Raw genomic sequence first — 57,671 nt, forward strand, 5'->3', positions numbered from 1 at the left:
TTTTAAAGACATCACAGCAAGAATTCATTGTGGAATTACTCACACCTCAATCGTAAAGAGCCCGCAACTCCTCTTGTATTGAAGGCAGTGTCACTTTGGAAAAACATCAGTTTTAACGCGTAAACAGAAGATCAAACTCCGAAAGATCAACCTGTTTATTTTTTCCTTTGAGAAATGTCAGAAAACTTTCGCCACTACGTGTTAGAATCCGGTCTTTCGGAAAGCCAATAGTGTCAATCAGATGAATACATTCTTCAAAAGCTCCAACCTTGCTTGCGATATGGGCATCACTGCCAAAGGTTAGATAGCCATCATGACGGGCAACAGCCTCGGCAAGAGCAACACAGTTTTTCATACTCCCTGGACGCGAGGTAGTAAACGATGAGTTATTGATCTCCACCAGCACATTATATGACGCAGCAGCACCTGCCACTTCATCAACATCAATAGGGAAAGCGGGATTACCACCATGGGCAAAGACGTCTATCTTACCAGTAGCCATAGCCCTCACAATTCCATCGGTGTGCAGATTCTTCGTTGCCGGGGCTATAACAGGCTGATGGAAGCTGGCAAGAACGATATCCATGTGTTGGTGCACCTCTTCGTCGATATCCAACTCACCCTTGAAATTTATGATATTGGCCTCAACACCACGTAATATACCTACTCCATGCATTATGCGGGGAATAACACGCATATTCAAAAAATACCAGAAATGCGCCGCCCCCGGCATCTGCGGACCATGATCGGTTATGGCAAGGAATTTTAAACCTCTGGCGGATGCTACCGCAATATTTTCGGCAAGTGTACTGTAAGCATGACCACTTGCTACAGTGTGAGTGTGAGTGTCTACTTCAATATTCATAGGATTACTGCTCCACAAGTGGAAATAGCGTATAAGGACAGGACGAGCAGATGAAACTATTAAGGATTCTGCAGCTGCAGTACCAGATCCTGAATTCTGACATGTACAGGAATCTATTCATTGCGAGACGTTTCCTGCTTCTTTCTGATACAGGAGATAGCACGCAACTGCAAAGAATAATCGAAACTCAGATTAAACTCAGTCGTCATGTATTTTTCTCACTCATTGAAACATATATACATTGTTACCACCTATTCCGGAGTTGGGTCCTGATCTGTCCAGGAAATTCTTCCGGACCGAACGTTTTCTACAGTATCAACTTCAGTCTGAATTGTTGTCCCAGTCGACATCTGGCTATAGACTGTCACATTGCTGTTGCCACTCCCGGAACCTGTATGGACTACAGGAACACTTGCCATTCCAGCGCCAAGATCAATATACCTTGAGGTGAGATATTTGATTTCATCATCTACAGTTTCTGTGCTGGTACCAAGAATTGAGACATCCGGATAGCCGGTTCCCGTTGTATAATATACGCCATATAACCTGCTGTTTCCCTCACCTTCGCAGAGATCTCCACTGGGCTGAAATACTGTAGTCAAAAGCACTCCGCCAGTGAGGCTGGATCGTGTGACATTTCTCGTTGAAGGAACAGCGCCGGCTTCTCCGGTGATGGGCGGCAGATTTAGAAGCCACCCTGAAGCTCTTCCACTATCGATTTCATCCTCAATTTCTGTAAAGGTTGCTAAATCGGAACCATCAATAGCCGAAATCGTACTCTGGAGTGTTCCGTCTGTATACACCTCAGCATCACTTACATTGAGTAGATCATCAGTAGTTATTGGATAATTTTCATCTTCATAATCCTTGACTCCGAATAGACCCTGGGTCTCCATCGTGTATTTATCAGCAGTGGAAAAATATCTACCTGAACCGAAATAGAGCCAGTGATTATCATCTTCGTCAAGGCCCAGCATCGGTTGCGCATACAGGGAGAGATCTCTTCCTGCATTGAAAAATGTAACTGGTGCAGTCCACTCTGCAGGGTCAGCATAATCTTTGAATGCCATACGCATTACCCTGCCACTTTCATCTCCATCACTCACATCGGCGTCTTTCACCAGCCCGAAATAGATGGTATTCACCTTAAAATCCAGATCCCAATCAACCGTTGACGGAGTACCCATAAAAGTACTGGCTACACCAGTATCGCAGGCAATGACATTGTAAAAATCATTCAACGCCGTGACTTCGCATCCATCTGCCAACGTTACTGGAGCCGTCGGAGACGACTTCCCCGTAATGAGCTGTTGCAGTTCAAAGAGATATGCATTCGTTGTCTGTGAACTTTCAACCGAGGCTATATCAGCATCTATATTATCAGGACCTGTACCGAAAACCAGATACCAGCTATTACATGCCTCTGTATACCCGTTACAGTTTGTTGCAGTATCCACATCCTGAAAATAGGCAACGGCCGGATAGACTGCCGCAAAACTTCCATCAGGCGGTGATATCTCCCCTAATACCGTTGGTTCAACCTCAGGATTGGTGATATCAATGATGACATAGGCAGATCGAAAGCTATGGCCTACTGTCTCATTCTGATCGAAAGGCTGGACGTCAACCTCCATTTCCCCACCTCCCAGGTTCATGCCAACAACCATTACGGTTCCCCAGCCACCGGGATGATCATCATCCTCAGCAAATATTTTTGCTTCGAAAACCCTTGGCTTACCGTCAATAAAACTTACATGACTGTCATCATAATTGGCATCTTTCAGCCACTGCAGATGCGGCAGCAGATTCATAGGAGCATACGCCCAGAGTTCACTGCCTAGTGGATGTTCTACTGCAGTGGTTCCGTCATATTGGCTTCCTGAAGTTGAATACTCAATTATCTCTTCACCATCATCATCGTTGGTTTCATTATAAAATCCGCCGTTAAACGCATGAATCAATCCATCATTAGCTCCAACATAGACCATCACCCTCCGATTGATATATTGCTTCTTGAATGTGCCATAACTGTCATCATTATAGATGATGTCATAGCCCTCCTGAGGCGAAGAAACCACCGTGGGGGTTGAGTTGACTATATCCCCAAGACGCATGACATTGTCCCCTGTGTCGTCCGAGGAGTATTGGATAGTCCTGTTTCGGCTTCCATCCTTTTCAATACCTCTGATATAATCAATGAGATCCTCAGCCACTGCTTGGCTGGACAGATCAAAAAAGCTATAACTTACAGGATAGGTCGAGTGGCTCAGCATTCCCGTCTCAAAGGCACGGCACTCAGTATCATCAACAACCCCATCCAAATTATCGTCTACCCAGGTAATGATAAATCTGCCTGTGTCAGCGCTATCCAGATCGTAATCCCTGTTAACAGACAGTTCGGTATCGGTTAATGCGCTTAAGTACAGTTGTTCCCTCGCATTCCATATATAGCTGACTTCGTCGAGCTCAACTGTAGTTGTGCTATAGTTTGCCACACGCACCTGATCGCCGGCTTCCAGCCAGGCATCGATCGGCGCAACGATAAAGGAAATCTCACCATCATTAGTCAGAGTCATAGTTGTAGAGCTGGTACCCTCAACCAAACTATTTTCGAGATTTGACACCTGCCAGCTGGAATAGCTGCTACCTGCGTTACCCTGCAGATCATACGTTGCAAAGAGTGCACGATCACAACTAGAAAAATCGCCCTCAGTTGTCGTGATATATGCACTTGTAGAACTGTCATTATCTAATTTCGCACTTCCTGATGAGATAGTCCCTGTTGCATCGCTACCTTCCAGACAGGTTATTGTCCAACCACTAAATGACTCACCCGAAGCGCCAGTGAGATTTTTGGTCTGCAAAGTCAAGGTGTCACCAAGAGTGACCCATGTTCCGAAAGGAGATAGTGTAAAGTCCACCGTACCTGCCGCTATCGTTATGGAATCAGTGCTATAACCTGTTGCTGCAGCATCAGAGGAGATCACTGTCCATAGATTAAAGGTTTCGCCTTCCGGTCCACTCCAATCGTCTGCCGCTATTGACAGGGTTACCTCACCGGTTGTTGCATCATAGGCTGTTACGGTTCCTGAGAGTGTATAGGGTGAAATGGTGAGTGTTGTACCGCTGTACTCTACCACTCCCTCCATAGAATTGGGCCGCATTGTTACTGAGCCGCCGGAAAAGGATGTAACTACTCCCTGCATACTGTAAGCGCTGAACATATCCGGATCGTTGCTGGAGTAAATGCGCATCCGTGTACGACCTTCTCCTTCGTCATAATACGAGGCAACAACCTGGTCCACACAGTAGTTGTCGAGTTGTCCATTGGGCACACATTCAGTCAGGGTTTCACATGCACCATCACTGTTAATCGCATTGTCATCTGGTGGAGTACAATCCTGTCGGCTGTTGCCATAACTGTCGAGCCACAGCGCATTCACCGTACCGAGCCAGCTGGCCTCAACTGAACTATCCGCAGCGCTGTTGCGTGACGGCTCGTAATATGCCTGATACAACGCCCCCTCCCCTTCTACGTTAGCAGATACAACCGCCGCTGAAGTTCCGGAAGATGTGCGGTCCATGATGGCATCAAGCACTCTGGTTAGCGCGTCTTCAAGTTCTCGGGGGTCTGTTGCATAAAAATAATTGTCTGGGATACCATCAGAGCCGGACTCACCGGTACTGTTTATTTCACTATCCCATTCTGAGGTGAGATCAGGCAGGTCGTTATCGTTAGAGTCACTAAAACCGCCATATTTGGCTGCATACCAGAGAGGATCTTCCAACAGGCTGGCAGTCGAAGTGCCTAATGTATAGGTTTTTGAGGAAGCACCCGAATCTGAAGAACTGCATGCTGCATGTGCACCTGTGGAAGGAGTACAGTTACAACCATTGCTGTCAGAACAATCAGGACTGCCAGTATCTACAGCTACTGTCTCTGTATAGCTGAACCCGTTAATACCTGAATGTGCATGAAAGCCGTCATCATCAGTCCCGCTGATAACATAACCGAATCCCATCAGGCCTCCACTGGATTGTGCATGTACCTGGGTCGTAACAGAGAGAGTGCCAGCTCCAGCATCAAAATTATAGGTGAGTGTGCCCCACATGTCCTGATCGAAGTCTCCACCCATTTCAGAGACCTCATAGTTTATATAAAACTTACCGCTTGCAGTCTTACTGTCGAGATTCACTTCCTGAGACACAATTTTAAAGGCAACCAGCGAGCAGTTTCCATCCGGATTAGACCTCTGATCTCTGCAAGCTGGTAAAATCGTAACGAGCGGCCCTGACACTAAACCCTCTGGATCCGGTATTTCGATTACAGCAGTACCAGGGGACAAGGCTACAGAAAAAGTATCAATACTCTGAGTTCCTTCAATATCGCGGTTTCCTGTTGCACTCTCAGGTCGTATGTCCTTAACATGAGCATAGTACGCCAAACCGGCAATCCTATAGGAACCTCCCATGCGTGGAGCTTCAGGACACATTCCACCTGCATCACCGAAATTGGTAATTGTTTTCTGTGTACACAGTTGATCATCATCTCCTGAACCAAGATCAATTTCCCCGACAAAATAGGAATTCCCTGTAATACCTTCTGCATTGCCGACCACATCTGTCATCGAACTGGTTGACTTGTCGCCGGGAAGATCATCACTATCCCAAATTGTCGAAGGCCCATAGCTCTGGGCATCAAGCTCATCATAATCATAAGAAGATGTGCTGCTATTGAGATTTATGACATAGAGATCTGCGCAGTAATTATCATTGTCCAGTGGGTCCTCAAAGTTTTGTGGGACAGGTAAGCCCGGTATTTTGGTTGAACTTGAATTATCTCGATAATCGCCAATAACACCATTACCTGAAAAATAATTTATGGCCTGATAATAAATTTCTGAAAATGGATTAACCCAGTTATGGCAGCGATTAGTAGAAGTCTCAAAGGCGGCAGTGGTGGTTCCCCATGGGCAATTGTCTCCGCTTGAGTCCTCATAGTCACCATCATCACCATCATACCCGGTTATTCGATAGAGACTCCAGGCGTTAATCAGGCCTTGAGCACTTGAACTGTTGTTTGATACGCCATCATCTACAGCAAACTCTGCAACATGTGAAAAAGTACCATCGGTATCAACATTTATCTCGTCCGTCATCGAACCGGTATTACGGATTAAGACCCCGCCGGAAGCGTGTTTTTTATAGGAACCGGCTATCATTCCAAATTCCATTTGATCATTATCGCCATAGGTCTGTAGTAAACCTATAGGTTTATAAACATCATCTGAATCATCAGCAGCATCTACGCCCGGGTAGCTTTTGCATTTTTCCTCACCGAGCAGCCCCTTCACACAGACCTGTACTCTGGCAATATAATTTCCCTGGCCCAGATGCTCTGTAAACGAGGGACTGCTTGAGTGTGCATAAATACCTGACTTGGCAGGATCATTAGCATTAGATGCAGAATGATTGTCGTAATCGGCATTGCTGGCCCAGGTACATTGCCAACCTTCGTTACTCGCCCAAAGGGAGTAGTTGCCCTTCACGACCTTGATGAGCGGTGGTTCCTCAAATTCCTCAGAAAACGTATTATTGTACTGGCCCATATCCACATCGGTGGTATTGCCAAAGGTGATACCCATTAGAGTTTTATCACCAGCGCATCCAGCAGACAGGTTACCCTCATCGCAGTAATAGTCACTTCTTGTAAACGGTGTCAATTGGGGCAAATCTATGCCTCCATAGAACTTAGCCCAGCTATGCACATCGTGGGGTAAATACGCGCGTTCCAGTACTGTTGTATCAGAAGAATCGACCCGGCGATGGCCACCGAATAGAATTTTGCGGATAGTATCAATTCTGGACATAGATACCCAGTTGAGAAAATTACCGCTCCACTGGCCTGTTGAGTCGCCAGCATTGCAATATTTATCGGCAGTAACAGCAGCAGGCTCAAATCGTGTATTTGATGTCGAGTATCCATAGCATTTATACGAATCGAAATAGCCGTAATATTCTATATCATTACTATACGTTGTATCTGCAACACCATCGTCATCAAGATCAGTGTAGTCATTGTACGCGGCATAATAGAGTTGATGGTCATTTGACGTCGCAATCATAACCTTTGGGGTAACCCCTTCAGAAACTATACTGATCGGCATTGTCTGAAAATCAGTCATGCTATATTCTTCACTTGCCAACACAACGCCGTCTACTGAAGAACATGCAATATAAATAAGTAAAAGAGAACCGACCCTGAGTGAGGACGGCTTTGAACATCCAGTTAAAGCAGGCATAGAAAATCTCATTTAGTAATTGCAGTCAAAAGACGAAGCACTGGTAAGGATAGAGGTATCGACCTGCCACCTCACTACAACTGTAGATTCGCTGTTCACTTTTCCACGATGCTGCGAGGCAATAGTGAACACTTTGGCTGTAGCGCTCGTCACACTGACACCTGTGCCGTCGTACCCGGAGCCTGCCAACATCCCACTCCCTGCCGAGCTTTTAATAGTTGAGGTGTTCAGAAAGTTTGTATGCAATACTGCATCATCAATAACTTCATCAGGGTAGTAAACAAACGATCTGTTGCTATCGGATATTGAGTCATAAAGGTCATCGGTTGTAACATTGTCTGAAAAATCGAGGTCCTCGACCTTGATACTGCTGGTAATCATCTCTGATGAAAAGCCACCTGAAGTCGTGGAGCAGATGGCATTCTGGTAAATAAGGTGCTGGGCCAGTTCACTTCCGCCATCTGCCTGATAGAATGTCTGTTTGCGCACCTTATCGCCACCACTTATCATGAGTTCCGTGACGGTTGATTTGATAGCGAGTATTCCAATCAGCGTGAGAATCAGCATGATCATCATCGAGGTTACAAGAACGAAGCCGTCTTCGCACTCTTTCGCAGTACATCTCGTTTTCATATCTTCCTTTGAAATACCATTAGGATATGGGCTAAATATTCCGTTCTCTGATATACTGATACGTAAGAACATTACTTAGTCTCATACCCTTATCCTCGACATGGACGCGCAGGATCTTGCACCCTTCAATGGGATAGTCCTCCGCCACATTCCAGTAAATAGTGAAATTACCATCACTACTATCTACCTGATCATCAGCGCTGACCAGATCGTCCAACCCAGCCTCGCCATCATTGTCACTATCGACAAGATCGTCGTAGTTGGCTTCGATCAGTTCTTCGATCATTTCCATTGCCCGATTCGAACCCATCGTGAGCGTTGAGGCCTTCGCATTGTTAACAATTGAGGTAATATGCATTGAATACAGAGAGAGGATCCCAATCGAGAGGATACACATGGCAATAAGTGCTTCAATGAGTGTGAACCCATCTTCACAAAAGTTGGAACTGGTCGACATTTTCATAATCCCGAATTCCTCAATTTCACCTTTGTCACCAACATTCTTCGTCGATAATTATCGTTATACGGCCCCAGAATTACGCCTGAAGCGGTCGTGTAAGAGAAAGTATTGAGAAAATCACTGTCTGCCCTGCCCGCTCGCGCCAGAAGAGAAATAGTTACCGCACGGATATCATCAAATTCAGATGCTGCAGGGGAAAGTGTAGTTTCCGGGTCATATATGCTATTGGAGTTGGTATCTTCCATGACATACAGGAATTCGACTGCCACGATATTATCAGCAAGAGACTCAAACCCAGTGTCACTGCTATCAACATTGGCCCGTCTTCTGCAAAACGAGGCGGCACCGCTGTCTGCCTGTCCATCGCCATCAGCATCATCGGCCACTGCAAACCCATACTCGATGTCCTCTTCTTTCTCGTTATCGCCGCTCCCGGAGGTGATACCGTTACCATCAGAATCCCAGGTAAATCTGATGGTATTCTTTGTTGCCTCTATAATTCCTATATTGTCAACGGAATCAGGATCATAGCCCGCCAGACGGATCTCCGATGAAAGAAACGTCATTAGGGCACGCAGGTTCTGCTGCATCTCGACAACCTGGTGCTGGGCAAGTTGAGTCTTTTGCTGGGACAGATAGGTAGAAAATATGGCCGCAACTATCACCATCGAAATGGCCATCGTGACTAAAAGCTCAACCAGAGTAAAACCATTTGATGATCTCCCAACCGGGGCAATAACCTTTAAACTCTTCATGTCTCTGCTCTTCGTTATTCCCTTCATCTAGTTCATACTCACATGACCTGTGAGATTGACCTGAAGAGTCGCCTCCCTCGCATTACTATTCTGGATGCACATTTCAGACACAGAACCGTTACTGCGTAGTCCATTAGGTTTAAAGACAATCTCCTCTGGCAAAACAGCATCGCAACTATAGAGTGTGACATAGGAAGGCATCTCTACATCCTTGATTGCATCCTGACCGCCGCTATCATTCTCTGTGTAGATAGAATAACTGCTTCCGGTATCTGCAAAACGGATCGAGACCTCCCGGTTTCTTTTCATTGCGGTCATCCTTGCCAGGTTCGTATCGAAAAGAAGATTTCCCGATGCATCACGAAAATGCACATTAGGAAGCCAGGAGAGAAAATTTGGAATGGCAATTACCGCCATAATTGAAATAATCGAAATAACCACTACAAGCTCAATCAATGTAAAACCTGACGTAGATCGTGATTTTTTCATCGTAGTGGAGTTCTCCGGCTTTAGGTGTCGAAATAACGTAATGGAATTACATATCAGCTAAAGGAGAGATAATGTGAAAATGGGGAGAAAATATGGATTAATTAAGGAAATTAAAACGCTAACCGATATTCATTGCCGAAATCGAATGCCTCGACCTGAAAAATGTTACTCACTACACATACTCAATATACACAGAAGGGGTGATCGTTCACTTGCCAAATGATTGCTTTCCAACAGATTGATTGCTAAAAATATACACATTCCTTCTATTTAGATTTCTAGGATGATCAACCATTCCTTAATTCCATTTTTTATATTAATTACGGAAGATTAGATCGATAATTATTGTTACATACTCTTGAGTCGAAGAGAGTGAGGACCTTTCTTTTTCAAGTTAACGGAGTCAATATTGCCATGACCAATATTCAGATACATGATTGTTCAGCTTTTTCGAACGCAGAATGCAAAGAACTTTTTCAACAAATCCGGGATGAGTTAATCAGCTATAATAATTCGATTATAGCGGGCTTATCAAAATCTTCTGTTCTACTTAGTCTTACCGATAAGGAGGACATAGTTGGTGGATTATTCGGTAAAATCTCGTGGGACTGGCTCCATATTGAACTGCTCTGGATAGAAGAATCATATAGAAACAGTGATTACGGCACACAACTGATTCTAAAAGCAGAAGCAATTGCACAAAAGGCCGACTGTATAGGCGTACATCTCGAATCGAGTACTTTTCAGGCTCCTGGCTTTTACAAGAAACTCGGCTACTCAATTTTCGCTGAGCTTGAAAACAAACCTAGAAAACAGACACAGATCTTTTTCAAGAAAGAATTTTAAAAAGCATCCAGTTAATGCTCAAACGTTACGGGCACAGGCACTATACGATAGTTAAGCGGATACGCCTGGCTATTTGGAATACTGCCACCACCCACCATCTCAGGAAGGTTTACGATGATCTTTCACTCGTGCCAGCCAACTCTCTGACAATGCTTTTAACGAGTTTCTATCTTGTGTAGCCAACCCTACAGGGTCAAACCGCAGCTTCTGGTGTAATCGGTAGATCTGTTTGATTTTCTCGACTTCAAGGGTATGTCGCTGCTGAATTCTTTCAACCCATGTCAAAAATGGCTCCTTCCTATATCTGGGAACGCCAAATTCCATTAACTGTTTCTCTATGGCATAAAGCGGCGAATCGATTTCATCAAATATTCGTGCCTTTACGATTGACGCGGCATCTATTCTTTCAGAATTTATCCTCCTGTAGATTTTAATAACCAGAATAAGTGCCAGCAAAACCGTCAGAATTGAGAGTACCAGTTCATAATTTTGTTCGGTTCGAATACGAAAGTGATCTATTTTCAATTTAATATATGCAAACAAATCACTGAGTATTTCAAGCCTTGGCCTATTTGCAGTTTCCAGCGCAAACCAATCCGCTGGTGTGGTATCCACCATTACCCAACGCCCACCAACGTAGGCCTCACTCCACGCATGTGCATGTCTGTCTCTTACAATATATTTGTTTTCAATCTTACTTTTCTCTTCAACCACAAAGCCTGTCACATACCTGCTTGGTATTCCAATTTTCCTCAACAACAATGCTGTTGCTGTGGCAAATTGTTCACAATATCCACTTTTGTTGCCAAACAAAAAGTTCTCCAAGGGTGTTTCGAAATCGCCCTGCCCTGACACATCAATCGAATACGTGAAATCATCAGCGAAATATTTTCTGATGAGCGCAATTTTCTCGACTTCAGAAAGATTATCGACCTTCCATCCGCTCGTAACTTGCCCAATAAGTTTATCTTCTTCAGGATGTATTGATACGTTACGATGTGAAGGGACATCTTCATTACTCAATTTTGAGTTATAAAAAATGTCATACGAAATAAGAGACGCGCCATCAATTATCTTGGTAATGCCGTCTCTCTTCTGCTCGATTTCATAGATTGTCGGCCCCGTTAGACGGTAACTGCCATATGGCTGTGGCAGTAAGCCCTGCTCTTTTGGCAGATAATATTCAATCCGGGCACGGCTTCCTGTCACCTTGGGTGAAGCCATCAGGTCCCAGCCAAACCTCGAAACTCCTACATGCGCAAACGGCTCATTGCTATACCAGGTATACTGGTTAAACATTTCATAGCTTGCCTGCCTGAGAATTGTCGGCCCGGCATTTGATGCTTCAACTCTGAGCAGGATATCGCCTGAAGACTTGAGTTTACCAATGGTGCCAAAAGAAAGTTTGGATTTAAAGGGGTCGGCATCCTGGGAAAAATAATAGCCTCTGAAAAACATTCGTGTTTTATAACGAACATATTCATGAACCACTTCTGCCCCTTTAAACGTGACAAACCCAAATCCCAGAGCCCCTACAAAAACTGTAATAAAAACCCACAGCGGAAATGAACGACTCCTGTTTTCGAACAATATCCAGAACACAAGGAGCCCGACAACAGGAAAAAATAGCGGTGATCTGCTATTTGGAATTGCAGCAGAGAAAAGACTTAAGGCAAAATAGTAAAATCTAAAATCCAATGGATCATGTTTATGGATCTCTTTTTTACGAAAACCCAGACGGGTTCCTATAATAATCTTCTCCCGACCGGTATAGAGTTGCGCAAGAATCAGCGGCAATAAGATAACGGGCATCCAAAGAACAAGTGTCTTTAAGAAGAGTACTTTTTTCACGTTGAGCATGATCAGCACAACGGCAGAAAGAAAAATTACCGAGGTAAGATCTGAAACACGAACAAAATCATCATCAGATAAGTTCAGACGGGTTGGAACCACAAGCACTGAGCCCAGAAGCAGGGCAATTACAATTGAAACTATCAGGTTACCTGATTCAACTCCCCAGAAAACCAGCGTAACCGACATGAGTAGTGGTGGGATTTTCATTTCAACTCGACAGTTTTAAAAGTATCTCTCACATTAAAGATCCGCACCTCAGGAAGTTGCATTTCTGTAATAAGGCGTTCACCTTCCTCAATATCAGCAACCACCAGAATCACCTTGTGAGGTATCCGTATGCTCTTTAAATACTCAATAAGCTTTTTTCGTTGATCATCAAGATCAATATAAATCAGAATAAGTCCGCTCAGAACTGCGGTATGCGCCATAACAGTTTCTGACAGTTCAGAAAATGATCGTTTATTGCAGCTACCAATACATGCCAGCACCTCCAGCATCTGGTGCTCTGTCGACTGCCCACGTCCGGTGGATAGTGTAGAAATACAGCTATCACCTGCAAAGAGGAGCTCAATGAGGTTATTTGCCCTGTCTTGTTGAACAATAACAGAAGCCGCTATTGATACAGCATCTTCAAACACCTCGTTGATAGCGGACGTATTGAAGGTATCGAGAAGTATTCCATATCGTGAAAAATATTCATCCTGATATTGCCGTACTATTGTTTCACCAGATTTCGCTGTTGCCTTCCAGTCAATGTGTTTGACAGGGTCCCCAGGCCTGTATTCACGGAGCGAGACAAATTCTCCAGAATCTCCGCAACTAGTCGCTCCACTCACCCCTCCCTGATGATACTTTCTCGAACCATCCATCTCAGCCTGGACGACAGGAAACATTTTAGGTAAGACCAGTATCTTTTCCGCATCAGGAAAAAACAGCTCTTTTTTGAATAACCCCAGGGGTTCAAGCCGATATATAGAGTATCCCGAAAGACTGATGTAGCCGCGCCGCGTAGGCGTGAAAAAAACTTCCACCTGCCGTTTTTCCCCTGCCTCCAGTGCGGGTAACGGAAAGGTTTCGAATTGCGCCCCAGAACTCCGCTTAAGCAACCACAACCAGCGGTAATACCCAAATTTTCTATCAAAGAGGTTCCGGTCACCCTCACCTTCCTCCTGAATGGAGTCGAACTCCTCAAAGGTAGGGAAGCGGGAACCTGAAATCTCAGTGTAAAACAACCCTGAAGTTCGTTTATCGCTGGAGTTTTCGAGATGCAGAAAGTAGGTCAGCTTTTCTCCTGCAGTGCATGTTTCAGGCAGAATCCTTCTTACACGAAAAACGTTCCTGAACAGAAATGATAATGGAAAAGCAATAAGCAGAAGGATGACTGCCAGCGCAGCCAGCTGATAGATCATCGTCTGTCGTGTATTTATACCAAACAATACCGATAGCCCCGCAAAAGCTATCATCATCCTGCCGGCCTGACTCACCTTACGATGCAGATGCCGTTTGATGCGCGTTATAATGATATACAGTTTATAAAGTTTCGGGCTCATTTCGGAGTTGGGAGCTCCTGAATTATTGAATTTACGACAGCATCCTGGGTTACACCTGCAAACAATGCCTGTGAGGTGAGTTGAAGGCGATGCGACAGCACATAGGGTGCCGCTTCCACAATGTCCTCAGGGATTACAAACTCACGCCCTCCAAAAAGTGCCAGCGCCTGTGAAATGCGCATAAGTGATAGAGATGCCCGTACGCTTGCCCCCAGTACAACATTTTCCGCCAATCTGGTGGCGCTGACGATATCTACAATATAGTACCTTAGTTCTTCGGATATCCGTATAGTGGTCAAAGCCCTGCCAATTTCTATAACTTCGTTTTCAGATGTTACAGCTTCAATATGTTCTAAAGGATGTGATTCAAGTTGTTCAAACAGCACTGTGGCCTCGGAATCCCTGTCAAGATACCCAGGGGAGAGCTTTATCATGAATCTGTCCATTTGCGACTCAGGTAGAGGATATGTCCCGTGAGACTCCACAGGGTTTTGGGTCGCTATAACAAAAAAGAGCGCACTTAGAGTAAACTTCTTTCCCTCCATCGTGACCTGCCGTTCTTCCATCGCCTCCAGCAATGCAGACTGAGTCCTGGGGCTGGCTCTGTTTATCTCATCCGCCAAGAGAATGTTCGTAAAAACAGGGCCTTTGATAAATTCAAATTCACCACTATGCTGTCTGTATATAGAAATACCGACAATGTCCGATGGCAATAGATCCGGGGTAAACTGTAACCTACCGAAACTGGTATCGACAGATTTTGCCAATGTTTTGGCCACAGTAGTCTTACCCGTCCCCGGAACATCTTCTAAGAGGACATGTCCACCAGCAAAAAAAGCGGCAAGTAGCAACTTTACTGTCTGCTCCTTTCCTTTGATGATCTTTTGAATATTTTCTGATATACGCTGATACAACTCTGCAGCCCGGTCATAATCCACATTGGCTGCCCGGGATTCGATACCATTTGCCTGTTCCAGCATACGGATTCCTTGTCGTGATGAATATCTAATTTTCGGGTATAACTCGTAAATATGGTCAGGATAGCTACCAGATGTCCATCGCCAACCCTGGTTAGCTTTTTGATTTCAAGCTATAAACTCACGGCTATTTGAGATATTTTTTTCAACACATACTCAACCATTTGGGTATGTAATCAAAAAGATAATAAGACATGCTGGCTAACTATCTTTTGAGTATATCACAGAGATTGTTCAACGACATAGGGCGTAATTGCATTAAACCAGTGTTGCAGATTGATTTTGTTCTATTTATCCTGAACACTTCTGCAATATTAGTGTGTCTAGCTAACACAGACCGCCGGCACTGACATGTTATTCAACACATATCGCTATTTTGGAGGCATAACGTGTATCTCTCACCAGCATGGTTCAAGTTTCTGTTAAATATTTATCCGCCCTATCTCGGGGCAGGTATAAAAGTCGAGCAGATACACGAAGACTGGTATGGTATTCGGGTTTCGATGAAACTTCGCTGGTACAATAGAAATGCTGTGCATGTTCATTTTGGCGGTAGCCTCTATTCAATGGTTGACCCACACCTGATGCTTATGCACATGCAACTTCTCGGAAAGGACTTTATAGTCTGGGATAAAGCTGCATCTATATCTTTTATCCGTCCAGGAAAGGGAAAGGTCACCGCTGACTTCATGCTAACTAAAAAAGATATTGAGAAGGTTATCGAAAAAACCTGTAATGGTAAAGTTTTCGAACCCACCTATGATATTGAGATTAAAAACGAGAAGGGTAAAGTTGTAGCCAGAGTAACTAAAGAGCTTTACATAAAACGAAAGTGACATTGCACCTCCCAGCCTTAGATCTGCCTCCTCTTCGATAACCATCTGTAAATAATTTTTAAAGCGCGCATCAGTTGAGTCCATAAAAACCGTAACGTAGTTTCTAAAAAATGTTTTATAGACAACGCTTTATCTATTGCGTGATCCTCACTGAGGTTATCATTTTCAAACAGTATATTTAAAGTTACACGGCACCATACTCATCCCAATCCGATGCATCGATGCCTTCCCCCGGGCTTACAGACATCAATGGTTGTAAAGGTGAACGATCAACACAACCAGTAAGCAAGATCAATATCAGGACAAATGTTCCAGCATATTTCGTCATTTCCCCATTACCTCCAGACAACTGAATTTTTCAATTCGCCAAGATATGAATCCCAATTAAGGACAGTATCGCTACTGATACTCATTTTGCTCTCATTCTGAAAATATTTACGTTGTACTGAATTCCCTGTGACCTCCCATACTGATATGGCTAAAGAAGTGTTAATTTGAGGAAGTTCCGTTTTTGACGGGACAAACGGGATAATCCACGTATCTTCCTGCTGAAACTCTGGCAGATACACCTTGCCCAGCTTGTCAGTGACCTGATACTCAACATCAAGCTGAAACAGACCCGGTGTGTTTAATTTGAAGCCGCCTTTACCTAGAGACACATTATTTTCATCAAAACCAGCCAAATAGACGATAACCGCTTCATCTGCAGTAGCCTTTTTCACCCCAATATCTTCAGCAAATATATCAAAGCCTGATTTCAACATCTTCCCTGCCATGTGTATTTCATCTTTTCTGCTTGATGATTGCAGGGATTCATAAAACCTTAGGGCTGGATAACCCAGCAAGTGAATTTCTCCTCGTATAACCCATCTGCCATCCTCGCCTTTTTCAATAGTCGAACTTGTAACAACCCGGTTTTCGTAATCCTCTGCTCTCCCAATAACATCTATCCGTGAATTATCCGGCTCAAGAATAAATGCTTTCCTGCCGACAGAAGCATAATATGAACTGCGCGAATTAGCCCAGCTATGGGTACCATCCAGTATTCGAAGATCTCCATCACCCGTTTCAACTGCCAGTACCATATGGTTAAAGCCTGTCAGGGACGGATAGTTCAACACAAGCTGCTCATTTCCCCAGGTTGATATCAGTACAGGATAACTCGCGATATTTGTCCCATCAAACATGCTTTTCAGGATTGTCGTTAACTCCTTACAATCACCAAACCCGTTTTTAAGCACCTCGGATGCTTCTCTTGGATAAAATGCATAACCACCGCGTGAATTGAAGTGGTAACGGATTTTATTGATGACAGTTGAAAACGCCTGGGTAATCTTTTCTCCGGTTGGTGTATTATCTGGAATTGTACTGGCTAACTGATCAATCTCTTTCGTGGTGGTAAATGGTTCGTTCGAAAGATTCAGGTAATGGTTTCCCAACTCTTTCCATGTGTAGGATTCTTTCCCCTTGGGCGGAAAGCTCACATGAAACAGTGCATAATATTCTTCGGGATATTGAGTTCTGTCTTTTTCTTGAAAATTAACTACATTCTTTGCTGTAATCGAATGCGTCCTAAAACCGTCTTCGACGATAATCGACGTTTCACATTCGGCATCCTCAATATTTTCAACGCCGTTAACCAATGTGACATTGTCAGGATATGAGAGGGTTATAGTCCTCTTAACGACAGGAAATACATCTCCCAGGTTGTAACGTCCAACAAATTCCGGACGCGTATACTCCCGCTGCACCTCTACTTTGATAAGAGTATCTTGCTGATATTTAGGTACAAAAAACTGGTGGATCACATTATCTGAAAACTTCATTTCATGCTGACGAATCTTCGACTGAACCAATGTCCAGCTACTGCCGTCCGGATAATAAGCCTCTGCCGCTATCTTTACAGGTGTTTCGAAAAAGGTCTGCTCGGGTACAGATATATACTGAGCATCCGTGTCATTGAGATTATTGACCCTATACCACTTGGTTTCGACTTCTTTGACCCGATTTCCCTCCGAATCAACTATAAACTGTAAATCCGTGGTATATTCCAGAAGTACCACTGACGAATTACGCCATGAAGCCGGAACGTTAAGATTTTTCAGATCACCCAACTCTTCACGAATAGTGGAAGTACTGACACAACCTTGCAGTACAAAGATCATTGTCAATATTGCAAATATCGCTAAAGATGTAGAACGCATATTATCCAACATAGTCTCGAAATCAGATGAGTTTTTCATAATTGATAGTTATAAAACCCTCCCGTTCAAATCTATTGATAGTCAGGCGTAGAACAACCATTCAGTATGTGCGCTGCAATCTTTTTGGGCATTAACACAATCCATAACAAACTAATATAGCATGTTTATTGTTACCACTATTTAAACAAACGGCCCCACATTGCTAATGTCCACCTATGAATCAGAATTGCTCTCACAATACATCAATTACCAATCCTGTTGTATTTACGTTACAATTTATCTCATAATAATTGACCATTGTTTACCAGACTACAGATAGATATAATTTCAGCATGTTAAGCCAAACGCACAATCACACGACCATAAACGGCATCTTCCGTAAGCGTAAAAGTAATTGCTGGGCAGAATCTAATCTGTTAATCTATTTTTATGTTAGTTATCAGCTGTGAGTTTAGGCTGAGCACTCATCGGTTAATCCATAACGGATATTAGGAATTTGCTTCGTCAGTACGTTTAACCAGTTACATAGAATTCTGGGAGGGAGCGGTACATGGTCAATGAAAAATATCAGCCTGGCGAGTTTTACAATTATCCCCTAATCATAAAAAAAATCCTGACAACGGCGCTCAATTACGCCCCTAATCAGGAAATTGTCTATCGGGACAAACTCCGATATACCTATCGAGATCTGCAAAACAGAATCCACCGACTGGCATCGGGTTTACAGGAAGCCGGAATTGAGGATGGAGACACCGTAGCCGTATTTGATTATGACAGTAACAGGTATCTGGAGTGCTTTTTTGCCATCCCGATGATGGGATGCGTTATGCAGATGGTGAACTGGCGCCTATCTGCAAAACAGATGGTTTATACCATCAATCATGCTGAAGCTAAGTTGATCATTATCAACTCAGATTTCCTGCCACTGCTCGAATCAATCCGCGAATACCTGCCAGATGTTAAAAACATCATCGTCATTGCAGAAAACCCGGACTACCCTGAAACTTCGCTCGAAGTTTATTCTGATTATGATGCGTTGCTTGAGCGATCCGATGCTCAATTTGATTTTCCCGATCTCGATGAAAACACGAAGGCAACAACATTTTACACAACAGGCACCACAGGTGACCCCAAAGGCGTTCACTTCACTCACCGACAGCTCGTTCTGCACACACTTTCACTCACCATCGCGCTTGGAAGTTATGAGACCATAGGCAGATTCCGTTCTAATGATGTGTATATGCCACTCACTCCAATGTTTCATGTCCATGCATGGGGGATTCCCTATGTTGCAACACTTCTTGGAGCCAAACAAGTCTATCCTGGTAAATATGAACCACCTGTATTGCTTAAACTTATAGCTACAGAAGGAGTGACAGCCTCTCACTGCGTTCCGACAGTATTGCAGATGATAGTTAACAGTCCTGCAGTAACTGAAATTGATCTTTCATCATGGAAAGTGATCATTGGCGGATCAAAACTCTCTAAAGGCCTTGCAAGTAGTGCCAACAAGCTTGGAATAACTGTTTTTACAGGATATGGAATGTCCGAGACCTGCCCGGTGATCAGTCTGTCAGCCCCTCGACCAGACATGATCGGCAATATTGACGACAGTGAGATGTTGAACCTTGTTGTTAAAACCGGCCTTCCCATACCGCTGGTGGAATTTGAAGTTGTTGATATAGAAGGAAAACCTCAACCCCATGATGGAGAGAGTGTCGGTGAGGTCGTTTTTCGTGCCCCATGGCTCACCCGTGATTACTTCAAAGCCCCTGAAAAATCAGAAGAACTCTGGCAGGATGGTTGGCTTCACAGTGGTGATGTAGGACATATCGACAGTGATGGCTATCTGCAGGTAACTGACAGGATAAAAGATGTAATAAAGACCGGCGGTGAATGGATTTCTTCGCTTGATCTTGAAAATTGTGTAAGCCAGCACCCTGCAGTTCTCGAATCAGCCGCTATTGGAATCCCTGACGAGAAATGGGGAGAGAGACCGTTACTTATTGTCAAACTTAAACCAGACCAGGAAAAAAATATAGACGAGGAAGGACTTAAAGCCTTTATGCGAGAAGCTGCTACACACGGAACCATCCCACGCTATGCGGTTCCAGATACTATTCTTATTGTTGATGAACTTCCCAAAACGAGTGTGGGTAAACTCAACAAAAAGGTTATGAGAACAAATTTCAATTAGAGCTGATTTCAATACCTCACATCAATTGATTATCTCGCTGTGGCACTCACGATCTCATCGTGAGTGCCATTTTTTTTCCCGGAAAACACCTTTAGACAATTAATCCTAGCTGATTTTCTACAACAAAAAGCCACTATCTCTATCTCTTGATTGACACACATCTTTTTGAACAATACAGTATGTCAAACTCTAAACTCGCCACTGTAATTACATGGTATAGTCAGCAACCGTTGTAGTTCATTCTTTCAATTGAGATCCCAGTGAATATTACACTTTCTGCCAATGACGCTCTGCTTGTTGTAGATATGCAAAATGATTTTATGCCAGGCGGCAGCCTGGAAGTAACCGGGAGTGACACTATCATTCCTGTAATCAATACATATATACATCGCTTCAACAGTGCCGAACTTCCGATTTTTGCCAGCAGAGACTACCATCCCGCTGATCATATCAGCTTTATAGATCAACAGGGACAATGGCCTCCTCACTGTGTTGCTGAAACAGCAGGTGCTCAATTCCATAAAGGTCTTCAATTTCCCGACAGTACGATAATCATTTCGAAAGGAACAGATCGCGAAAAAGATGCGTACTCGGCCTTCGACTCAACCGGCCTTATCAAAATATTACATGATAAAGCGATCAATAGAGTTTTTGTATGTGGGGTAGCCACTGATTACTGCGTCCACGCTTCTGTAAAAGACCTGCTGATTGCAAAAGACTTTACCGTTCTTCTATTAACAGACGCGATAAAGGCAGTTGACCTCGCTCCCGGGGATGGCGATAAGGCCAGAGCTGAACTCAAAGCTCTAGGTGCAATAGAAATAACACTGAATGAGCTGATATAATGAACTATCCAATCTCCCCGTTGCTTACCGATCTTTACCAGCTAACAATGATGCAGGCATATAATGACAACGGCATGCACGATGAAGCAGCATTTGAATTCTTTTTTAGGAAGCTTCCTGATGAACGATCATTTCTGGTTGCCTGCGGCCTGCAGCAGGTAATTGAGTTTCTGGAAACGCTTCATTTTAGTGAAGACGATATAGAATTTCTCAGGCAGGACGGCCGGTTTAACAGTCAATTTCTTGCAAGCCTTGCAGATCTACGATTCACAGGCTCTATTCACGCCCTGCCTGAAGGCACAATTTTTTTCCCTGACGAACCTCTCATCCGGGTCACAGCCCCTCTTCCTATTGCTCAACTGGTGGAAACACGCATAATTAACATCCTGCAGTACCAGACTATGATCTGTTCTAAAGCTGCACGAATGAAGCAGGTCATGCCGGATAAGATCCTGGTAGATTATGGTTTACGAAGATCACATGGTGCCGAAGCCGGTGTTATGGCGGCCAGAGCAAGTTATATAGCAGGATTTGACGGTACAGCTACAGTGCTTGCCGGAAAACTCTATGGAATCCCACTTTACGGCACTATGGCTCATTCCTTTATCCAGGCTCATGATTCAGAAAAATCTGCATTTATAAACTTTGCCCGAAGCCATCCTGAAAACACTGTGCTTCTGCTTGATACATACGACACAGAACACGGGGCACAAAAAGTTGTTGAACTTGCTGCAGAATTTAAAAGCAACAATATCAAAATCAAGGGCGTGAGACTGGACAGCGGTGATATGGTCAGTTTGTCAAAACGAGTTCGACAGAAACTTGATGACGCTGACCTGAAAGATATCAAAATCTTTGCCAGCGGTAACCTTGATGAGTATTCCCTTGCAGAATTCCGCGAAAACAATGCCCCGGTGGACGGCTTCGGAATCGGGAGTAAAATGACAACTTCGGCCGACGTGCCGTATTTCGACTGTGCCTACAAACTCGTCGAATACAAGAATCTTGGACGCAGAAAATTATCAACCAGCAAAATAACCTGGCCTGGAAGAAAACAGATTTTTAGACATTATGACTCCAACCACACTATGGTCGGTGACTCTCTCAGCCTCGAAACAGAACAACATCAAACCGCCGAACCATTAATGCAGCAATATATGGAAAAAGGTAAGTCCATACAGACATTGCCAAGCCTGGATGAAACTCAACAATATTTCGCAGAACAAATGAAACAACTCCCTTCATTAGAACTGTTAAACAAACCATATCCAGTTAAACCATCATCAAAACTACAAGCGTATTCCGATAAGGTGGCTAAAAGGATGATAGATAGTAATAGGTAAAATTCATGGCATGTAATCACGAGACAATTCGACAAGGCTCTTCGACAATTGTCAGTTTATCCTCAAAAAACACCTATTATCAAACCATCATAAATAAGTGATTAATCATAAATCTATACATCACCAGACTCTAAAAATGACTTGCTGTCCTCAAGTGGGTCAACTAATATGCCTGTGTTCGTGCAGAGCCTGTTATTTATGCACTTATATTATGTTACTGACATTATACGAGTTTTAATTTTCCAGTTTTTTGTGAGGTCTAATTGCTTAATAGGACGGTCCCATCCAGCACAATGGATGAGCAGATAAAAGAACTGTGTTCCATGCCACTTCAATGGGATGCACCAAAATATACAGTCAAATTTATGCACCGCGGACAAAAGCGGGGTAGCAAGAATCTTAATTATCTTCGACAATTTCCCGGCAACAATCCGCAATGGGGGAATTGCTTTTTCAATTTCGATATCGATTGCAAAGAATATGACTGGCTGGTTGTTTACCATGACATTCCGAAAAAAGACTCTTTTCTGGTTGAAGAAAAACTCGCCTGCCCACGTGAACGGACTATCCTTATCACCGGGGAGCCATCGACAATAACTGTATTCGGTACAGATTACATACGTCAGTTTGGTTGTGTACTCACCTTTCAGGAACCATGGGCGATGAGGCATCCAAATGTCATATTCACTCATCCTGGACTACCATGGTTTTACGGCAGTCCAGTAGATGGTCAAGACCGAATAACGTGGGATCAGATCGCTGCAACTTCTCCTCCAGATAAGACGCAACTCATTTCAACTGTATGTTCAGAACGAACAAACAAAGTCACCCTGCATACTGCCCGTGTTGATTTTACATGGCAGCTCAAGGATGAACTGAAAGAGCTGGATATTTTCGGACATGGTGTAAATCCCATGAATGATAAAGCTGAAGTGCTCGACCCATACATGTATCATATTGCTGTAGAAAACCACGTGTATCAACATCATTTAACCGAAAAACTCCCGGATGCATTTCTCGGTTATTGCCTGCCATTCTATCACGGTGCACCGAATACATCTGATTTCTTTCCAAAAGACAGCTTTATCCCTATAGATATCAACGATAGCAAACGTTCAATTGAGATCATTAAAAGTCATATCGCAAATAACGAATATGCAGATCGATTACCCTACATTATAGAAGCACGTCGTCGAGTACTTGAAGAAGAAAATCTGTTTGCAATTCTTAACCGCGAAATCTGTAAACAGGAAAAAACAATATCTTCAGAAACAAACAGAAAAGTGATTCGTAATCGTTCAACTATGCGAATTAAAAATCCTCTCGCAGGTATTAGAAGCATAACAGAAAAAGCTGTGACCAAAACCTATCACCGTCTCAGTTACAAAACCCGCAACAAACCTAAAGGGCTTTAGCGTTCATCCTTTTAGGTTTGACGATTATTTTTCACGTTATATTAATAACATTTAGGCAAAGGCAGCTCGCTAAAAGCTGTAGACATATACATTACTTCTTAACATTTATCATCTACCTGCCTGTCAGGTAAAATCAATCAGAGATACAATGGCCGATAAAGTTGTAAACATAGTCTGTATGAAATGGGGAACGCTGTATGGAAGTGAATACGTCAACCGACTTTATGGGATGGTGAAGCGACAGTTAAAAAGACCCTTTAAATTTTATTGTATTACTGACAATGCTGAAGGTATTCGTGAAGAAGTTTTACTTCGTGACCTCCCCGAGTTCACACCTCCTCCATCTGCGCGCGGACCATGGCGGAAGTTACTTATGTTCCAAAGAGAGCTGTTTGATATCGAAGGAAAGACCATGTTTCTTGACCTTGATGTCGTAATTGTTGGGCCTCTTGATCGCTTTTTTGATTTCTCAGATAAATTTGCAGTCAGGCATGAATTCGACAAACGTAAAGAAAAGGACTCCTTCGGGAATACCTCTATGTACGTTTTTGAAGCGGGTTCTTGTCCGGAAATTTTTGAAGATTACCTCAAGAACCCACTAGAGATACATAAGAAGTATTATACAGCTGAACAGGAATACGTAACACGGACTCTATTTGCAGCTGGAAAATTGGATTTTTTGCCAAACGACTGGGTCATTTCATTTAAAGAACACTGCCTTCCTGCACTCCCAAAACGTTGGTGGCAGGTTCCAACTCTACCTCCAGGTGCCTCGGTTTTATCATTTCATGGTCGCCCGCTGCCAGAAGACGCGATCCAAGGGGAGTGGCCCCTTGACGGTAAGCCTTTTTGGAAAGCTTTCTACAAATTTACTAAGCCTTGCCTTTGGTTAAGCGACTATTGGCGGGAATAATTTCAAAATTGCTGACATGTTTCCATCCGAAAAGTAAGCAGGTTGTTCAAGATCAAGGCGTGTGTTCGATTTTTTCTGGAGACATAGAGCTAATATCTCGGAGTCTCGTTCCTTGATTAATGGAAGATAAATTCGAACACACAACGGTGATATTAAGCCAATCGGCAGTTTTCGGACGGGAATTAACCACGTATTGACCTGGTCAATAGAACGGCCAACCTCTTTCCTGCCAAAAGCTTTAAACCTGACACCGCCGGGAATGATGAGAAATCCCGAGGAGCACTTAAGGCGCAAACACCAGCTTCATAATACTCTTTGCGCAAACCAGCTGTCATTTTTCACCATCATTTCACTATAATTATCCAGTCAATTCTATAAACTCAGGTTTTATCCGAACCGCACGCCTAACATATATATACAGCTTGCAAAGTACCCATAGTGTTGCTACTTTGAATTCAGTTTAATACTCCCAGTCTCCTATACCTGAATAATCTATCATTCTCTGTTGATATACAACGCCTTCTGCCCCTAGGAGGCTGTCCGAGAATAGGAATTTTGGTTAAAATCGAGACATTTACAAAAAATAAGCACAGCCATATAGATGATATTGCGAGTATTATTTTTTGAAAATCCCGAAGAGTTTGGGCAAAAGGCCATTGTCGGGTAGCCTCCTGGCTAACATGGCTCTAAAAGATACTGAATCTATATGAAGCAGTTGCTATCCAGATACCACTTCACACCCGGCGGTTTAACGATAAGCATTGGGCTACTCGTCCTTGTCACCTTAACCAGTCGATATAGTTATCTGTTGTTTCACAGTCTTGTAGAACTTTTCAGTGTGGTTACTGCTATAGGTATTTTTATCCTCACCTTGAACTCCCAACGATTTCTCAAAAACAACTATATCCTCATTGTCGGTCTTTCCTCGCTGTTTATTGGCCTGATAGATATGCTCCATATGCTGGCATATAAAGGGATGGGAGTGTTCTCAGGCTTTGATGCTAACCTACCAACCCAACTATGGATTGCTGCAAGATACTTACAGGTTGCAGTACTTCTGGCAGCACCCTTCCTGCTCCGTTTTAATTTTCGGCCTACCTTCCTTCTTATCTGCTTTTCCACAATAACAACTTCGCTCCTTGCATCAATCTTTGTCTGGAACATATTTCCAGATTGCTATCTTGAGGGAACCGGACTCACTCATTTTAAAATAACAAGCGAATATGTCATTGTTTTTACGCTGGCAATATCCTCAATTCTACTTTTTAGACTCCGCAGGATTTTTGAAACAGGTATATTCGGCCTCTTGATTTTTTCGACAACTCTCTTCGGCTTCTCTGAAATTGCTTTCACTTCTTATATGAGTGTCTACGGGAATGGAAATCTAATCGGTCATGTCCTCAGGGTGATATCATTTTATGCTCTCTACAGGGCAATCATCGTTACCGGGCTTGTCACTCCATTTGACCTCATATTCAGAGAATTACAACAGAGCAAAATGGCAATCCTGGATTACAATACTCAACTCGAATCGAGGATTAAATTACGCACAGAGGAACTTACAACCACTAACAGGCTACTGCAGCAGGAAATAGTTGACAGAAAGAAGGCACAGCAGAAAACAGTACGCAGGGTCTCTCAACTCAAAGCACTCCGTGCTATCGATATTGCCATTTCAAAATCTTTCGACCTTAAACATACTTTGTCAGTAGTACTCGAACACGTGAACTCTGAACTCACAATTGATGCATCCGCGATTCTACTTTTCGAAAGAGAGAGTGGAACTCTTAAATATTTTACAGGAAAAGGTTTTAAAACGAATCTTATCAAATCTACTGTGATACATCTTGAACAGGATTATGCTAATAATTCCTCAGCATGCTCAGATTTTTTTACAAATAAAAAGATGCACATTCGTCCACAATTTTCTAAGGACAAATTATGTTATGAGGAGAAATTTTCCTCCTGCTTCCAGGCACCTTTGATCTCGAAAGGAAATTTTCAAGGAATTCTCGAACTGTATTCCTTCACCGAAAAACAGACAAATAAGGAATGGTACAATTTCCTCGAAGCGCTTGCAGGACAAACCGCAATCGCCATTGACAATGCAACACTGTTTACAGACCTGGAGAGCACTAATAGAGACCTCACACGAGCCTATGAAGTAACAATGGAGGGCTGGGTTAAAGCACTGGATCTCCGTGATAGGGAAACAGAAGGTCATACCCAGAGAGTTGCCGGCATTACTACACAGCTGGCACTCACGATGGGCATTCCGCAAAAAGATATTATTAACGTTCGAAGAGGAGCTTTATTACATGATATTGGTAAAATCGGAATACCTGACAGCATACTCAACAAGCCTGGTCCATTAGATGAACATGAATGGAAAATAATGCGGCAACACCCGGTTCATGCCTACAGAATGCTTGCTCCTATCAAATACCTTGGCAATGCTGTTCAAATTCCATATTGTCATCATGAACGCTGGGACAGTAGCGGTTATCCGCAGGGACTCAAAAAGAATGAGATACCACTGCCTGCACGGATATTTGCCGTTGTTGATGTTTGGGATGCACTTTGCTCCGATCGACCATACAGGTCAGCAATGAATGAGGATGCAGTGCTCGCATTTATCAGGGATCAGTCGGGGAAACATTTTGACCCACAGGTAGTACGTTCATTTTTGCACCTGTACCCTCTAATTCGAACACCTGTATAATTTCCAAAAGCATTATCTTCGTCCGGACAGATTCTTACGCAAAATGGATTGAAATCCTTGATGGAAGCTATACTGTTAAACTAACCTAAATTCACAAAACTTAAACAAATACGGCCTATGAATATCACCGATGCAATCCTTCTTCGCAAATCGACTCGCGCCTTTCTTGACAGAGAAGTGGAGAAAGAAAAGCTGATTCGTATCCTCGATACTGCTCGCCACTCTCCATCCGGTGCAAACACCCAACCATGGCAAGTAGCAGTTGTTTCTGGCATCACCAAAGAGAAACTTCAATCTCGCATGCTAGACGCATTCTACACAGGTGCGTCTACAAAAAAGGATTACCACTATTACCCCGAAAAATGGGTCCCTCCTTATAAAGGCAGGCGTACCAGTTGTGGCATGCAGTTATACACTGCACTTGAAATAGAACGACACGACAAAGAACGGCGCAAAGAACAGTGGGCAGCTAATTATCGAGCATTCGATGCCCCGGTTATGTTGCTGTTCTTTATAGATTCTGTGCTGGCCACGGGATCATACATGGACTATGGAATGTTTTTGCAGACATTGATGCTAACAGCTGTCGAGGAGGGACTTGCCACTTGCCCGCAGGCTGCACTTGCTGAATATCCTGACATTGTTCGGGGTATCCTTGGGTATCCTGAAACTGCACTACTTCTTTGCGGTATTGCAATTGGTTATGAAGACAAAGAAGCGCCTGTAAATACGTATCGCACCCCGAGGGAGAATGTCGATGTCTTCACCCGATTCTATACGTAAACAATCGAACACACGCCTCGATATTGGAGCACCTGCTGACTTTTCGGATAGAAGCAAACTTGCCGACACTCAGCACAAGATACCAATGAGTGATACTCCTCAACATGATCAGTCAGCAACTATTTGCTGATAGGCGCGATCATACTCAGTGACAATTTTAGAGAAAGCAAAGTTCGATTTTTTCCTATCTCGAATTTCTCTAAAGTCTTTTGTGTAGGCCGAATAGTTCAGGTATACATCTTCAATTTTACTTGTGAGATTATGTAGTGACGTCTGGAACTGTTCTGGCAGTACTTCGGGAACTGCTCCGACCGGTGTAGAAACCAGGACAGGTGCATAAAGCAACGCTTCCAGCATGACCTTTGGCCCACCCTCTCTATGTGAGGAAATTACTACTACATGAGCATCATGCATCATTTGAGCAATATCCTCCCTGAAACCAAGCAATTGCACTTTATCCTCAAGTCCAAGAGCAAGAATATCCCTCTGCAGAGCTGAATACTCCGGGCCTTCACCTGCTATTTGCAGACGAAATGGAAAACGCAAACCGGCAACCTGCTCTAAAAGTAGATCAAAGCCCTTTATTTTATCCAACCTGCCAACACCAAGCATCGTAAAAACTTCTGACTTCAGGGAAGTCTCGACATGCTCTTCAATGACTCCGTTGTGAATAACCGTGACATTGCCACCACTACTGGATCGTATCGACTCACGCGCCTTTTCTGATACTGTAGTAACCCATTTTATTCTGTTAAATATTCGACCCTTTCTATCATTATGTTTTGTTCCAAGATGCTTTAACGAACAAAATCTGTTTACTCTGTTCACCAGCTGGGTCGCTTTAGCGGAATGAGTGTGTATCAGATCCGGACGCAACGTATTCAAGGTATTAAAAATTTCATAATGGAGGAATGGATTATTAACAGTGGGGTTCGATTTCAACTCCACCACATTAACATCGGATGAAAAACGATGAGTAAATTGACAGTTTCGTATCACCAGAGCATCAACCTTGTGATGGTCTGCCATGGAGTTCGCCAATTCAACAAACACCTTCTCAGCTCCACCAAAATTCCCTGAAGCCATAAATTGTACAATTCTCATAAAGCACCTGTTTAAGCGAAGTATTCCTCCATAACCAAACGCCTTACCTATCAAACCAACAGCGTCAAAACATGTCCAGAATTATTTGCCTGAGAGTACTTTATCCTTAACAACTTGTGATAGAGCATAGCAGCGCTATGTCACTCAAGGAGTAACGAAGCCAGGATAGTGAAAAGGACGAGCAGAATTAGACATCTGAGGCATGACATGACAATACCTGTGGCAGGCAGCTCAATCCATCACCACAAACCTAGCCCGCATATTTTATGAAAATCTATCAACAAAGTTGTTGCCGAATCTGATTACGGCACAAGAATTAAACGATTTTTACTACTGGGTTATGGAAACCTGCGGAAGGAGGCATTGCAATACAACAAAAGAGCCGGTTCCTTTTCAGGAACCGGCTCTTTTTACTGCTCATGCGTTTTATTCAGTATCGTTTTACAATTGATCGGCCTTCTGCAACGCCAGAATTGCCCCTCTATACGAAAAAAACACAACTCCGACCCAACCAATGAGTAATGCGGATATCATAGTGCACTCCTTATATGAATTTTCAATGGATTCGTCACTAATACGCTTTCTTGTTAGTGATGTCTGCAACGGTAAGCTGTCGTGCATCCATCTGACGCCATACCCAGACAATGTAGGCGAGGACAAATGGTATCAGCATCGCAACATATGTCATCGCTGTCAGGGTATAATGGCTTGAAGAAGCATTGTAAATTGTAAGGCTCGATTGTAAATCAGCCTTTGATGGGTAGAATGGCGTGTTGTTAAAACCGGCTGTGAAAAATATTGCCAGACCAACAAGCACTGTTCCAAGACCGGCAGGCCAGATACCTCTTCTGCTCGACAGGAAACTGGTCAAGACAACACCACCTATAACAAGCACAAGACCAGCCAGTAGCAAACCCAGGACAATCGGCATTGCAAGCAGGTTGCCAAGGTATTTGTTTGCCACCATCGAAACAACACCTGTTTCATTAAAACCGTAACCGTCCATTAGCAGCAGGCTACCAAGGATGTAAAGCAGGAATGGCAGAGCGCATACAAGGTTTGTCAGACATGCTCTTCGCAGACGCGCTTCAAACTGAGGCATACCTGCAAAATCTATATTATTAATCAGATACATAGAGCCGAGTACACGGGCATTGAATACCAGGAACAGTCCCATGGAAAGGTTAAAGAGCGATAATGCTGCTTCAAGTCCTCTAAATGGAGTTGTCCAGCTTACCCGATTAAAATCATCAAGAACAAAGTTGGAGCCTGTAAAAAAGGTTCCAACCGCAGCACCAATCAGCAGGATACCAACTGAGCCGTTAATTAAAAGAAACAGTTCATAGGTTTTAGGGCCATAGGTATTGCCCGGTTTTTTACGGAACTCATAGCTTACTGCCTGCAGGATGAAGGTAAACAAAATTAACATCCACACCCAGTAGGCACCACCAAAACTTGTTGCATAGAATTTGGGAAAAGCGGCAAAGAGCGCACCACCAAAAAGAACCAGAGTAGTGAACGTCAACTCCCATTTCATGCCCAGTGAATTGATGACGAGTGCTTTTTCGGTATCTTCCTTCGCGACCTGCCAAAGCAGAGTCTGACCACCCTGAACAAACGTGAGAAAGAGAAACAACGATCCGACCACTGAGGCCAGTATCCACCATATCTGCTGTAAAAGTACAGTATCAAGGCTTCCTATCATGTTAAATGCCCTCCGGTCCGATTTTGATCTGTTTCAGCATAATTCTAATCTCAGCAATCAGCAGAAGAGTAAAAACAGCCAGGAACATGAAGAAGGTTATCTGAACATTGCTCGCAGCAATATTTGTCGGTGCAACCCCTACTGGCAATAGATCCTGAATTGCCCAAGGCTGGCGACCCACTTCAGCAACAACCCAACCGGACTGAGAAGCTATGAGGCCCAGAAAGAACGACGGGAAGCCAAGAATATGGAGCCATTTTTTATCCTCAAGCGTACCTTTGATAGAATAGATAAGATTCAGCAGGAAGATCAAACCAAACAGTGTTCCGAGAAAAACCATTATATGAAAGGCATAAAATGTTAAACCAACTGGTGGAACAGTATCTTCCGGTTTTTCCAGATAGCCATAACCAAGATAATCCTGGTTGATCTTAAATTTCTCGAGAGATTCAGCAGCGGCAGTGTCATCCAGTGCTTTTTTCGCCTGCTTGTAGGCAACAAGATCGTTTATCGCAAGTTTACCCCGCTCCATCTTGTCTTCAACTGCCATGATACCGTACTCTTCGTTACCATATACCAGGTCATTAATACCTGGGACAAAAGAGCCGAACTCACGGTTTGCAAGCAAACCGAGCGCACCCGGTATTTTTATCTCAAAATCAAACGCTTTAAGATCGTCACCCGGATTTTTTTCACTATTTAGAACGCCAAATGCCACTAAGCCTGCATTGACCTCACCGTCCCACAGTCCTTCGTATGCCGCCAGTTTCATAGGCTGAGTAGTTGCTGTCGCATATGCAGACTCATCTCCGTTAAACCCTACATAAAGCGTAGAGAGCAGACCGAAGACCGAAGCAACAAGAATCGATTTTTTTGCCATCTCAATATGACGTCCTTTCAAGAGATACCAGGAAGAAATAGTGATAACAAAAAGCGATCCGACCATAAAGCTTGAGCTTGTGGTGTGGGTAAACTTTGCAATAGCAACTGGAGAAAAGAGAACCTCCCAGAAATTCTGCATCTCAAAACGCGCTGAGTCAGGATTGAAAGCCATACCGGTAGGATACTGCATCCAGCCGTTGGCAACCAGAATCCAGAGGGCAGAAAGGTTAGAACCAATAGCGACCATCCAGGTTGACATCAAATGGAAATTCTTTGAGACACGATCCCAACCAAAAAACATAACCGCAAAAAAGGTTGCCTCTAAAAAGAAGGCGACGATGCCTTCAATAGCCAGTGGTGCACCAAAGATATCACCAACCATCCAGGAATAGTTGGACCAGTTGGTACCAAACTCAAACTCCAGAATAATGCCTGTCGCAACACCTATTGCAAAGTTAATTCCAAAAAGTGTCATCCAGAATTTCGTTATACTCTTCCACTCTTCCCTGCCTGTACGTACATACAGTGTTTCAAAAAATGCGCAGAGAAAAGACAGCCCCAGCGTCAGTGGTACAAAAATCCAGTGATACATTGCCGTCAGCGCAAACTGAGCTCTCGCCCAGTTAACCATGACCAGATCAATCTCACCCATAAACCTGTCCTCCGTTAGTGTTTAATTTCTACCGGGCTTGGTGATTTGTTCAATCACATAATCCGCCCGCTCTTGATCTGTCGAAAAATTTGTTTTGAGATAGTTTGGGAAGAAAAATAATTTGAGCACGGCAAACATAACAACAAGTTTTATAATGATTATTTTCCAGAGCGTTTTACCCAACGTCATCCTGGAGAATCCTTCTTTGTAAAACCTGAAAATTTTTACCGGATAATTCTGCATCATATACTTTCCTCACAGCCTCACTGAAACCGAAAAAAATCTGTTACTAAACACTCTATTATTTTGTGTTTCAGCAGATTAACCACTCACAACCTGACAAATCAAGCGATTCGTTTAATTTTGCAATTCGAGTAATATAGCTTACCGACCAGAGGCCGTCAATAATAATTATCATTTACAGTTAGAATAGTATTTGTCTCCAGTAAGCTAAAATTGTTAGCCTTCCAGGCATTATTATTGCTGTGTTTTATTTAAACACAACATGGAGTCTCAAATGCTACAAAATTGTAAAATTATTGACACAACCTTACGAGAAGGTGAGCAGACACCCGGAGTTCTATTTAAGGTGGAAGAAAAAAAGGCTATTATTGATCAACTTGCTGCAATAGGCATACAGGAAGTTGAACTTGGTATCGCCAGTCCATTAAACAGTTGCCTGCCTGAGTTAATAAAGCATTGCAAAACTACATGGCCCGAACTCCAGACCTCGGTCTGGTCGAGGTGCAAGGATGAAGACATTAGATATTGTGCTCAACTTAAACCTGACGTCATCTCCCTTTCTATCCCGACTTCAGATCTTCACCTCTATGACAAAATGTCAAAGGACAGGAACTGGGCAGCCATTACTTTACAAGAAAGCATACTGCTGGCTGGCAATCTGGGAATAGAAAAAATATCTGTCGGTTTTGAAGACAGCCTCAGGTCAGAGCCGATGTTTTTACTCAACATGGCAAAAACAGCAGAAGCTGAAGGTGCATTTCGGATACGGATTGCAGATACTGTAGGCTCAGCCACACCTGCCACAATAAGTGCCCTAATCAAGAAGCTTAAGGAAAACCTTACAAACAGTGAACTAGGCGTTCATACTCATAATGATTTCGGCATGGCAACCGCAAACGCCATAAGTGCAATTGAAAGTGGCGCAATATGGGCAGATGCAACAGTTCTTGGGCTGGGAGAGCGCTGCGGTTGCGCAAGCCTTGAAGAACTGACCGGGTTCCTTCACCTTATTGGAGGCCACCCAGCATTTAACACCAGAGAGCTCTCGCCTCTGGCACAACATATTGCGCACCTTACCTCAAGGCCTATTGCCGGCAACAGGCCGGTAATAGGCCAGGATATTTTTACCTGCGAAACAGGATTACACATACAGGGCCTTCAGAAAAATCCGAGAACCTACGAACCGTTTAGTCCTGAAAAAACCGGTAGCCATAGAAAACTACTTTTTGGTGCAAAAACAGGCAAAAGAGCCCTGATGCATCATGTTAACTCTCTGGGTTTTGAGGTGGATGAACACATCGTAGTGGAAGAACTTAAAATACTGCGTCAGAAAGCAGGGGTCGCTGCCAGTTCAGTGAGCGATGCAGAACTGGCAGCGACATTTCAACGTCACCAGTAATAGTTGGAACTCAACACCCTGTATTACTTTCTGTGACGTCAAACGACCGGATAATAACATAAGCATTAGAATCAGCCTGAAGACCTCGCTGGAATACACACCGCAAATCACTCGTGCAACCAAAATCGTGAGGCTTCCCGCAGCCAGTTGCTTCAAAGGCTGACAGGAATTTCCTCAACCTTCGACAAACTGAATTAATAAGAAATCCGGATTTGAACAGAACCACCACGCCACCTCATTCCAGCGAACCAATCTCAAAGCTCAGATCAGACCAATAGTTTTATAGCCAACTATAGTGTTCGTTTTACCTGAACACGTTACCAACGAGTATCTGAAGTTCTACAATCAATAAATCCATGTCAGCACTTCAATAATATTCCTCGCATCGTCTATGGATGACCTCCTGACACATCGTGTTATCTTAGAAAAACGTTCACTTGCGTATACCCTCCTAACGCCTAACTTCGGATCCAATAGACATTACTGCACAACAAAAAAGCCCCTGTCCGAAGACAGGGGCTTTTTTGTTACAGCTGGAAGGTTTTGCTTGCTGGTTGTACTTTTTCTAAATTGCTTCTTTACCTCTTTCACCGGTTCGGATTCTCATCACATCCTCAACCGGCAGGACAAAAATCTTTCCGTCTCCTATTTTGCCGGAGTTAGCAGCGTTGCGGATAGCTTCTACAACCTTTTCTGCTACTTCACTGTTTACGACCAGTTCAATTTTTGTCTTTGGGTTAAACTCTACATTATATTCAGCACCGCGATATACTTCCTTGTGCCCTTTCTGGCGTCCATAACCTTTTACTTCTGAAACTGTCATTCCGGCTATGCCGAGGTCCGTTAGGGCCTCTTTTACACTCTCAAGCTTGAAGGGCTTGAATATTGCCTCGATTTTCTTCATTGTATTGATCTCCTAGTATCAGTCTTTGGTAAATTCCGGATATGCGTCAAGTCCACACTCAGAGATGTCGCAACCTTCAAGCTCTTCTTCTTCAGTTACACGGATACCCATTACGGCTTTCAGTACCAACCATACTGCAAAGCTTGTGGAGAAGACCCAGGAGAATATCACTGCGATACCGGTGAGCTGTGCTATAAGAGATCCTTCAGGATTTGTAAATGATACCGCCAGCAGTCCCCAGATTCCGACAACACCATGAACTGAGATTGCACCGACAGGGTCGTCAATTTTCGCTTTATCAATGAAAACAATAGCAGCAACAACTATCAGACCACCGATCGCACCAACCAGAGTCGCCATAAGCGGAGTAGGAGTAAGAGGTTCAGCAGTAATTGCTACAAGACCTGCAAGCGCGCCGTTTAATGCCATGGTAAGGTCAGCTTTACCGAACCATGCTCGAGAGAAGAACAGTGCTGCTACAAGGCCACCAGCTGCTGCGGTGTTGGTGTTTACAAAAACCATCGATACTGCGTTTGCTTCTTCAATATTACTGATTTTCAACTCGGAACCACCGTTAAAACCGAACCAACCGAGCCAGAGGATGAAGGTACCAAGTGTTGCCATCGGAAGATTAGCACCTGGAATTGCGTGAATCTTTCCACCAACATACTTACCTTTACGTGCTCCAAGAAGTAAAACACCGGCGAGTGCTGCTGAGGCGCCACAGAGATGAACGACACCGGAACCGGCAAAGTCAAGGAAACCAAGAGCGTCAAGAAAACCTCCGCCCCACTTCCAGTAACCCTGCACAGGATAAATAAAACCACACATTACAACTGCAAATGCAAGGAATGCCCAGAGTTTCATACGTTCAGCAACAGCACCCGAAACGATTGACATAGCGGTCGCAACGAAAACCACCTGGAAGAAAAAGTCTGACATTTTAGAGTAATACGTCTCTCCATTGCTTGCCAGAACATCAGCTGCCGTATGGTCAGCACCGAGGAAGAAACCAAAGCCTGGAATTATTCCACTGCCGTCACCGTACATAATGTTATAACCAACAAACATGTACATAATACATGCGATTGAGTATAGCGCGACGTTCTTTGTTAAAATCTCTACAGTATTCTTGCTGCGGACAAGGCCAGCCTCAAGCATTGCAAAACCTGCGGCCATCCACATGACCAGAGCACCTGACATCAGAAAGTAAAATGTGTCTACCGCGTAGGCCAGGTTAATCAGGGTGTCACCAACGCTGGCTTCCTCGGCTAGAGCCGGACCAGCTATGGCCAGGGAAGCAAGTAATGCTGCCCCCCCCCAGTACGTTCTTTTCTTCATTTTTAAGCTCAATTTCACGACAATCCTCCTTGTGGTTAATACCTGCCCTTTTCCATTAGTGTGAAGCAGCAGAAGTGGTGATCAACAAATTTGTATTTCTATTACAAGCTTCGTGCCAGCAGACATTAAATAATATTTACCACATAGATTACAGATGCTTAACAGCACATTACACTGTAAAACTGACCATTTGAGCTTTTACACAATGCTTACATTTTGGTCAATTCATGACATATTTTATTACAGATTTGTAATTTTTATCTTTGGCACTGAATTCAACCAGAACATCTTTCGGCTCAATATTGCATAGTGGAGAAATGCTATTCTATCACCGTCATGGTGGATGGAGCAAACCACTCCACCCTTAAAAACCATCGATTTTACTGGCAATACTTACAAGACAAGCCTATGACGTTGGTATGTATGATTCACCATAAGATCACATATAGTCATATTTAGGTTTTTCCTGATCAGAAAAGAGGAGGAGGCAAACGACCCGTCAAGTTCACGAGTCTTGCAGGTCTCACGACAATGTATCGAGAGTGTAGCTCTGGGAAATTATCGTACGCACATAAAAATCATACGACTCTGTATGGCTTAGCTCTCACTTCATGAGCTTTTTTATTCCAAACTCTACGACATGACTTCATATTGAAAAAATGATCACCTCAAGTAAGCGATTGCTTTTTCGAAGAAAACATCTTGATTTTTAACCTAATTCCGATTCTCGGACAGCCTCAGATGTATAATTCTGTTCGCCTTTTTAACTTCCTGACTTCGTTACCCGTTCTGTTACATAGCGCGGCTATGCTCCATCAATCGTGCCTCGCAGGAAGAGAAAAAGCTTCACATGATAACGACATCTGACACATGACATGAGACTAGCTGGAGACTGGAAATAATGAAATTATATGAGTTACAACGATACATCTGCAATATTGAGAAGATTTTGAGCATTGAGAAATCCGCACCTCTTCTCAGGCAATAAAGAAATCAACGCCTGGAGACGTTAAAGTCACGTTCCTGCAGAAGAGGTACACTCAAAATGGAGGTGGTAGCTAAAAGCACAGTCACACCTATGGGAAACTATCGATAAGTATCAAGGCGTGAAAGACCGTACTTTTTTATCCGGTAACCTATCTGCCGCTGGGTTAAACCAAGTTCTTTGGCAGCTCTTACCTGCACCCAGCCGTGACGACGCAGGGCAGCTTCAACTTCATCCTTTTCTATATCATGAAGGGATTTCCTTCCAGGCTGCTGTACTTCGATTGCGGCAGCAGGGGCAGAAGCCAATGGAACCTCCTGTTCAACAGCCAGCCTGCCGGAGCCATTCCTCCAGGCAAGAACACCAGGAGTCAGATCTGACAAAGTTAGCCGATCTCCTTCTGCAAGAATAACCATACGCTCTACTATATTCTGCATCTCACGAACGTTACCCGGCCATGGATAATCCATCAAAAAATCAAGAAGATCCGAGGTAAGCAGAAGGTTCTTGCTATTCCGCTGGTTACTCGTGCTTAAAAAATGATTTAACAATAAGGGAATGTCTTCCAACCGCTCTCTCAGAGGTGGAAGCACTATAGGAACAACATTCAGTCTGTAATACAAATCAGCTCGAAAATTACCCTGCTCAACCGCTTGTTCGAGACCGACATTAGTAGCTGCGATGATACGGACATCCACATCCATGGTTTTTCCACCGCCAATCCTTTCAAACTGCTTTTCCTGGAGAACACGAAGCATTTTGGCCTGTAACGCCAGTGGCATTTCACCAATCTCATCCAGAAATATTGTACCATTATCTGCCAGCTCAAACCTGCCTGGCCTGGTTGCATGCGCCCCCGTAAATGCACCGCGCTCATGACCAAACAACTCACTCTCAAGAAGAGTTTCAGGCAGAGCTGCGCAGTTTACCTTAATAAACGGTTTATCCCGACGTCCACCTGATTCATGTACGGCGCGTGCAACTAACTCCTTTCCGGTTCCGGACTCTCCCAGAAGCAACACCGTAACCGCGCTGGTCGCGATCTTTTCTATAATAGAGTAGACATCGCGCATCGGTTTCGAGTGCCCTATTATAAAGTGACCTTTATGTCTACTGTGCAGCTTTGCCTTTAAAGACCGGTTTTCTTCCTGGAGTTTCGCTTCCTTTCGCTTAATCTCTTCATGCAAAGTTATAAACTGGGCGATAAGCGTCGCCAGAACAGTGAGAAAACGAACATCCTCTTCAAAGGAGACATCACGACCAAACAATCGATCAACACTCAAAACCCCGACAGGCACATCTTTTAAAAGCACAGGTACACCGAGGAAGGAGAGCCGCTCTTTACCTAAGGGTGGCCGCGAACCGGTTCTATTCAGAAATAGCGGTTCACTGTGTATATCAGGGACAACGAAAGGAGATTTGGTCAGAAATATTTTTCCGCAGACACCTTCGTTTGGCTTATACACACCTCGCAATTCCTCCTCTTCTGTCAGGCCACAACTCGCTCTGATAGTCAGGCGCTGAGTGTTTTTATCTAGTAACAAAAGTGTTGCCCGCTGCATTCGCATTGTGTCATGCAGTACTCTCAAGATCGAGGCCAATGTTTGATCAAGATCAACTGCCCGGCCTATGAGCTTAGTTATTCTATGCAATGCACGCAGTTCAAGCCCCTGCGTCGACTCTTTTCTCTGCAAGAGAGCTGATATATCATTATCCATTGCGTATTCCTCTGTGACTGTGATGAGTTTTATATATGATATTCTAAAAGCTAGAAAAGAATTCCCCCTTACAGAGCACACCTCCTTCAAGAGTTGACGCTCTGCCATCCCAGCAAGCAATTTTCGATCCACCCCTCTAACAAAGGACCAACAGAACAAATATTAAGCAAATTATTCAATTACTTAGAACCTTAAATAAATTACGTCCACAGCATCTAGAAAACAAACAACGTCTCACCAATGTAAATTTTCTCTACATTCTCGTAAGATTTTTAAATTGGTTACACTCGCTATTTTCGCCCCCGCCTTCAAGCAACACTGTTACACAACGACATTTTTGTAGGAATATCTACAAAACAGCGTCTCTTTGTTACAGAGTGTCATGTTCAGCAAACTCCCCATCCCACCACAAACTAACAATTCATATTACTGTTATTACTATTATTATTTTTTTTGAACAACAAGTGGCACAGCCTTTGCCTTAGAAGAGACAACAGATCGCACAATCAGCAAACCGTTACTTACAAAGAAATTCACAAACAGAATTTAAGCGGTTTATCACAGCTGCAATGAAGCACTACATATCTGCAAAAGGAGATCACAATGCGAAAAGTTGCAATTTATGGAAAAGGCGGAATCGGAAAATCTACAACAACACAGAACACAGTTGCCGGCCTTGCTGAAATGGGCCGCAAAGTTATGGTAGTCGGCTGTGACCCTAAAGCGGATTCCACCCGCCTTCTGCTCGGTGGTCTTGCTCAGAAATCGGTTCTCGATACTCTCCGCGAAGAAGGTGAGGACGTTGAACTTGATGACATCCGCAAAGCAGCTTACGGCGGATCATGGGCTGTTGAATCAGGTGGCCCTGAGCCTGGAGTAGGTTGCGCTGGCAGGGGTATTATCACTTCCATCAACATGCTCGAGTCCCTCGGTGCCTATGAAGAGTGTGAAGGACTTGATTATGCATTCTACGACGTACTTGGTGACGTTGTATGCGGTGGTTTCGCAATGCCGATTCGCGATGGTAAGGCGGAAGAAATCTACATCGTCTGTTCAGGTGAGATGATGGCCATGTATGCGGCAAACAACATCTGTAAAGGTATCATGAAGTACGCGCAATCCGGTGGTGTTCGACTGGGTGGCCTTATCTGCAACTCCCGTAATGTTGACAACGAGAAAGAGATGATCGAAGAGCTTGCTGCTAAACTCGGCACCCAGATGATCTACTTTGTTCCACGTGACAACGATGTACAGCGTGCCGAGATCAATAGAAAAACCGTTATTGAATGGAACCCTGAGGCACCGCAGGCCAACGAATACCGCGGCCTTGCCAAGGCAATTGATGATAACACAGATTTTACGATCCCAACCCCTCTGGAAATTGAAGAACTCGAACAGCTGCTACTCGACTTCGGTCTGCTGGAACAGGCATAGCCCGAACGTTTAAAAAACAAAAAAGACACGGTAATTACAGGTAATTGAGGAGATTTACAATGATGATCATGATTCGAGCCATTGTCAGACCAGAGAAAGCGGACGACGTTCTTGCATCCCTTATGGACGCGGGTTTTCCAGCAGTAACCAAATACTCCGTAGCAGGCCGGGGTAAACAGCGCGGTATCAAGATTGGTGAAGTTACTTACGATGAGATTCCTAAGACCATGCTGCTGAGCGTTGTTAAAGCAGAAGACAAAGACTTTGTCATCAACACCATCATGGACGCAGCCCGATCAGGAACGAAAGGTGCTTTTGGTGATGGTAAGATTTTCGTGACTGAGGTTGAGGATGTCTACACCATTAGCTCAGGAGTCAAGGAAGCCACCGAGGAGGTTGCAGCATGAAAGAGGTAATTGCGGTTGTTCGGATGAATATGATGAACCGCACCAAAGCAGCTCTTTCCGACGCCGGTATAGCGGCATATTTCGCCCATGAAGCGCAAGGGCGTGGACTTGGATTTGTTAATCCTAAATTGCTGGAAGGTGTGGAGCAGGGCTACGAAGAAGCTGCAGAACTGCTTGGTGAAAAAGGCAAACTCTATCCAAAACGTATGGTCACAGCTGTAATCGAAGATGACCAGGTGGACGATGTTGTTCAGGCGATCATAGAAGCTAACAAGACGGGCAAACCTGGTGACGGCAAGATTTTCATCCTTCCTCTAGGGGATGCAGTACGTGTCCGCACCGGTGAGAAGGGAACCAAATCGATCAGCTGATTTCGAGTTTGAAACGTACCATACGAATACATATTTGAGAGGGGTAGTTCCTGTCACGGACATCAACTTGCCCCTCAAGGAGATTGACATGGGAAAAGCACAGAAAACTGTGCAGTGGGATCCCACTGACATTAAGGAAAAGCTGCTGGCGAAGTATCCGCCCAAGGTTGCCAGAAAACGTGCCAAGCAGATTCTTATAAACGAAGCACTGGAGAACTCCACCCCGGAGATCACCGCCAACGTACGAACCATTCCAGGCATTATCACAATGCGCGGTTGCACCTACGCAGGCTGTAAAGGCGTTATCATGGGTCCAACCAGTGATATCGTCAACCTGGTTCACGGACCGATCGGCTGCTCCTTCTACGCCTGGTTAACCCGACGTAACCAGTCGGATGCATCCGGCCATGAAAATGCCAACTTCATCAACTACTGCATGTCTACAGATATGCAGGACTCTGACATCATTTTTGGTGGTGAGAAGAAATTAGAAGCAGCAATCCAGGAAGCATATGACCTGTTTCACCCCAAGGCAATCGCAGTATTTGCAACATGCCCTGTTGGTCTGATTGGTGATGACATTCATGCTGTTGCAAAAAAGATGAAAGAAAAGTTTGGCGACTGTAACGTTTTTGCCTTCAGCTGTGAGGGCTATAAAGGTGTATCCCAGTCTGCTGGTCACCATATCGCTAACAATCAGGTTTTCACTCATCTCGTCGGCAAAAGCGAGACTGAGAAAACTGAGAAATTCAAGATAAACCTGCTTGGAGAGTACAACATCGGTGGTGATGGTTTTGAGATTGACCGCATAATGAAGAAATGCGGCATCACCAACATCGCGACATTCTCCGGCAATGCGACCTACGACCAGTTTGCTTCTGCCAACCAGGCTGATCTGAGCTGCGTTATGTGTCACCGTTCCATCAACTATGTAGCCGACATGCTGGAGACCAAATACGGTATCCCATGGATTAAGGTCAACTTTATTGGTGCCGAGGCAACCGCTAAATCGCTTAGAAAGATTGGTGAATACTTCGGAGATGCCGAACTTATTGCCACAATCGAAAAAGTTATAGCTGAAGAGATGCCTGCGGTTGACGCTGTCATCCAGGATGTGCTTCCCCGAACCACAGGTAAAACCGCAATGCTCTTTGTTGGTGGCTCCCGAGCGCATCACTACCAGGAGCTGTTCAACGAGATGGGTATAAAAACCCTCTCTGCCGGTTACGAGTTCGGCCACAGAGATGACTACGAAGGTCGTCACGTCATCCCCAACCTGAAAGTGGACGCGGATAGCCGTAACATCGAAGAGATCCACGTCGAGGCCGATCCTGAATTATACAACCCTCGTAAAACTCCCGAAGAAATCAAAGCACTTGAAGACAAGGGCTTCGAATTCAGGGATTACGACGGACTTATTCCGGACATGGACAAAGGCACTCTTATTCTCGATGACCCGAATCAGTATGAAGCGGAAAAACTGGTTGAGCTGATGAAACCGGATCTTTTCTGTGCAGGTATTAAGGAGAAATTTTCCATCCAGAAGCTTGGCGTGCCGATGAAACAGCTGCACAGCTACGATTCTGGCGGACCATATGCGGGCTTTGTTGGAGCAGTCAACTTTTATAAAGAAATCGACAGATTGGTCAACAGCCGGGTGTGGGGTTATATGAAAGCTCCATGGCAGGAAAACCCCGAGCTATCTGCAACCTATGTTTGGGAATAAATTCAAAAGTATAAAGGCACCTTTCAGTTCTGCACCTTCCAACATTATAGATATTGATGGAGGAGGTAGCGCTAAAGGTTGCCTTAAGAAGGTATCGCCATGCTATTGAGACATACACCAGAAGAAATAACAGAGCGAAAGGCTCTGATGATTAACCCGGCCAAGACCTGCCAGCCGATCGGCGCAATGTACGCTGCACTCGGAATCAAGGGATGCCTACCACATAGTCACGGTTCCCAGGGTTGCTGTGCATATCACAGATCTGCACTCACCAGGCATTACAAAGAGCCGATTTCAGCCGCAACCAGTTCTTTTACAGAGGGCGCTTCCGTATTCGGCGGCCAGGCCAACCTGTTGCAGGCTATAAACAATATTTTTACCGTGTACGAACCGGAAGTCATTGCCGTACACACCACCTGTCTCTCAGAGACCATCGGTGACGATCTGCCTCAGATTTTCGATAAGGCGATCAAAGACAAAAAAGTCCCTGAAGGCAAAACCGTACTCGGTGCTCCAACTCCAAGTTATGTCGGCTCACACGTAACCGGTTTTTCAAACATGGTCAAAGCCATGGCCAAACTGGCAACACGCAGTGGCACCAAAAACGGCAAAGTAAACATCATTCCAGGCTGGGTTGAACCCGCCGACATGGAAGAGATCAAACGTATTGCAGATATGGTCGGCGTCAAGATCACCATGTTCCCTGATACCGGCGGTGTACTTAACGCCCCGCTTACAGGCGAGTACAATATGTTCCCTGATGCAGGAACCCCGATTGACGACATCAAGAAAAGTGGTGACGCAATAGGAACCCTGGCACTTGGCGAGTGGTGTTCAGCCGATGCAGCACGTACCCTCGACACTCAGTGCAAAGTCCCCTGCTCGATTCTTGATATGCCTTTTGGTCTGCAGGCTACAGATAGATTTGTTGACGCTCTTAGAAAAGTTGCAGGAACCACAGTACCTGACGAAGTTGCTAAAGAACGTGGTCAGCTCGTCGACCTGATCTCTGATATGCACCAGTATTTTTATCACAAAAAGGTAGCCATTTTTGGCGACCCTGATCAGCTCATCGCCATGACCGAGTTCCTGGTTTCCATCGATATGTGTCCTGTCCATATCGTCACAGGTACCCCTGGCAAGAAGTTTGAAAAACGCATCAAAGAGATCACCAAAGACATGCCGTTTGAAGTGAACGTCAAAGCTGCCGGAGATATGTTTCTCTTACACCAGTGGATAAAGAACGATCCTGTCGATGTTCTGATCGGTAACACCTACGGCAAATACATTGCCCGGGATGAAGACATTCCTTTGATTCGCTGGGGCTTCCCGATTCTTGACCGTCAGGGTCACCAGTACTTCCCGACCGTTGGGTACAAGGGTGGTCTCAGAATGCTTGAGAAAATCCTTGGCGTACTGCTTGACCGACTGGATCGTGACAACCCGGAAGAGAAGTTTGAGCTGGTTTACTAATTATAGAGCCAAACCGCTCATCAGCAATTGCGGATAATAGTACAAGTAAAACAATCCCTGGTGTGCAGGGTGATGGTTAATTCGCTGCTGTTGCCGCCATCACCCTGCACACCAGTTTCCTGACCTGCGTTAAAAATACTTCCAGACAGGAGCGAGGCAATTATGGATACAAGCCCCAAAACAACTGAACGAAGCTGCATCGGACCTGAGCCGCACGCCTCAATTGTTCAGCTACAGGTAGCACCGCGGATAAATCACCGGATACGTTTCAGCGCGCTTGGCACGACAAAACCAACACACATCCTGCCACAAGCTGCTGTGAAAATGGTTTCAGATCTCCGCTCTAAAGGCGCTGCATCAGATAGCGTGTTGATTTACGGCCCTGGCGATCCACTCGCTGACATTGAGCTTAGCCTTGAGTCTATCCTTGCCATTAAAGAGAATTTCCCTGAGATAAACGTCATTGTCAGAACCCTCGGAATTGGCGGGCTTCAGTATGCAGATAAGCTTCGCAAGGCCGGTGTAACAGAAGTTGAGCTGCTGATTGACGGCATGGACCCGATGGTGCTCGAAAACCTGTACGCCTGGATACGACCGGGATTTAAAACATTAAAACTTTCTGAAGCTGCAGAAATATTACATATAGAGCAAACACAATCCATACAGGCATTTAAAGATGCCGGAATGTTTGTTCGGATAGTCAGCACCCTTTATCCGACAGCTAATGATGATCACTTGCTGGTTATGGCAAAAAAGGTTGCTGAACTGGGGGCTGATGAACTGATACTGCACCCCTACTCACCTGAACCTGAAGCGGATATCGTGCTGCCTGAGCCCGAGCAGAAAGACGTGCTCAGCCTGATAGATGAGTTGTCTGAAATCCTGCCCTCGCGACAGGGCCGGCCTGCTTCAACAGCAACACCGGAATTAACCACGAGCATCCTGCCAAAACCAGATAAAAACAGACCAAACATTGCCGTAGTAAGCTCAAACGGCATGGATGTGGATCTCCATCTTGGCCAGGCCCCGCAGCTCCTTGTCTACGGACCACGGGATGACGGTCTCAACTGCCTGCTCGAGTGCCGTCCCGCGCCTGCATCTTCTGCTGGCAAAGACCGCTGGGAAATACTCGCCAGCAGTATTCCCGATTGTTTTGCCCTGTTGACAGCCAGCGCCGGTGAGCGTCCCCGACGCATTCTGGACGGTCACGGAATTCAGGTAGTAATTACTCAGGACAATATAAACGGCACCGTTGATCAGCTATACGGTGGCGGAAAGAAATCACGCGGTATGCATTCAAAATCATCATAAAAGGATTACTAACATGGCTACACCGGAAAAACAGATACTTGTCTGTCAGAGTTTCAGAATGAAAGGCGACCCTAAAGGCATCTGTCACAAACAGACAGACGGCTTTCTGCAATATATAGAAGAAGAGATTCTCGATCGCGGTCTCGACATGCAGGTCGTTGCCACAGGTTGTCTGAAGCAGTGCGAATCAGGCCCGGTGATGGTTGTACAACCTGAAAACTGGTGGTTTAAAAGTGTTGACAGCGAAGAAGCTATTGATGCCATTCTTGATGGAATCGAAGATGGTGAACCGGCCGAAGAGTATCTCATTTCGTAACAGACTCGAATGACCATACTTAATGCTACAATCCGGCCTGCAGTTCTTAACGATGTTGATCAAATGATCCTGTTGCTCAAGTCTCTCTTTGAAATAGAGGAGGACTTCATTTTCGATTATGAACGGCAAAAAACCGGGATCACCATGTTATTGAACTCAGGTCGCGGCCTAATACTGGTGGCTGAATACCACAACACGGTAATCGGTATGTGTACAGGCCAAACCGTAATTTCCACCGCAGAAGGTGGTTACAGTCTGCTCGTAGAAGATGTTGTGGTCACGTCAACCTATCGGGGGCAAGGCGTAGGACGCCAATTACTCAGCACCCTGGAAAACTGGGCACAACAGCAAAATATCCACCGCCTGCAATTGCTAGCAGATCGTAATAATACTAACGCGTTATCTTTTTATACTACAACCGGCTGGAAACACACAGAGCTTGTCTGTCTGCGAACCTATACAAATGAGAAATGCAGATGATACCTAACTTTCAGATCCAACCCCGTGAAAACATTATCCAGATAAGTGACTGGCAGGACTATTTTCGTGACGGCGAACAGTTTTTGCGCGTCGTAACAGGTGCAGTAAAAAAACAGAAAAAGACGTTTACGCCTGAGGCGCTCTACAACATCACCGCCATGGCGATTGAAAAATACATCATGGCCTTTCTCATGAAAAACGGTGACCTCGCCGAAAACCACACCATGGGAGATCTCGCTACAGCACTTGAACGCCATACTGGCGAACTTCCCGGCTTACGGGAAAAGCTCGATTTTCTTGATACCTTCCAGGACATATGTGACCTCGAGGAATCACATTACATCCAGCCAAATGAAGAACAGATACTGACAATCCTCGAAATTGGTACAGAAATACAGAGCCTACTCACTCCCCACCTGATTTCAAATGGCGATCTGTAGCCAAAATATTCATCAATTTTCTTTGACAGCCCCGAGTTGAGATACGATATGACTATTCCAGTAAAACCACTAGGCCTTATTAAAACACTCATTGAGACTGTTGGTCTTGATGTGACCTATGTATACGACGATCTCATTTTTATTGAGCACAACGCATTTCTGCTGCAGATGGGTGAGCAGGGAGAAAACATCGCCCTCTGGTTCAATGATGACTGCAATGTGGAAGAGCGGCCCCAAATACTCCACAGTCTTCATGGAGCTGCAGCCGGTCTCTCTCTCCAAGTCGAATTACAAGGCACCTACTCAATGAATTCAGGTAATGAGAAAGAGTCTTTCCAACTTGAGTTCAACGCCATACAAGTTGCATAATTACATATAGTAACAAGCAATTTCACATATAAAAAAACCGCTCCTGCTTTTACTGGTATTTCATCTGCTGATGTGAGAAACTAAAACTTGTCAACACTTCACTCAAGTATCATGAATCAACTTTTATGGGAGCAGGCATGTTACGGGATTTATCACTGGCAGCAAAAGCTTCATGCAGTAAAGAAGATCAGGAAACGCTTATCCCCATCGTCAAACAGCTCAAAGAACTCTCAGAAGTTGCCTTTAAATCCGGACTTCTGGCACTGGAAAATGAGCTTTCGAGCATCAAGGATCCCTTCCTTAATCTTGGAATGCAGTTGATTATTGACAGGGTTGAAGCCGAAAACGTTACCGACATACTTGATTCTGACATCTACTACAACCATTCTAATGGACGAGAATTACTAAAAAAAATCATCATCCGCGAAGGATTACTGCGTATCCAGGCTGGCGACACTCCACGTAACGTTGAGATCTGCACAAAAATTTTTCTCGGCAGAGTCGAAAGAGATGCCTGGAGACAATAATTTTCAGGTAAGGCAACGTTAATCCAATATGATCAGTTATCGGGTCAGCAAAATTGTGGCCCGCTAACCTGTTTTTATTACGGATCATACTTGATGGATGTACATTGCTCGCAGCCTCCTAGGACAAAAAACGTTGTCAGACTGCCAAAAGTCGTTATAATGTCGCGTTTTCTGTATATAGCGTCGACATTGGCGTATAGACTATGGTCTATACAGCATGTATGAAGTATCATAGGTTCGACAAACGTGTTAATTCGGGTTCCCTCACCCCGACAACCAAAAAGGATGCCACAAATGCTGGTTCTTTCTGATGCGCAAATAAAGCGCGCCCTGTTCATTCTTGTAAGTTTTCACATTATCATTATCGCTGCGAGCAACTACCTCGTACAGCTGCCTTTCCAGATTTTCGGATTCCATACGACCTGGGGTGCATTCAGTTTCCCATTTGTTTATCTGGCAACAGATTTAACGGTTCGCATTTTTGGCGCCAAAGAAGCTCGAAAGATTATTTTCGGAGCCATGCTGCCTGCGCTGATAATCTCGTATGTTGTTTCAGTTCTCTTTTTTGAAGGCGCCTACCAGGGGATTGCCGGTCTCGCTGCAATCAACATTTTTGTCTTCCGCATCGCTTTTGCCAGTTTTGCAGCCTATGTCATCGGCCAGCTTGCGGACGTTAAGGTTTTCGCCAGACTCAGGCAAAATACAAAATGGTGGATTGCACCTTCAGCTTCAACAGTTCTCGGCAACCTGATTGATACAGTGATCTTCTTTTCCTTTGCATTTTATGCCAGCTCTGACGCCTTCATGGCCGCCAATTGGACAGAGATAGCCATGGTTGACTACTGCTTCAAACTTATCGTAAGCTTGGCGCTGTTTCTACCAATGTACGGTGTGGTTCTACGGCTCATAAGCGACAGAATTCTGGCGCAGCCGGCTGATTCAGTTGCAGTATAATATTCGATACGCTTTTACGACCATCACAGACTCTCATTTCGGGGCTGAATCACTTCAGCCCCTTTCATATGCTGCATCACACCGGGTAAATCTCATGCCCCTACTTCTTTTTTCATCCATCTCTCGACACCGACACTAGGTTGGGTATATAATGGTATCGCTTAGTTTTCTCAGAAGATTATTAGGAAAATTTCTCTAATATTCCCTAATATTTTTTATGGTATTTAACTCAGGCAACTTTTATGTCACTCACAGCATGAACTTTCTCAAACAAATAATCCCCAGCTTTCTCTCGACATTACGACTAATTGCAGCTCTGGCATTTCCATTCTGCCCTGAGAGTTTCTGGGGGTGGCTCATCCTTGGAGCAGGTACCACGGATATTCTTGATGGCTGGCTTGCCAGACGCTGGAAAGTTGAAAGCTGGCAGGGAGGGTTAATTGATGCTATCGCAGATAAACTCTTCGTACTTGCAGTTCTCGCCGTTTTTGTGACACGGGCAAAGTTTTCATTCCTCTGGTTTCCACTGGTCATATCCCGGGATATTCTTGTCGCATTTACAGCCATCTATGTTGCTGCAATACGACGATGGGATGCATTTAAAAAGATGGGAGCCAGGGCTTCAGGAAAACTTGCAACAGCTGGCCAGTTTGTTCTTTTTATGACAGTCATCCTCACCAGTGACAATGTCTTCCCTGCACTGATTTTTGCTTCGTTTTGCAGCCTCGCCGCTGCCATAGACTATGGTATGGTCTTCTCACGAGCCTTTGCAGCACACTCAAGAGAAACCGGCTAAGCCTGACCTTCTTCAGCAAACACTGAGCCCCACCCCACAGCTTTTAAACCCAGTTCGTCGAAGGTCGGAGTGAACAATGAATGAAACTCTACACATCATAGTTTTTCTTCTTCTGGTGAACGGGATACCACCTTTTATCGCCCTCCTTACCAATGACCGCTTTAATTACAGAGTGGACGGAGGAAAATCCTGGTTTGACGGCCACCCTCTTTTCGGCAGTAATAAGACAGTTCGCGGCTTAATTACTGCCATCTGTGGCGGCACTCTAGCATTTCCACTGATTGGCCAGGCCTGGTGGATTGCCGGAATAACAGCTTTTCTTGCAATGACAGGCGATCTGTTATCCAGCTTTATCAAGCGCCGGTTTATCGTTGCCAGCGGTAAAGATCTACCGATAATTGATCAACTCTTTGAATCACTCTTTCCATTGATTTTTCTCAACTATTTCCTACATCTCAACCTATTACAGAACATTGCTGTACTTGTCATTTTCATCACCTTTGCCTACTCAAGCTCAAAGCTCTGGCACTATATTACCCAGCGACCATTACCGGACCCCTATCCGCGAGTAATCAAATCCAGTGTGAGATACCGGGAATGGAGAGCATGCCACACCCCGCTTGCTAAATGGCAGGTATGGTTCAACCTCACAAGTTTTCTCTCTGATCAGATTTTACTTACTGTTTTTTTTAAGCTCACAGGGCTGTATAGCAAAGGTGAAGAAAACGCCATTAACATCACAACTGTTAGAAAGAACTATTACTTTCAAAATCTTCCGAAAGAGTTTGAAGGATTCCGTATACTGTTTATCACCGACCTGCATCTTGACGGACTATCTGGTATTACACCAAAACTCAAGACCCTCTTGTCAGAAAATGTGTTTGACCTCTGCCTTGTCGGCGGAGATATTCGCCTGAAGATATATGGGGATACCAAGGCATCAATCAACAATCTTGAAGACATGATGCAGGCAGTAACAGCTGAATATGGAACATTTGGCGTACTTGGAAATCATGACTGCATAGAAATGCTGCCGGACCTTGAAGATGCTGGTGTTGTCATGCTTGTCAACGATTCTGCCCCTATAGCGCGTGGCAGTGAGCAGATCTGGGTTATAGGCGTTGATGATCCACATTATTACCAGCTTGATGATACTGAAAAAGCGGTGGCAGACGTTCCAGCAGGAGCTTTTACTATCTATCTCGCTCACTCTCCCGAAGCCTACTTGGAGGCAGCCGCAATTAATGCGGATTTGTATCTATGCGGTCATACCCATGGCGGACAGATCTGCTTTGCTGACGGTACACCGGTTATTACCAACAGCCGGGCTCCACGCTACACAGCTAAAGGTGCCTGGGAATACGGACCAATGCAAGGATACACCAGCAGAGGTGCTGGCCCTTCCGGTATTCCGGTACGATTCAACTGCCCCGGAGAAATTACGATTATTACGCTCAACAAAAAATAGCGGGTTCTTGAACGAGTGCCAAAAGAGCACTATCCATCTGACTCTATATATTTTTTTACCGTTCTTCGATCAAGCTCGGTGAGCCTGGCAACAGCTTCATATGTTCCGAGGTTGCTGTAAAGCTGCGAGCAATATTTGGCCAGCAGTTGCTGTGCAGTTAACTCGCCACTTTTCATCTGTGAATTTATCGTCTCTTCATCGCAGATTTCCTGATGCCATGAATAGTGATTATTAAGCAATATGCGTCGGGCACACTGTTCAAGTTCACGGATATTACCAGGCCAAGCGTAATCACGAGGCTGATTTGTGGTGATATAGTAATGGAGTTTCTCTACCAGTTCTGACGATTGTCGGCCGATAATTCGCCGTACAACAACTGTAAGCAGATCGAGCAATTCCCCTGAATTTTCTGCCAGGCGCAGGCGAAGAGGCGGCACCTCTATAACATCAGAGCAGAGGCGGTAGTAAAAATCATCACGAAACTCGCCCTGTTGCCTCAGTTTATCGAGCGGTTTATTGGTGGCCGCGATAACTCTGCCCGCAAATTTCTCCGACGCATGACTGCCAACCGGTGTAAAGGTTCGCGACTGTAACACCTGTAGCAATTTAATCTGCACAGGAACATCAACATCGCCTATCTCATCGAGGAAAATTGCACCACATGGGCTGCATCTTGAGAAAACGCCGAGATGTGCTTCGATAGCTCCGGTAAATGACCCTTTTTTATGACCGAAGAGTTCAGATTCAATGAGTTGCTCAGGAAACTGGGAGAGGTTAATTGAAATAAACGCGCGGGCAAAACTCTCGCTGAAAGTTCCGGTTTTCTTATTGTATGGGATAAATCCCGATCTGCCGATTGCTGCAGCAGCCATGCCTTTACCGGTACCGGTTTCGCCAAGAATCATGGTGGAGAAATCTTCCATCCTGTCCCACAGGTAGGTGTTGTAGAGTTGGATATCTCCAGTGAAGACATTGTTCCACAATACTCTTCGCAGATTCATTACGCTGCTGCTGTTTCCCGCTATAGTGCGGATAAAGAAATAGGCACGGCGCATCTGAAAAAAAAGGGCTAGAAATCGCTCAGCATCACTTTCGGTAAAACCGAATCCACCAAGCATAGAGAGTACGTCATCTGCAAAAGGGACTGGGCAGCACTCGTCCCCTTTTTTGATCTGCGCCTGAATATGAGCATCATAATCATCACAAAAAAGGTGAAAGGTGTAGAACAACTTTCCGTATTCCAATAGCTGGTTCTCATCAGCTGACAGCCTGATCCCTTCTCTCGCTTCGACTGCTGCAATAATTTTCCCTGCTTTCTCAACCAGATTTTTCAGGATCTGCTCAAGCGGTGTGCCAGCCGACAGCCCTGTAGCCATCCGATCCAACTCCAGCCGTGTCCTGCCAAAGGGATTCGAAAAAATCGCCTCGCGAATAGTGCAGAAAAACTCTCTCTCTTTTGCCTTCACTCCTCACCTCCCTGTTCATTAATTGTATTTGCAATATACATTGAATGAACAAGGACTAAAACATACATTCATAACCCCTCTGGCATATTTTTATTTTTACCTGTATTTACAGGTAACTAAATACAGCAAACATCTTTGGCATACTTCATGCTTTTATTCTGTCAGTTAATCTCATTATCTACAGGAGAACGAGCATGAAATTCTATCAACAATCCAGACTGCAACAAACACTCTTTGCCGCGTTAACCATTTTCATGACAATGAATTCTTCACCATTTGCCATTGCCTCAGCAGACAATTCTGAAACAATCCGCACGACCGATCAAACAATCATTCTTATTCATGGACTTGGTCGAACCAGCAGATCAATGCGCACATTAGAACGTTCTCTCACCGCTCAAGGCTACACAGTTGTGAATCTTGATTACCCATCAACCCGATTTGATATTGAACATCTGACTAAAAACTATCTGGCACCCGCTATCGAAAAAGCTAAAGCAAACAGCACCACCTTACACTTCGTCACCCACTCTATGGGTGGGATACTTGTTCGCCATTACCTTTCTACTCATAGTGAAGAATCAGTTAAAAAAATCGTAATGCTCGCCCCGCCAAACGGGGGAAGTGAGATTATAGACGAATTTGGCGATTACTCACTCTTTAGGTCTGCACTCGGACCTGCAGCACAGCAACTTTCAACCAACGAAAATTCTCTGCCAAATCGCCTCCCCGCACTATCTCAAGAGATTGGCGTTATCGCAGGAACCTCATCACTCAATCCGCTGTCTTCGTGTTTTATTAACGGGTTAGACGACGGCAAAGTATCCGTTGCCAGCACAATGCTGCCTGAGATGACCGATCATCTCGTACTTGATGTTGGACACACCTTCATCATGACTGACCCACAAGTTCTTAAACACGTTTCGCATTTCCTGAGTACCGGAACCTTCCAACACTAAAAACGACCAGTAAAACCTCTCTTACGGTATTTTATAAGGAGCACACAGAAGATGAACACTCAGAATAAAAAACACTCTCTTCCTGCCATGGCAGCCAGCTACTGTCTTGGGGTTTTTAACGATAATTACTTTAAGCAGGCGGCGATGCTTCTTGCGGTTGCTGCAGGGTTGAATCAGCTTCAGGGCTGGGCAGCAATACTCTTCGCCCTTCCGTTTATTCTATTTTCAGCACATGGCGGCTGGTGCGCTGATCGCTTTGCCAAAAAGAAGGTTGTTGTGTTCTCAAAAGGGCTTGAAGTCGTGGCAATGGCTATTGGTGCCTATGGACTCTTAGCCGGCAGTTGGCCATGTATCCTTGCCATGGTATTTGGCATGGGCTTACAGTCCACATTTTTCAGCCCTTCTCTTAACGGCTCGATACCGGAACAATATCCGGCTGAATCTGTTCCACGAATCAATGCGATTTTGAAACTAACCACAACGTTGGCAATTCTTGCCGGTATTGCCACTGCGGGTATTTCTCTTGATCAAAACTGGTTCAAGAGCGGTGACATTCCTTTTGGTGTCTTGCTTGTCGCAGCAACTGTTATTTTAGTAGCAATAGGTGGATTTTTAGCCAGCCTCGGAATGGGTAGCGAACCTTCCCGACGAGCAGATCAAACCAAACCATTTCCATGGCTTGGGCCTATCAATTCAATACTGGACCTACGAGACATTTGTAAGGATAAGCATCTGTTTTTAGCCATTATTGCAGATACGTTTTTTTACTTTATCGCTTCTATCACGGTTCTCGTTATCAACGCCATCGGGATTCAGCAGTTTGGCTTTAGTCAGAGCATGACCAGTCTTCTTTCGGTCTGCCTGATGCTCGGGGTTTGTGTCGGTTCTTTCCTTGCTGCAAAACTGGTACGTAATGAATACTGGTCCAGATATCTCACCCGTTCAGCTTTTGGAATCACCACAGGGCTGTTTCTTGCCGGGATGACAAGCACGTTGCCCGAAGCAATCCGTTTTTGGTGGCTTGGTGCATCGCTTGCTATGGCAGGAATCTCGGGTGGCCTGTTTCTTATCCCTGTCACCAGTCTGCTTCAAATTCGTCCGGACAAATCTGAGAAAGGTCGCGTACTGGCGGCTGCCGGTTTTAGTTCATTCTCAGCTATTCTTCTTTCAGGATCAATTTACAACCTTTTGGAGCCTCATATGATGCCTTCAACATTCATGACTCTTCTCGCCCTTTTTACTCTCGTTACTTCGTGTGTGTTTTTCGTGATTATTCCCCGCGATACAACATCAAAAACATCCTTTTTAGGCAAAGCTCTGCGCATGATGTTATCGCTGAGGTATTCCATTGAAGTACAGGGGCTTGATGAGCTGCAACTTAATGAAAACAAAGGAATCCTCTTTCTTCCAAATCACCCGGCACTTATCGACCCGGTAATTGTTATGTCAACTCTGCACGACCGGTTTTCTCCGCGTCCACTCTCGGCCGCCGAACAGGTGAACAAGCCATTTGTTCGCCAGATTATGCGTATGGTCAACCCCATCCTCATCCCGGAGGCAGCGAAACGCGGACGCGATACCAAAGCCTCTGTCCATAAGGCTATGGACCAGGTTGTGAACGCGCTCAAAAAGGGTGAAAATATGTTATTCTATCCTTCCGGTCGACTGAACCGCAGCGCCAGGGAAGATCTTGCAGGAAATTCAGGTGTTGAGTTTATCCTGCAGAATGTTCCGGATGTACAGGTTGTTCTCGTCCGCACTACCGGCCTCTGGGGCAGTAGCTTCAGCTGTGCATCCGGAAAAGCTCCGACGCTCACCCGCCAGCTTATTCATTATATGAAAGCCCTGATGTGTAATGGGTTGTTTTTTGGTCCTAAAAGAATAGTAAAGGTGCAAATCAAGGCTGACAATAGCATAAAAAGTTTGAATGAGCGCACCCGTATCAATCGATATCTCGAAGATTATTACAATGAAAAACCTGTAGTGAGAACTCACACTCCATATTACTGGTGGCAGGGCTCTACCCCGCAACCACTCCCGGAAGCTCAACTCCCCAAAAACACTAACGCCTCAATTTCTTTACCGGCATCCCTCAAGAATCAGGTTGTGGGCAGGATTGAAAAACTCACAGGCCAGCAACCTGAAGCTGATCAGCGTTTAGCCAACGATCTCGGCCTGGACAGTCTTACCATTATGGAATTGGCAAGCTGGCTGGAAAGTGAATTTGGCCATCCGATAGAAGATCCGGCAGTACTCGACACTGTCAATGACTGCATCCTTGCTGCAGGCGGACAACTACTCAACCCTCATGGCGTTGACATACTTCCACCTACTGAGAAGTGGTTTAACAGCACAGGTAAAACCCTTACATTTCACGATGCCAATACAATAACTGATGTTTTCCTCCATCAGGTTAAGAAGACCCCAGGCAAGATAGTGTTGGCAGATCGTATTAGCGGCACAAAAAGTTACAGGCAGCTAACCACTGCAATTTTCGCCCTCATGCCAACTATGAATACAATTCAGGGTGACAGGGTCGGGATAATGCTCCCTGCGTCAGTCTCCTCGGCAATTGTTTATCTGGCAGCACTCTTTAGCGGCAAAACACCGGTTATGTTCAACTGGACTGTGGGCATTACCAATATGGAGCATGGCATAAAGGAAACTGGTGTAGATGCCATTATTACCGCCGGACCGCTTTGTACTAAAATTGAAGAACAGCAAGATATCAGCCTGAAGCAGCTCTCTGTAGACTGGATATATCTTGATGAGGTCGTGGCAAATATTGGCAAATTTAAGAAAATTTCTGCACTGTTACAGTCTTTTTATAGAATCCGAAAACTGCAATCCGCAACTGTACCTGAAACGGCCGCAATTCTTTTCACCAGCGGATCTGAATCAAAACCTAAAGCAGTGCCGCTTAGCCATAGTAACATTTTGACCAATCTTCGCGATTTTTCTACGATGTTGAATTTCAACGATGACACACGACTGCTCGGCATGTTACCGCCATTCCATTCACTTGGACTGGTTGGGACGATGATTATGCCCCTCTGCCTTGGACTCCGTACTGTTTACCATGCCAACCCTACCGAACCGGGAATCATGGCGGGCATCATCGATAAATATAAGGTGACCATGGTTGTCGCGACCCCGACCTTTTTGAACGGCATCCTCCAGGCTGGAGAATCAGAACAGTTACAGAGCCTTCGCCTTGCCTTTACCGGTGCAGAAAAGTGCCCTGAATATGTTCTTGAAAACCTTGCGCAGACTGTGCCCGATGCCGAACTCTGCGAAGGGTATGGTATTACCGAATGTTCACCGTTGGTGAGCATCAACCTTCCGGGCGAAGCGCGCCCGGGAACCATTGGCCGTATTCTCCCTTCAATCGAACACGCTATAGTCAGTAACGATCTAGCAGTGCGAGTAGAACCGGGAGAGCAGGGGTTACTTCTGGTAAAAGGGAAAAGTATCTTCAGCGGTTATCTTAATAGTAATGCGGGGAAAGGGTTTTGTGAATTTGAAGGTGAACTCTGGTACCAAACCGGCGATTATGTTCGGCTTGACAGTGACGGTCACCTGATATTCTGCGGCAGAAAAAAGCGGTTCATCAAGATAGCCGGCGAAATGATTTCCCTACCAGCCATCGAATCCACCTTACTGAAAGAAATACATCAACAGAGTGAATCAGGCCCGATCCTGGCTGTTGAAGCTACTCAGACTGAAAGCCACCCGGAGATAGTGCTTTTCACTACTGAAAATCTTGATCGGAAGAAAATCAACAAAGTGCTTAAAAATGCCGGGCTTTCAGCCCTGCATAATATCCGCAGACTGGTACAGATTGATTCAATCCCTGTACTGGGAACGGGAAAAACTGACTATAAAGTGTTGCAGCAAATGCTGGTTCTCTAAAATTGCACGTTTAAAAATAGACGTATACAATAGGACATACGGGAAGGGGAGCACATTGCCCTTCCTGTTTGCTTTATGTACTGAACACGTTAACATCTGCGTTATCAGGTCTTTAACTGCTCAGTCCTGTAACTATTAATCACTACAAGGATCTGTTCTCTACTCAACCCATTACCGTAAACTTCAAGACTGAGCTGAAGTGCAATTTCTTCATCACTTACAAGTCTATTCTCAGCCTTAAACGCTTCATATTCGAAATAAATCCGATCTCTCTCGCTATAGGTATATAGCAACTGAAATCCAATAAAGAACAGACGATATCTCTGACGTGCATGAACTA

The 57,671-nt window shown here is 44.6% G+C and carries 46 protein-coding genes (1 of these 46 only partly in view); 26 read left to right on the forward strand and 20 right to left on the reverse strand.

Annotated elements, in window-relative coordinates:
- Positions 1-112 precede the first annotated feature (112 nt).
- The 6 genes from FCL46_RS22395 to FCL46_RS28340 form a co-directional block, all read right to left on the reverse strand.
- Positions 113-865, reverse strand: coding sequence for a phosphatase (locus FCL46_RS22395; protein WP_136809349.1), 753 nt, complete (start codon positions 863-865; stop codon positions 113-115).
- Between the two features lie 251 nt (positions 866-1,116).
- Positions 1,117-7,167, reverse strand: a complete 6,051-nt coding sequence (locus tag FCL46_RS22400) for a pilus assembly protein (protein ID WP_167505997.1) — start codon at positions 7,165-7,167, stop codon at positions 1,117-1,119.
- Between the two features lie 12 nt (positions 7,168-7,179).
- Positions 7,180-7,800: a pilus assembly PilX family protein gene (locus tag FCL46_RS22405; RefSeq protein ID WP_167505998.1), complete on the reverse strand. Its 621-nt coding sequence runs from the start codon at positions 7,798-7,800 to the stop codon at positions 7,180-7,182.
- A gap of 31 nt (positions 7,801-7,831) precedes the next feature.
- Positions 7,832-8,263, reverse strand: coding sequence for a type IV pilus modification PilV family protein (locus tag FCL46_RS22410; protein WP_136809352.1), 432 nt, complete (start codon positions 8,261-8,263; stop codon positions 7,832-7,834).
- Positions 8,260-9,015 carry a PilW family protein gene (locus FCL46_RS22415; protein ID WP_167506011.1) on the reverse strand — a complete coding sequence of 252 codons (756 nt, stop codon included), beginning with the start codon at positions 9,013-9,015 and terminating at the stop codon, positions 8,260-8,262. The genes FCL46_RS22410 and FCL46_RS22415 overlap by 4 nt, the downstream gene beginning before the upstream one ends.
- Before the next feature lie 27 nt (positions 9,016-9,042).
- Positions 9,043-9,504 carry a GspH/FimT family pseudopilin gene (locus tag FCL46_RS28340; RefSeq protein ID WP_136809354.1) on the reverse strand — a complete coding sequence of 154 codons (462 nt, stop codon included), beginning with the start codon at positions 9,502-9,504 and terminating at the stop codon, positions 9,043-9,045.
- 414 nt (positions 9,505-9,918) lie between these two features.
- Between FCL46_RS28340 and FCL46_RS22425 the strand changes: the two genes are divergently transcribed.
- Positions 9,919-10,350, forward strand: a complete 432-nt coding sequence (locus tag FCL46_RS22425; RefSeq protein ID WP_136809355.1) for a GNAT family N-acetyltransferase — start codon at positions 9,919-9,921, stop codon at positions 10,348-10,350.
- A gap of 99 nt (positions 10,351-10,449) precedes the next feature.
- Here FCL46_RS22425 and FCL46_RS22430 read toward each other — a convergent pair whose 3' ends face one another.
- Genes FCL46_RS22430 through FCL46_RS22440 form a run of 3 tightly spaced genes read right to left on the reverse strand, consistent with a single transcriptional unit; the run spans position 10,450 to position 14,734 of the window.
- A complete protein-coding gene (locus FCL46_RS22430) occupies positions 10,450-12,411 on the reverse strand; it encodes a transglutaminase-like domain-containing protein (protein ID WP_136809356.1) in 1,962 nt (653 codons plus the stop codon).
- Complete coding sequence (locus FCL46_RS22435; protein WP_136809357.1) at positions 12,408-13,754, reverse strand: DUF58 domain-containing protein; 1,347 nt, start codon at positions 13,752-13,754, stop codon at positions 12,408-12,410. Before FCL46_RS22435 ends, FCL46_RS22430 begins: the two co-directional genes overlap by 4 nt.
- The gene (locus FCL46_RS22440; RefSeq protein WP_136809358.1) at positions 13,751-14,734 is read right to left on the reverse strand and encodes an AAA family ATPase; all 984 of its coding nucleotides are present in this window, start codon (positions 14,732-14,734) and stop codon (positions 13,751-13,753) included. Before FCL46_RS22440 ends, FCL46_RS22435 begins: the two co-directional genes overlap by 4 nt.
- Before the next feature lie 386 nt (positions 14,735-15,120).
- Between FCL46_RS22440 and FCL46_RS22445 the strand changes: the two genes are divergently transcribed.
- Positions 15,121-15,567, forward strand: a complete 447-nt coding sequence (locus FCL46_RS22445) for a DUF4442 domain-containing protein (protein ID WP_136809359.1) — start codon at positions 15,121-15,123, stop codon at positions 15,565-15,567.
- 184 nt (positions 15,568-15,751) lie between these two features.
- Here FCL46_RS22445 and FCL46_RS22450 read toward each other — a convergent pair whose 3' ends face one another.
- Both FCL46_RS22450 and FCL46_RS22455 read right to left on the reverse strand, forming a co-directional pair.
- Positions 15,752-15,895 (reverse strand): hypothetical protein, encoded by a 144-nt coding sequence (locus FCL46_RS22450; protein ID WP_153307137.1) that lies wholly within the window; start codon positions 15,893-15,895, stop codon positions 15,752-15,754.
- Between the two features lie 7 nt (positions 15,896-15,902).
- A complete protein-coding gene (locus tag FCL46_RS22455) occupies positions 15,903-17,771 on the reverse strand; it encodes a hypothetical protein (RefSeq protein WP_136809360.1) in 1,869 nt (622 codons plus the stop codon).
- Between the two features lie 550 nt (positions 17,772-18,321).
- On the opposite strand from FCL46_RS22455, the gene FCL46_RS22460 reads away from it, so the two are divergent.
- From FCL46_RS22460 to FCL46_RS22490, 7 genes are all read left to right on the forward strand, one after another.
- Positions 18,322-19,968, forward strand: a complete 1,647-nt coding sequence (locus tag FCL46_RS22460; protein WP_136809361.1) for a fatty acid--CoA ligase — start codon at positions 18,322-18,324, stop codon at positions 19,966-19,968.
- Positions 19,969-20,228: 260 nt separating this feature from the next.
- Positions 20,229-20,813 carry an isochorismatase family protein gene (locus FCL46_RS22465; RefSeq protein WP_136809362.1) on the forward strand — a complete coding sequence of 195 codons (585 nt, stop codon included), beginning with the start codon at positions 20,229-20,231 and terminating at the stop codon, positions 20,811-20,813.
- Positions 20,813-22,156, forward strand: coding sequence for a nicotinate phosphoribosyltransferase (locus FCL46_RS22470; RefSeq protein WP_136809363.1), 1,344 nt, complete (start codon positions 20,813-20,815; stop codon positions 22,154-22,156). Before FCL46_RS22465 ends, FCL46_RS22470 begins: the two co-directional genes overlap by 1 nt.
- A gap of 263 nt (positions 22,157-22,419) precedes the next feature.
- Positions 22,420-23,571, forward strand: coding sequence for a glycosyltransferase family 10 domain-containing protein (locus FCL46_RS22475; protein ID WP_217909496.1), 1,152 nt, complete (start codon positions 22,420-22,422; stop codon positions 23,569-23,571).
- A gap of 148 nt (positions 23,572-23,719) precedes the next feature.
- Positions 23,720-24,484 carry a glycosyltransferase gene (locus tag FCL46_RS22480; RefSeq protein WP_136809364.1) on the forward strand — a complete coding sequence of 255 codons (765 nt, stop codon included), beginning with the start codon at positions 23,720-23,722 and terminating at the stop codon, positions 24,482-24,484.
- Positions 24,485-25,190: 706 nt separating this feature from the next.
- Positions 25,191-27,206 (forward strand): MASE3 domain-containing protein, encoded by a 2,016-nt coding sequence (locus tag FCL46_RS22485; RefSeq protein WP_136809365.1) that lies wholly within the window; start codon positions 25,191-25,193, stop codon positions 27,204-27,206.
- Between the two features lie 117 nt (positions 27,207-27,323).
- Complete coding sequence (locus FCL46_RS22490) at positions 27,324-27,989, forward strand: nitroreductase (protein WP_136809366.1); 666 nt, start codon at positions 27,324-27,326, stop codon at positions 27,987-27,989.
- A 108-nt stretch (positions 27,990-28,097) separates the two neighbouring features.
- On the opposite strand, the gene FCL46_RS22495 is transcribed toward FCL46_RS22490, so the two are convergent.
- From FCL46_RS22495 to FCL46_RS22510, 4 genes are all read right to left on the reverse strand, one after another.
- The gene (locus FCL46_RS22495; protein ID WP_136809367.1) at positions 28,098-29,093 is read right to left on the reverse strand and encodes a glycosyltransferase; all 996 of its coding nucleotides are present in this window, start codon (positions 29,091-29,093) and stop codon (positions 28,098-28,100) included.
- Positions 29,094-29,664: 571 nt separating this feature from the next.
- Positions 29,665-30,798: a cytochrome d ubiquinol oxidase subunit II gene (gene cydB, locus FCL46_RS22500; RefSeq protein ID WP_136809368.1), complete on the reverse strand. Its 1,134-nt coding sequence runs from the start codon at positions 30,796-30,798 to the stop codon at positions 29,665-29,667.
- 1 nt (position 30,799) lies between these two features.
- Complete coding sequence (locus FCL46_RS22505) at positions 30,800-32,332, reverse strand: cytochrome ubiquinol oxidase subunit I (protein WP_136809369.1); 1,533 nt, start codon at positions 32,330-32,332, stop codon at positions 30,800-30,802.
- 21 nt (positions 32,333-32,353) lie between these two features.
- Complete coding sequence (locus tag FCL46_RS22510) at positions 32,354-32,575, reverse strand: DUF4492 domain-containing protein (RefSeq protein WP_420811292.1); 222 nt, start codon at positions 32,573-32,575, stop codon at positions 32,354-32,356.
- Between the two features lie 274 nt (positions 32,576-32,849).
- Between FCL46_RS22510 and FCL46_RS22515 the strand changes: the two genes are divergently transcribed.
- Positions 32,850-33,974, forward strand: coding sequence for a LeuA family protein (locus FCL46_RS22515; protein WP_167505999.1), 1,125 nt, complete (start codon positions 32,850-32,852; stop codon positions 33,972-33,974).
- A 565-nt stretch (positions 33,975-34,539) separates the two neighbouring features.
- Here the strand turns inward: FCL46_RS22515 and FCL46_RS22520 are convergent.
- From FCL46_RS22520 to nifA, 3 genes are all read right to left on the reverse strand, one after another.
- Positions 34,540-34,878, reverse strand: a complete 339-nt coding sequence (locus FCL46_RS22520) for a P-II family nitrogen regulator (RefSeq protein WP_136809372.1) — start codon at positions 34,876-34,878, stop codon at positions 34,540-34,542.
- A gap of 18 nt (positions 34,879-34,896) precedes the next feature.
- Positions 34,897-36,081 carry an ammonium transporter gene (locus FCL46_RS22525; protein WP_420811293.1) on the reverse strand — a complete coding sequence of 395 codons (1,185 nt, stop codon included), beginning with the start codon at positions 36,079-36,081 and terminating at the stop codon, positions 34,897-34,899.
- Positions 36,082-37,305: 1,224 nt separating this feature from the next.
- A complete protein-coding gene (gene nifA / locus FCL46_RS22530) occupies positions 37,306-38,922 on the reverse strand; it encodes a nif-specific transcriptional activator NifA (protein WP_136809374.1) in 1,617 nt (538 codons plus the stop codon).
- 603 nt (positions 38,923-39,525) lie between these two features.
- Here nifA and nifH point away from each other — a divergent pair.
- The 14 genes from nifH to FCL46_RS22600 all read left to right on the forward strand — a co-directional run bounded on the left by nifH (position 39,526) and on the right by FCL46_RS22600 (position 50,994).
- Positions 39,526-40,356 (forward strand): nitrogenase iron protein, encoded by an 831-nt coding sequence (gene nifH, locus FCL46_RS22535; protein WP_136809375.1) that lies wholly within the window; start codon positions 39,526-39,528, stop codon positions 40,354-40,356.
- A gap of 59 nt (positions 40,357-40,415) precedes the next feature.
- Positions 40,416-40,763: a P-II family nitrogen regulator gene (locus FCL46_RS22540; RefSeq protein WP_136809376.1), complete on the forward strand. Its 348-nt coding sequence runs from the start codon at positions 40,416-40,418 to the stop codon at positions 40,761-40,763.
- Positions 40,760-41,134, forward strand: a complete 375-nt coding sequence (locus FCL46_RS22545; RefSeq protein WP_136809377.1) for a P-II family nitrogen regulator — start codon at positions 40,760-40,762, stop codon at positions 41,132-41,134. The genes FCL46_RS22540 and FCL46_RS22545 overlap by 4 nt, the downstream gene beginning before the upstream one ends.
- Positions 41,135-41,222: 88 nt before the next feature.
- On the forward strand, positions 41,223-42,860 hold the full coding sequence (gene nifD / locus FCL46_RS22550) for a nitrogenase molybdenum-iron protein alpha chain (RefSeq protein WP_136809378.1): 1,638 nt from the start codon (positions 41,223-41,225) through the stop codon (positions 42,858-42,860).
- Between the two features lie 99 nt (positions 42,861-42,959).
- The gene (gene nifK / locus FCL46_RS22555) at positions 42,960-44,333 is read left to right on the forward strand and encodes a nitrogenase molybdenum-iron protein subunit beta (RefSeq protein WP_136809379.1); all 1,374 of its coding nucleotides are present in this window, start codon (positions 42,960-42,962) and stop codon (positions 44,331-44,333) included.
- Positions 44,334-44,495: 162 nt separating this feature from the next.
- Positions 44,496-45,644, forward strand: coding sequence for a NifB/NifX family molybdenum-iron cluster-binding protein (locus FCL46_RS22560; RefSeq protein WP_136809380.1), 1,149 nt, complete (start codon positions 44,496-44,498; stop codon positions 45,642-45,644).
- Positions 45,645-45,657: 13 nt separating this feature from the next.
- Positions 45,658-45,960, forward strand: a complete 303-nt coding sequence (locus FCL46_RS22565) for a (2Fe-2S) ferredoxin domain-containing protein (RefSeq protein ID WP_136809381.1) — start codon at positions 45,658-45,660, stop codon at positions 45,958-45,960.
- Positions 45,961-45,969: 9 nt separating this feature from the next.
- Positions 45,970-46,440, forward strand: a complete 471-nt coding sequence (locus FCL46_RS22570) for a GNAT family N-acetyltransferase (protein WP_136809382.1) — start codon at positions 45,970-45,972, stop codon at positions 46,438-46,440.
- Positions 46,437-46,880, forward strand: a complete 444-nt coding sequence (locus tag FCL46_RS22575; RefSeq protein WP_136809383.1) for a HEPN domain-containing protein — start codon at positions 46,437-46,439, stop codon at positions 46,878-46,880. The genes FCL46_RS22570 and FCL46_RS22575 overlap by 4 nt, the downstream gene beginning before the upstream one ends.
- Positions 46,881-46,928: 48 nt before the next feature.
- A complete protein-coding gene (locus FCL46_RS22580; RefSeq protein ID WP_136809384.1) occupies positions 46,929-47,249 on the forward strand; it encodes a hypothetical protein in 321 nt (106 codons plus the stop codon).
- A 137-nt stretch (positions 47,250-47,386) separates the two neighbouring features.
- Complete coding sequence (locus tag FCL46_RS22585) at positions 47,387-47,776, forward strand: MotA/TolQ/ExbB proton channel family protein (protein ID WP_136809385.1); 390 nt, start codon at positions 47,387-47,389, stop codon at positions 47,774-47,776.
- A gap of 294 nt (positions 47,777-48,070) precedes the next feature.
- Complete coding sequence (locus FCL46_RS22590; RefSeq protein WP_136809386.1) at positions 48,071-48,730, forward strand: 7-cyano-7-deazaguanine/7-aminomethyl-7-deazaguanine transporter; 660 nt, start codon at positions 48,071-48,073, stop codon at positions 48,728-48,730.
- 256 nt (positions 48,731-48,986) lie between these two features.
- Positions 48,987-49,526, forward strand: a complete 540-nt coding sequence (locus tag FCL46_RS22595; protein ID WP_167506000.1) for a CDP-alcohol phosphatidyltransferase family protein — start codon at positions 48,987-48,989, stop codon at positions 49,524-49,526.
- 76 nt (positions 49,527-49,602) lie between these two features.
- Complete coding sequence (locus FCL46_RS22600) at positions 49,603-50,994, forward strand: CDP-archaeol synthase (RefSeq protein WP_136809388.1); 1,392 nt, start codon at positions 49,603-49,605, stop codon at positions 50,992-50,994.
- Positions 50,995-51,023: 29 nt separating this feature from the next.
- Here FCL46_RS22600 and FCL46_RS22605 read toward each other — a convergent pair whose 3' ends face one another.
- On the reverse strand, positions 51,024-52,460 hold the full coding sequence (locus tag FCL46_RS22605) for a sigma 54-interacting transcriptional regulator (RefSeq protein WP_228723267.1): 1,437 nt from the start codon (positions 52,458-52,460) through the stop codon (positions 51,024-51,026).
- Between the two features lie 194 nt (positions 52,461-52,654).
- Between FCL46_RS22605 and FCL46_RS22610 the strand changes: the two genes are divergently transcribed.
- Both FCL46_RS22610 and FCL46_RS22615 read left to right on the forward strand, forming a co-directional pair.
- Positions 52,655-53,419 (forward strand): alpha/beta hydrolase, encoded by a 765-nt coding sequence (locus tag FCL46_RS22610; protein WP_217909498.1) that lies wholly within the window; start codon positions 52,655-52,657, stop codon positions 53,417-53,419.
- 51 nt (positions 53,420-53,470) lie between these two features.
- Positions 53,471-57,331 (forward strand): MFS transporter, encoded by a 3,861-nt coding sequence (locus FCL46_RS22615; protein WP_136809389.1) that lies wholly within the window; start codon positions 53,471-53,473, stop codon positions 57,329-57,331.
- A gap of 104 nt (positions 57,332-57,435) precedes the next feature.
- Here the strand turns inward: FCL46_RS22615 and FCL46_RS22620 are convergent, their stop codons facing one another.
- Positions 57,436-57,671: the end of a hypothetical protein gene (locus FCL46_RS22620; protein WP_136809390.1), read on the reverse strand. 322 nt of this gene lie beyond the right edge of the window; the window shows 236 of its 558 coding nt (coding positions 323-558); its start codon lies beyond the right edge, outside the window; it ends in the stop codon at positions 57,436-57,438.

The organism is Desulfosediminicola flagellatus, from assembly GCF_005116655.2.
In the GTDB taxonomy this organism is placed as follows: domain Bacteria; phylum Desulfobacterota; class Desulfobulbia; order Desulfobulbales; family Desulfocapsaceae; genus Desulfopila; species Desulfopila flagellata.

Excerpts from the sequence above, each read along its gene's own strand:
- FCL46_RS22395 (WP_136809349.1), bottom strand. The coding sequence starts at position 865 with ATGAATATTGAAGTAGACACTCACACTCACACTGTAGCAAGTGGTCAT.
- FCL46_RS22400 (WP_167505997.1), bottom strand. The coding sequence starts at position 7,167 with ATGCCTGCTTTAACTGGATGTTCAAAGCCGTCCTCACTCAGGGTCGGT.
- FCL46_RS22405 (WP_167505998.1), bottom strand. The coding sequence starts at position 7,800 with ATGAAAACGAGATGTACTGCGAAAGAGTGCGAAGACGGCTTCGTTCTT.
- FCL46_RS22410 (WP_136809352.1), bottom strand. The coding sequence starts at position 8,263 with ATGAAAATGTCGACCAGTTCCAACTTTTGTGAAGATGGGTTCACACTC.
- FCL46_RS22415 (WP_167506011.1), bottom strand. The coding sequence starts at position 9,015 with ATGAAGAGTTTAAAGGTTATTGCCCCGGTTGGGAGATCATCAAATGGT.
- FCL46_RS28340 (WP_136809354.1), bottom strand. The coding sequence starts at position 9,504 with ATGAAAAAATCACGATCTACGTCAGGTTTTACATTGATTGAGCTTGTA.
- FCL46_RS22425 (WP_136809355.1), top strand. The coding sequence starts at position 9,919 with ATGACCAATATTCAGATACATGATTGTTCAGCTTTTTCGAACGCAGAA.
- FCL46_RS22430 (WP_136809356.1), bottom strand. The coding sequence starts at position 12,411 with ATGAAAATCCCACCACTACTCATGTCGGTTACGCTGGTTTTCTGGGGA.
- FCL46_RS22435 (WP_136809357.1), bottom strand. The coding sequence starts at position 13,754 with ATGAGCCCGAAACTTTATAAACTGTATATCATTATAACGCGCATCAAA.
- FCL46_RS22440 (WP_136809358.1), bottom strand. The coding sequence starts at position 14,734 with ATGCTGGAACAGGCAAATGGTATCGAATCCCGGGCAGCCAATGTGGAT.
- FCL46_RS22450 (WP_153307137.1), bottom strand. The coding sequence starts at position 15,895 with ATGACGAAATATGCTGGAACATTTGTCCTGATATTGATCTTGCTTACT.
- FCL46_RS22455 (WP_136809360.1), bottom strand. The coding sequence starts at position 17,771 with ATGCGTTCTACATCTTTAGCGATATTTGCAATATTGACAATGATCTTT.
- FCL46_RS22460 (WP_136809361.1), top strand. The coding sequence starts at position 18,322 with ATGGTCAATGAAAAATATCAGCCTGGCGAGTTTTACAATTATCCCCTA.
- FCL46_RS22470 (WP_136809363.1), top strand. The coding sequence starts at position 20,813 with ATGAACTATCCAATCTCCCCGTTGCTTACCGATCTTTACCAGCTAACA.
- FCL46_RS22480 (WP_136809364.1), top strand. The coding sequence starts at position 23,720 with ATGGCCGATAAAGTTGTAAACATAGTCTGTATGAAATGGGGAACGCTG.
- FCL46_RS22485 (WP_136809365.1), top strand. The coding sequence starts at position 25,191 with ATGAAGCAGTTGCTATCCAGATACCACTTCACACCCGGCGGTTTAACG.
- FCL46_RS22490 (WP_136809366.1), top strand. The coding sequence starts at position 27,324 with ATGAATATCACCGATGCAATCCTTCTTCGCAAATCGACTCGCGCCTTT.
- FCL46_RS22495 (WP_136809367.1), bottom strand. The coding sequence starts at position 29,093 with ATGAGAATTGTACAATTTATGGCTTCAGGGAATTTTGGTGGAGCTGAG.
- cydB (WP_136809368.1), bottom strand. The coding sequence starts at position 30,798 with ATGATAGGAAGCCTTGATACTGTACTTTTACAGCAGATATGGTGGATA.
- FCL46_RS22505 (WP_136809369.1), bottom strand. The coding sequence starts at position 32,332 with ATGGGTGAGATTGATCTGGTCATGGTTAACTGGGCGAGAGCTCAGTTT.
- FCL46_RS22510 (WP_420811292.1), bottom strand. The coding sequence starts at position 32,575 with ATGCAGAATTATCCGGTAAAAATTTTCAGGTTTTACAAAGAAGGATTC.
- FCL46_RS22515 (WP_167505999.1), top strand. The coding sequence starts at position 32,850 with ATGCTACAAAATTGTAAAATTATTGACACAACCTTACGAGAAGGTGAG.
- FCL46_RS22520 (WP_136809372.1), bottom strand. The coding sequence starts at position 34,878 with ATGAAGAAAATCGAGGCAATATTCAAGCCCTTCAAGCTTGAGAGTGTA.
- FCL46_RS22525 (WP_420811293.1), bottom strand. The coding sequence starts at position 36,081 with ATGTCAGGTGCTCTGGTCATGTGGATGGCCGCAGGTTTTGCAATGCTT.
- nifA (WP_136809374.1), bottom strand. The coding sequence starts at position 38,922 with ATGGATAATGATATATCAGCTCTCTTGCAGAGAAAAGAGTCGACGCAG.
- nifH (WP_136809375.1), top strand. The coding sequence starts at position 39,526 with ATGCGAAAAGTTGCAATTTATGGAAAAGGCGGAATCGGAAAATCTACA.
- FCL46_RS22540 (WP_136809376.1), top strand. The coding sequence starts at position 40,416 with ATGATGATCATGATTCGAGCCATTGTCAGACCAGAGAAAGCGGACGAC.
- FCL46_RS22545 (WP_136809377.1), top strand. The coding sequence starts at position 40,760 with ATGAAAGAGGTAATTGCGGTTGTTCGGATGAATATGATGAACCGCACC.
- nifD (WP_136809378.1), top strand. The coding sequence starts at position 41,223 with ATGGGAAAAGCACAGAAAACTGTGCAGTGGGATCCCACTGACATTAAG.
- nifK (WP_136809379.1), top strand. The coding sequence starts at position 42,960 with ATGCTATTGAGACATACACCAGAAGAAATAACAGAGCGAAAGGCTCTG.
- FCL46_RS22560 (WP_136809380.1), top strand. The coding sequence starts at position 44,496 with ATGGATACAAGCCCCAAAACAACTGAACGAAGCTGCATCGGACCTGAG.
- FCL46_RS22565 (WP_136809381.1), top strand. The coding sequence starts at position 45,658 with ATGGCTACACCGGAAAAACAGATACTTGTCTGTCAGAGTTTCAGAATG.
- FCL46_RS22570 (WP_136809382.1), top strand. The coding sequence starts at position 45,970 with ATGACCATACTTAATGCTACAATCCGGCCTGCAGTTCTTAACGATGTT.
- FCL46_RS22575 (WP_136809383.1), top strand. The coding sequence starts at position 46,437 with ATGATACCTAACTTTCAGATCCAACCCCGTGAAAACATTATCCAGATA.
- FCL46_RS22580 (WP_136809384.1), top strand. The coding sequence starts at position 46,929 with ATGACTATTCCAGTAAAACCACTAGGCCTTATTAAAACACTCATTGAG.
- FCL46_RS22585 (WP_136809385.1), top strand. The coding sequence starts at position 47,387 with ATGTTACGGGATTTATCACTGGCAGCAAAAGCTTCATGCAGTAAAGAA.
- FCL46_RS22590 (WP_136809386.1), top strand. The coding sequence starts at position 48,071 with ATGCTGGTTCTTTCTGATGCGCAAATAAAGCGCGCCCTGTTCATTCTT.
- FCL46_RS22595 (WP_167506000.1), top strand. The coding sequence starts at position 48,987 with ATGAACTTTCTCAAACAAATAATCCCCAGCTTTCTCTCGACATTACGA.
- FCL46_RS22600 (WP_136809388.1), top strand. The coding sequence starts at position 49,603 with ATGAATGAAACTCTACACATCATAGTTTTTCTTCTTCTGGTGAACGGG.
- FCL46_RS22610 (WP_217909498.1), top strand. The coding sequence starts at position 52,655 with ATGAAATTCTATCAACAATCCAGACTGCAACAAACACTCTTTGCCGCG.
- FCL46_RS22615 (WP_136809389.1), top strand. The coding sequence starts at position 53,471 with ATGAACACTCAGAATAAAAAACACTCTCTTCCTGCCATGGCAGCCAGC.